Origin of the sequence: Xanthomonas sp. LMG 12459 (assembly GCF_009192905.1) — a bacterium.
In the GTDB taxonomy this organism is placed as follows: domain Bacteria; phylum Pseudomonadota; class Gammaproteobacteria; order Xanthomonadales; family Xanthomonadaceae; genus Xanthomonas_A; species Xanthomonas_A sontii.
Map to the genome: position 1 here is coordinate 1 of NZ_NSGT01000052.1, position 49,472 is coordinate 49,472.

Here is a 49,472-nt window from a genome sequence, read left to right on the forward strand (position 1 = left end):
GCTGGCGCTGGCCTGCCTGCGCGCGGTGCCGGAGACCCGCGCGGCACGGCGGATGCCGCCCGACCTGGCCGGCGCCGGGCTGCTGGGGCTGTTCCTGGCCTGCCTGCTGCTGCCATTGGCGCTGGGCCCTGCCCTGCACTGGCCGCCGGCGTGCCTGGCGGTGCTGGCGGCCTGCCTGCCGCTGCTGGCGGCGCTGGCCCGGGTCGAACTGTGGCAGGAACGCCGCGGGCGCACGCCGCTACTGCCGCCGGCTCTGCTGCGGCTGCCCAGCGTGCGCTTCGCGCTGCTGGTGGGCGGGGTGTTCTTCACCTGCTGGAGCGGTTTCATGTTCGTGCTGGCGCTGACCCTGCAGACCGGCGCCGGCCTCTCGCCGCTGCACTCCGGCAATGCCTTCCTGGTGATGGGCGTGGCCTACTTCGCCTCTGCGCTGGTCAGCGCCCGCGTGGCGGCGCGCTGCGGCCCGGTGCCGACGCTGCTGCTGGGCTGCATGGTGCAGATGCTGGGCCTGCTGGGGCTGGCCTGGACGCTGCACGCCGTGTGGCCGCATCCGGGCGTGCGCAACCTGGCCCCGGCGACGGCGCTGATCGGCGCCGGCCAAGCCTGGATCGTGGCCAGCTTCTACCGCATCGGCCTGTCGCAGGTCCCCACCACGCATGCCGGCGCGGGCAGCGCCATGCTCTCCACCATCCTGCAGGCGGCGATGGGCCTGGGGCCGGCGGCGCTGGGCGCGATCTACGCCCACGCCCGCGGCGGCGGCAGCCTGGCCGCGATGCAGGCGGCGCTGACCAGCGAGTGGCTGGCGATGCTGGTGCTGGTGCTCTGCGCACTGTTGTATCTGCGCCGGCAGCGCCGCGCGGGGGAAACGGCGACGGCACCGAGCGCAGCGCTGCCGCCGATCGCCGAGTAGGCCGCGCGGCACCGCCCGCGCGTCTGCCGCCGCCACCGTGCGGCAACGAATGCCGGCGGCCGTCCGGCTATAATCCGCCATCCCTTTCGACGCCCTCCGGCCGCCGGCCGGCGGGCGCCCTGCGCCTTTGGAGCCGCCATGTCGCAATACATCTACACCATGAACCGGGTCAGCAAGACCGTGCCGCCCAAGCGCCAGATCATCAAGGACATCTCGCTGTCGTTCTTCCCCGGCGCCAAGATCGGCCTGCTCGGCCTCAACGGCGCCGGCAAGTCCACCGTGCTGAAGATCATGGCCGGCGTGGACACCGATTTCGAAGGCGAGGCGCGTCCGCAGCCCGGCACCAAGGTCGGCTACCTGGCGCAGGAGCCGGAGCTGGACCCGAACAAGACCGTGCGCGAGTCGGTCGAGGAAGGCGTGGGCGAAGTGCTGCAGGCGCAGGCCGCGCTGGAAGCGGTGTACGCCGCCTATGCCGAGGAAGGCGCCGATTTCGACGCGCTGGCCAAGGAGCAGGAGCGCCTGGAGGCGATCCTCGCCGCCGGCGACGCGCACACCCTGGAGAACCAGCTCGACGTGGCCGCCGATGCGCTGCGGCTGCCGCCGTGGGACGCCAAGATCGCCAACCTGTCCGGCGGCGAGAAGCGCCGCGTGGCGCTGTGCCGGCTGCTGCTGCAGAAGCCGGACATGCTGCTGCTCGACGAACCGACCAACCACCTCGACGCCGAGTCGGTGGAGTGGCTGGAACAGTTCCTGGCGCGCTACACCGGCACCGTGGTCGCGGTCACCCACGATCGCTACTTCCTCGACAACGCCGCCGAGTGGATCCTGGAACTGGACCGCGGCCGCGGCATTCCGTGGAAGGGCAACTACACCGAATGGCTGATGCAGAAGGACGAGCGCCTGAAGCAGGAAGAGAACCAGGAAAAGGCGCGGCAGAAGGCCATCCAGAAGGAACTGGAGTGGGCCCGGCAGAACGCCAAGGGCGGCCGCTCCAAGGGCAAGGCACGTCTGGCGCGCCTGGACGAACTGCAGTCGGTCGATTACCAGAAGCGCAACGAGACCAACGAAATCTTCATCCCGCCGGGCGAGCGCCTGGGCAACTCGGTGATGGAGTTCAAGAACGTCTCCAAGAAGTTCGGCGACCGCCTGCTGATCGATAACCTGTCGATGATCATCCCGCCGGGCGCCATTGTCGGCATCATCGGCCCCAACGGTGCCGGTAAGTCGACCCTGTTCAAGATGATCACCGGGCAGGAGAAGCCGGATTCGGGCGAGATCGTGGTCGGCCCGACCGTGCAGCTGTCGTACGTGGACCAGAGCCGCGACAAGCTGGAAGGCAACCACAACGTGTTCCAGGAGATTTCCGGCGGCCTGGACATCCTCAACATCAACGGCGTGGAGATCCAGTCGCGCGCCTACATCGGCCGCTTCAACTTCAAGGGCCAGGACCAGCAGAAGATGGTCGGTTCGCTGTCCGGCGGCGAGCGCGGCCGCCTGCACATGGCCAAGACCCTGCTGCAGGGCGGCAACGTGCTGCTGCTCGACGAACCGTCCAACGACCTGGACATCGAAACCCTGCGCGCGCTGGAAGACGCGCTGCTGGAGTTCCCGGGCAACACCTTCGTGATCTCGCACGATCGCTGGTTCCTGGACCGCATCGCCACCCACATCCTCGCCTTCGAGGGCGACTCGCACGTGGAGTTCTTCCAGGGCAACTACCGCGAGTACGAGGAAGACAAGAAGCGCCGCCTCGGCGACGACGCCGGCCCCAAGCGCCTGCGTTTCAAGGCGCTGAAGTAAGCCGCAGCGCGTTTCTGGCAGCACCCGCCACGGCCCGCTTCGCGCGGGCCGTGCGCGTTTTGGCTGACTGTCGGGTGGGTCCGCTCTCTGGCTCCGGGAGTCTGCGGGAGTCGACTGTCATACAACGGCGACACGCGAAGCGGTGCGCTTTCCGATGGCGCAATGCGTCGGGACTGAAGTCCCTCCCACAGTGCACCCGCCGAGTTCGTTGCACGTCCCTGTGTCGCGATGGGCCTTACCGGTAAAACCGTCGCGACTGGAGCGCTCCTACAAGCGCGTGGCACTGCACGCATGCGGAAGTGAGCGCTACGCATCGCCAACGCGGGGGCATCCCGGCACTACAAGTCGTAGGACAGCACGTCCTCGAAACCAAACCTGTCGAAATCGCGGATGCGCGAGGGATACAGGCGGCCGATCAGGTGGTCGTGCTCGTGCTGCACCACGCGGGCGTGGAAGCCCTCGGCCTCGCGCTGCAGCGGGGTGCCGTCCGGCAGCACGCCGCGGTAGCGGATGTGCCGGTAGCGCGGAATCACCGCGCGCAGTCCGGGAATGGACAGGCAGCCTTCCCAGCCATCCTCCAGGTCGTCGGACAGCGGCTCGATCTCCACGTTGGCCAGGGCGGTGCGCGGCACCGGCGGCGCGTCCGGATAGCGGGCGCTGCGCTCGAAGCCGAACACCATCAGTTGCAGATCCACCGCGATCTGCGGCGCGGCCAGGCCGACGCCGCGCGCAGCGTCCATGGTCTCGAACATGTCGGCGACCAGCGCATGCAGTTGCGCGCTGTCGAAATCGGTGACCGGCGGCGCCTGGCGCAGCAGACGCGGGTCGCCCATGCGGATGATGTCGCGGATCATGTGCGGACTCCTGGCAGCGGGGAATGGCCGCGATTATCCGCCGTGGCGGCGACGCGTGCAGCGTGGGCTGCGGCCTCCCCTGCCCCGACTGCGACACGCCGCGGTGCAATCCCCGTGTTGCGGCAAAGCGCTTGGCGAATTCTGCAGATGCGAACTGTCATGCAGCCGCGACGCGCGACGTGGCGCGCTTGCCGATGGCGCAATGCGTCGGGACTGAAGTCCCTTCCACCGTGCACCCAGCCAGCGTAGCGCGCGTTCCGTCACGCGTGGTTCCGCAGCGCCGTGGGCCATCCGCCGAGATGGATGTGCACACGTGACGCCCGCCTGACGTCGCTCCCACAGGGATGCGCTGGGCATCCTTGTGGGAAGGACTTCAGTCCCGACGACGCAGGGTGTCAGTCGGGTTTCGGTGCCGCTTGTCGCGGCTGTAAGACAGTTGACGCCTGCGCCGGTCTCCGCGCGGCACGCGCCCTACTCCGGCACGTACGGCGAGGCCAGCACCTGCGGGCGGCGGCCGAGGCCGGCGCCGAGCCGGTCGAGCACGAAACGCACGTAGAGGTTGGTGCTGAACTGGGTGTAGTCGCGGGCGTTGTTGAACAGCAGGCGTCCACCCAGGAACAGCTGCGGGGCGATCTGCCATTCGGCCGCGCCGGCGATGTTGTAGGACATGCCGGTCTTGCTCTGCCCGGCATACACCGGTGCGACGTAGCGGTCGGTCAGCCCCAGCAGCGCGGCCAGCGAGGCGGCGTCGTAGGCGGCCTGCTGCATCTGCGCGCTGGTCGGGAAGTACGGGCTGTCGTCGCTGCGGAAATGCTGCACGCCGACGCTGGCGTCCACGCTCCAGTTGACCGTGCGCCCGGCAGTGCGGCCGCTCCAGTGCACCGGGAAGCCCAGGTCCACGTAGTCCTGCGGGCTGAAATAGCCGCCCTGGCCGTAGGTGTAGCCGCCCAAGTTCTTGTCGTACTGCATCGCGGTCAGGTTGAGGCCGGCGGTCAGCGACTGGTTCTCGGTGTCCAGCGCGTGCACGTACACGCCCAGGTCGACCTGGCGGTGGTCGTTGCTGGCGACGTTGCGGCCGACCAGACGGTCGGCACTGACGCTGGCGTAGCCGCCGAGCAGGCCGTTGTCGAGGGTGGCCGACAGGCGCAGGCCGTTGCTGGTCACGCCGCCCCAGCCGAGTCCGGCGCGGCCGTCGTCGACGCCGCCGAAGGACAGCAGGCTGTCGCTGACGGCGCGGCGGAACACCTGGCCGGAATAGGTGAGGTTGTCGCCGGCCTGGCCGCGGTAACCGACGCCACCGACGATGCGGCGCTCGGGGAAGCCGACCGGGGTGCTGCCCAGGTCGGCGCTGAAGCCACCGTTCTTGTAGGTCACCGCCATGCCGACGCCGCGCGCGTCCTGGTCCATGCGCCGCGCCCCGTTGCCGTTGGCGGCCATGGTGTACAGCGCCTGGCTGAAGCCGGCCGGCGTCAGCGCCGCGGCGGTGGGGTTGGCGGCGAGGTTGCGGAAGCGGGCGATGTCGGCGGCGCTGAGGTCGGCGCTGCGCGAGGCGTCGCCGAGGATGGCGCTGGCCAGCGTGCCGATCGCGGTGTCGGCGGCGGTGTTGCCGAGCAGGAACGCCGACAGCGGCTCGGCGTACAGCGCCTGCAGCGCTGCCGCCTCGCGCTGCGCGTTGGTCAGCGCCGGGTCGGTGTCGTTGAACAGCTTGTTGTACAGCCCGGTGTTGACCGCGTAGGTGCGCAGCGCGTTGCGGGTGGCGTTGCTGTTGCCTTCGGTGAGCAGCAGTTGGTACAGGTCGCTGCCGACCAGGCTGTCGATCGGCGTGCGGTCGGCGGCCAGGGCATCGCCCATCGCCGCGGCCGGGCCGGCGCCGAAACGGCTGGCGGTGGCGTAGCCGGTGCCGAGCGTGCCGGCGTCGAGCAGGGTCGGGGTGAGGTCGACCTGCAGCTTGCCCTCGCCCACCGCGAACTCGCCGTGCAGCGGCACTTCCAGATCGCGCAGCCGGCCCAGGCCGGCTTCGCCGTCGCGGGCGCGGTAGCTGGCGCCGGTGGCGAGGCTGTCGCTGTTCTCGGCCTGCACCTCGCGCAGTTCGTCGAGCACGGTTGAACCGCCGCCGGCGCTGACCGGCGCGGCCGGCTGGCGCAGGGACGCACGCGGCGCCGCGGCCAGCAGCCCGTCGTCGGGCAGGTCGCGCGGCACGCTGCGGGCGGTGCTGCGCTGGCCCGGCACCGGCAACGCGGCCAGGGCCACGCCGACGGCGCTGGCGCTGGCCGGCGGCGGCAGGTCGTCGCCGGCGGCCACGGCCGGCGCGGACGCCGCGTAGGCCGGGGCCGGCACGCCGCCGCCGAGGCGGTCGGACACCACCGCGGCGCTGCGCGGCATGCGTCCGTTCATGCCGGCGAACGGATTGAGCGGGCGCCCGGCAGCGGCGTAGGACGCCGGGCCGTTGGCGGCCGGCAGGCCGTTGTCGTACTGGCCCGCCTCGCGCGCCTGCGCCGCCAGTGCGGCGCGGAAGTAGCTCTCGGCCTTGCGGTTCTTGCCGGCGCTGCGGTACACGCGGCCGGCGGCGCCAAGCACCTGCGGCGAATCCGGCGCCTGCGCCAGCGCGCGCTGCAGGTAGTCCTCGGCGCTGTGCAGGTCGCGCAGCGCGGCGGCGGTGTTGGCCGCGGCGATCAGCGTGTCCAGGTCGTTGGGCGACTGCTGCAGCTGCTGCTGGTACAACACCAGCGCCTGGCGCTGGTCGCCGGCGGCGGCGTACAGCCGTGCCAGCGCGGCCACCGCCTGCGGATCCTGGTTCTGCTGCGCCAGCAGCGGCGCCAGCGCGTCGTAGGCGGCTTCGAGGTTGCCGAGTTCGCGCAGGGCATCGACCTGGCGCAGCACGTAGCCGCTGCGCAGCGCCTGGTAGCGGCGCTGCTGCTCGGCGCTCATCTCGCTGTCGCGCAGCTGGCGCAGGGTCGCCGCCAGTTCGGCGTCCTGGTGCGCGCGCAGCAGCACGCCGGCGTATTGCAGGCGCGCCTCGGTGGAGGGGTTCTGCGCGACCAGGCGCTGCGCCAGGGTCAGCGCGCGCTGGTTGCTGCCGATGTCGGCATAGGCGCCGGCCATCGCCGCCAGCAGCGCCGGCTGTTCCAGCGCGTCGCCCAGCGCGGCCTCGGTGCGGCCCAGCAGCAACTGCGCTTCGCCACCGCGGCCCTGCTGCTGCAGCAGGCGCGCCGTGGCCGCCTGCTGTTCGACCCAGGCGGTGTTGCGCAGCGCGCTCATCTCGGCGGTGCGGGCATTGGCCGGAATGCGTTCCAGGCTGGCGTAGGCGCTGGCCCAGTCGCCGCGTTCCTGCGCCAGCAGCGCATTGGCGTACAGCGCCTCGGGCATGTCGCCGTGCACTGCGAGCAGGCCGTCCATGACGCTGCGCGCCTGGTCCGGACGCCCGGCCTGCTGGTACAGGCGCGCCAGGTCCAGCCGCACCCACGGATCGCCCGGGTTGTCGACCATCGCCTTTTCCAGCTCGCTCTGCGCGGTGACGGTGTCGCCGGCCTCCAGCGCCTGCTGCGCGCGGGCGCGCTGCAGGTTGGCTTTCAGCGCGGACTCGCCGCCGGCCTGCTGGCGCTGCGCCGGGCTGAGCCTGGCGAACAGCGCATTGGCCTCGTTGGCGCGGCCCTGGCGGCTGTACAGGGCGATCAGGCCCTGCAGCGCGCCGGCATCGTCGGCATGCAGGCGCAGCGCCTCGCGGTAGCTCTTTTCGGCGGCGGCGGCATCGCTGGCCGACTGCAGGTCGCCCAGCAACGCGTAGCCGGCGGCCTCCTCGGGCTTGAGCTTGACCGCCTGCTGGACCAGGCGCAGCGCGGCGTCGGTGTCGCCGCGGGTGCGCGCGGCCTGCGCCTGCTGCAGCTGCAGCCAGTAGCGCGCGCTGTCCAGCGCGCTGCGCCACTTGCCGTTGGCGGCCGCGGCCGGGCGCAGCAGTTCCTGCGCTTCGCCGAAGCGCTGCTGGCGCAGCCGCACCGAGCCCAGGCCACCCAGCGCCTCGGCATCGCGCGGACGCGCGCGCAGCACCTGCGCGAAGCGCTGTTCGGCCAGCGCCAGGTTGCCGGCGTTGAGCGCCTTGAAGCCTTCGCCCAACTGTTCGCCGGCCGGATCGCCGCCTTGCGCGCGGCGCTCCTGCAGTTGCGCGGCCTTCTTGGCGATCTCGGCATCGTTCGGATTGGCGGCCAGGAACGCCTGGTACAGCGGCGCATCGGCGGGGCCGGCATTGAGCCACAGCAGCGCCTGGCGCCAGCCGGCACGCGCGGGACCGGCGACATCGGCGCGCTTGCTCAGCGCGGCGAGCTGGGCGATGCCCTCGCGCCGCGACGGTTCCCGGTAGGTCTGCACCTGCGCCAGCGCCAGCGCCGCGGCGGTGTTGTCCGGCTGCGCGGCAGCCAGGCGGCGCAGGCCGTCGCGTGCGCCGTCCCAGCCCTGCGGGGTGCCGGCCAGCGCCTGGTAGTACTCCAGCGCCAGCGAGTCCGGCGGGCCCTTGCCGTCGAACAGCGCCTGGTAGGCGCGCACCGCGTCCACGTAGCGGCCGGCGGCGGCGGCGCGGCGCGCGTTGCGCAGGTCGATGTTATCGCCGGTGCCGCCGATCGACATGGCCAGGCGCTGGGTCTGCGGCGCCTGCGGATGCGCCTTCTGCAGCTGCGCCAGGCGCTTGCGCGCGTCGGTCTGGCGGCCCTGCGCCAGATCGATCTGGGCCAGGCCGAGCAGGGCGTCGGGCTGGTTCGGGTCGACCCGCAGCAGCTTGCGCCAGGCGTCGGCGGCGAGATCGTCGCGGCCCTGGTCGTGCCAGTAGTTGCCCTGGCTGACCAGTTGCTGGGTGGCGTCGGCGTTCTGCGCGTGCGCGCTGCCGGCGAGCAGGCACAAGTCGATCATGCCGGCCAGGTACAGGGGTTTGAGGTTCATGCGGAGCATTGGGTTCTCCAGGCGGGCTGCAGCGCGCCGTCTGCGGAAAAGCGGTAGCGGTTGTCGAGCCAGGCGCGTCCGAACAGGATCAGCACCCGGTCGTAGTAGGGAAGCCGTGCCGCGGCGGCGTCGCCGGGCGCGGGAATGCGTTGCGCCTGCGCCTGGAGCAGCGCCGGTTCGCGCAGCGCGCTCAGGTACGGCAGCAGGGCCGCGGCGAAGCCGGGCGGCGCCTGGCCGCTGCCGACGCCCTGACGGCTGTCGATCTTCTCGTCGAGACGGCCCTGCGCGCGCAGTTGCTGCAGCGGGCCGGACAGGTCGTCGAGCAGCGCCTTGCGCAGCGGATCGGCGGCATCGAGCATGCCGGCCCACAGGTACACGCGGATGGCGTCGTAGCTGCCGATCGCGCCCTTGTCGGGGTCGACGCCGAACGCGCGGCCGTCCCAGGCGGTCCAGTCCGGCGCGAAGCCGACCGGCGCGCTGTCGCGCAGCATCCGTGCGCTGCGCGTGGCCAGGCCGGCCCACGGCCCCTTCGGATCGACCGCGGCGAAGCGCCGCAGCAACTGCAGCGGCAGATAACTGGGGTTGAGCGTCCAGCGTTGCGGCCTGACGAAGCCCTTGGCCGCCGGCAGCAGCATGCTGCCGAACCCGGGCAGCTCGGCCAGCTCGGTGCGTCGCACCAGCGCCAGCATCTGCAGACCGGCCTGGGTGTAGCCGGGCCGTTGCCACAGGCGCCCGGCCTCGAGCAGCACGTAGGCGATCCACAGGTCGGCGTCGCTGGCGCTGTTGCCATCGAGCACGCGCCAGCTGCCGTCGCTGGCGCGGCCCCACAGCCAGGCCGGCAACACCTGCTGCGGGCGGCCGCCGCACAGGTTGTGCCGGGTCCAGCCGAGCACGCGGTCGAACAGCACCTGGTCGTTGGCCACCAGCGCGAAGAACAGCGCGTAGGACTGGCCTTCGGAGGTGCTGCGCTGGTCGGCGTGCTGGAAATCGATAACCCGCCCGCTGGCATCGAGGTGCTTGCCGACGAACGCGGTCCACTCGCGCCACGGCGCGCAGGCCGGCGCCACCGCCAGCGCGGCGCGCGCCGGCGGCAGCAGCGTCGCCGCACCGGCTGCGAGCAGGCCGCCGAGCAGGCGTCGGCGTTGGCCGGTGTGTCCGTTCACTGCCCTGCCTGCAGCCGCGCCGCCGAATGTCGGCGCAGCACCACGCGCGCGGCCAGCGCCAGCAACACGCTCAGCAGCACCACCGCCAGGCCGAGCAGCAGCGGATGCTGCGAGAAGTACCAGCGCGCCCAGGTCGGCAGCGGCAGGTGACCGACATAGTAGGTCTGGTTGCCGGCCAGGCTGCGCACCTTGCCCTTCTGCAGCAGCACCACGCTGCCCTGGAAGTCCTTCAGCGTGGCCGGCTCCAGCCAGGCGTCGAAGAAGTCCTCGACGCTGGCCGGGTCCTCGGCCAGCAGCGCGACCACGCTGCGCCCGGCCTTCAGCGGCGACTGGAAGCCCATCAGCACCACGTCGCCGGGTGCCGGCTTCACCGCCACCTCGGCGGTGGTCGGCAGGTCGGTGCGGCGCGCATCGAACGACAGGAAGCCGGGCAGCTTGTCCAGCACCCAGTCGCTCATCGCAAAGCGCCGCCCGCTGGCGCCGTCGCCGATCGGCAGCGCCGCGCTCCAGCGCTGGAACAGCGGTTGCGAGCGCAGGCTGCCGAACACCAGCAGGTCGCTGTCGGCGTGCTTGTCGACCTCGGCGGCATGGATCAGTGTCACCCGCAGCGCCGGGTAGCCGGTGGACGCGCCGAGCCGGCCGAGCAGGGTCAGCAGGTTGGCCATGTCCTGGTCGCCGATCTCGTCCGGCACCACCACGGTGGACTCGGACAGGTCGGCCAGGCGCGTGAACGGGAAGCCGGCATTGCCGAACGCGGCCAGGTTCGGCATCGCCATGTAGTGATGGAACGAGCGCAGGTCCACGCTGGAATCGGCGTCGATCGCGCCGGACACGTCGGGGAAGGTGTTCTTGCACGCCTCCGCCTGCGGGCGGTCGAAGAAGAAGTGGAAACGCAACTGGCTGTTGGCCGAGAACGGCCCGGTCGGCAGCAGCAGTTTCTGCTCCACCGGCATCGCCCCCTTGGGCGAGAGTTCGTGCCACCAGCGCAGCGGCAGCGACTCGGCATAGGCGTGGCCGTTGAGCGGCAGCGTGGTGACGAAGGCATCGTTGATGCTGACGTTGAGCGCCGACTTGTTCTGCGTCTCCGGCACCGTGTAGCGATAACGCAGGTTGACCGGGATGCCGTCGCGCTGCCACACGAACAGATCCGGCGGCAGTTGCAGGCCGACCCGGATCAGGTCGGGGTGGTAGCCGCTGACGTTCAACTGCGAGGTCTGCGCGACCAGATCGCCGAAGCGCACCGGCTTGTCGCCGGAGATCCAGTTGGGCGCATCGTAGGGCTTGCGCGGCTGCGCCGGCTTGAGTTCGCCGATGCGCGCCACCGGGCCGTTGAACGGCGTGCCCAGGCTCAGCGCGGTGGCGGCCTGCTGCAGGTCGTTGTCGTTGCGGCCCAGCACCAGCAGCAGCTTGCCGGTGGCATCGCGCGGGTTGGTGATCATCGCCAGGGTCGGGCCGGCGATCTCGGTCAGGCCGGCCTGGGTCGCGGCCAGTTCCGCCGGCAGGGTCGCGGCGGTGGCGAACAGCACCGCGTTGCCGGTGGCCGGCACGTCGCCGATGGCCACGCCGAACGACGCGCCGCGGTAGCCGGCCTGCGCGCCGAACCAGGAAGCGACGATGCCGGCACTGCGCAGCGTGGCCAGGTCCGGGCGCTGCGGGAACACGAACGGCAGTTCCAGGCGGCGCGTATCGCGCTTGTCGTAGAACGGCACCGGCAGCAGCGCCAGGTCGTTGCGCAGCACCAGCGGGGTGGCGGTCAGCGACAGCCGCGTGGACGGATCGATGTTGGCCCACAGGCTGGTGTGGTCCGGATCCTCGCAATCGCGGGTGTAGTGGCCGATCAGTTGCAGGTTGAGCCGGTTGTAGTCGCTGATCAGGCGCGGATCGATCGGCACGTCGCTCTGCTGCAGCTTGCCGGCGTTCTCGCGGCTGACCGGCAGGGTCGCCACGGTGACGCCGTTGACGCTGACCTTCAGGTGCGACAGGTCCGGCAGCAGCGCCGGCGAGTAGCTGTAGACCAGATGCAGGTTCGCCGCCTGCACCACTTCGTCGGTGCGGGTGCTGAAGGCGATACCGGCGCTGCCCTGGATGCCGCGCAGGGTCATCTCGTAGTCCACACCCAGTTGCTTGAGCGTGGCCGAGCGCTCGCGTTCGGCCGGAGACGGCAGCGGCGTGGCGTTCGCGGCGGCGGCCGGCGCCTGCGCGGTGGCGGGAAGGGTCGGCGCCTGGGCCAGGGCGAGGCCGGAGAGAACCGTGAGACAGCACGCAGCCAGGGCGGGTAGACGCATCGACGGCAACCGGAAAGAAGGGAAAGAAAGGAAGGAACGCAGCACAGCGGGACGGCGGATCACGGCGCAGCCTCCTCGCCGGCGGTGCGGCCGCGCCAGCCGCTGCGCGCGCTACTGGCGACGTGCTGGCCGAGGCGCTTGAAGCCGCGCATGCTGGCCGCGAACACGCGGCCCAGCGACACCCAGAAGCGGTCGCGGTCGTGGCGGCCCCACTGCGACACCCAGATGTCGGCACGGGCGAAGGTGCAGGCCACCAGCCAGCGCTCCTGCTCGATCGACATCGGCCGGAACTGGATGCTGATTTCGCCGTCGCGGTCGTGGCGCACCATCGCCGGCAGGCGCTTGGAACTGCCGCGCTGCGGCAGCGCGATCTCCACTGGCATGTCCGGCTCCACCGGCACCGGCGCGAGCAGGCGCAGCGCCATGCCGCCGGTGGAGAAGTTGACCGTGCGGCAATCCAGTTCGCGGCCATCGGCCAGGTGCAGCGTGGCCGGGATGTCCAGCGGCACGCGGTGCGAGCGGCGCACCTGGCGCATTTCGCTGGCGGTGGCGATGGTGGCGCCGAGCAACAGCACGTTGTACGCGGTCCAGGCCAGGTTGAACCAGATCGTCTGCGCCTCGCCGCCGGGCTGCACGCTGAGCAGGCGCATCACGCCCGCAGCCAGGCCGGCCAGGTTCAGCACCAACAGGAACAGGTAGGGCTTGGCGATCTGCCCGTCGAAGTAGCTGCGCGGCACCAGGCCACCCTTGGGGGTGACGTTGAACTTGCCGAGCTTGGGATTGAGCAGCGCCACCAGCGTCGGGCGCAGGATGTACCAGGCCAGGGTGGTCTCGTAGACCTCGTTCCACAGCAGGTGGCGGAACTTGCCCTGGGTGCGCAGGTTGGTCAGATTGGCCTGCAGGATGTGCGGCAGCGCATAGGCCAGGATCATCAGCGCCGAGGCATGGATCACGTGCGCGCCGAAGAACAGGAACGCCAGCGGCGCGGTGAGGTAGACGATGCGCGGCAGCCCGTAGAAGAAGTGCAGCATCGCGTTGGCGTAACACAGGCGCTGCGACAGGCACAGGCCCTTGCCCAGCAGCGGGTTGTCCAGCCGCGCGATCTGCGCCATGCCGCGCGCCCAGCGGATGCGCTGGGCGACGTGGCCGGACAGGCTCTCGGTGGCCAGGCCGGCGGCCTGTGGCACCGCGATGTAGGCGCTGCGGTAGCCGCGGCGGTGCAGCTTGAGCGCGGTGTGCGCGTCCTCGGTGACGGTCTCCACCGCCACCCCGCCCACTTCCTCCAGCGGCTTGCGCTTGATCACCGTGCACGAGCCGCAGAAGAAGGTGGCGTCCCACTGGTCGTTGCCGTCCTGCAGCAGACCGTAGAACAGCTCGCCCTCGTTGGGCACCTTGCCGTGGTTGCCGAGATTGCGTTCGAACGGATCGGCGGAGAAGAAGTAGTGCGGCATCTGCACCACCGCCAGCTTGGCGTCGCGCAGGAACCAGCCCATCGCCACCTGCAGGAACGAGCGCGTGGGGATGTGGTCGCAGTCGAAGATCGCCACGTACTCGCCGCTGGACTTCTTCAATGCCGCATTGATGTTGCCGGCCTTGGCGTGGAGGTTGTTGGTGCGGGTGACGTAGTGGATGCCGACCTGCGCGCAGAACGCGCGGAACTCCTCGCGGCGGCCGTCGTCGAGCAGGTAGATGTTGAGCTTGTCGGCCGGCCAGTCCATCACGCTGGCGGCGAGGATGGTCGAGCGCACCACCGACAGCGGTTCGTTGTAGGTGGGAATGAACAGATCGACGCTGGGCCATTCGCGCTGGTCGGCCGGCAGCGGCAGCGGCCGCCGGTTCAGCGGCCACAGCACCTGGAAATAGCCCAGCGCCAGGATCACGAACGCGTACAGTTCGGCCAGCAGCAGGCCCAGGCCCAGGCTGAGGTCGACCGGGCTGCTCATGCCCACGGTCTGGGTCAGGCGCCACCAGATGTAGCGCGAGGACACCGCCAGCGACAGCGCCATCATCACCAGGATCGCCAGGCGGCTGCCGCTGCGCCGCAGCAGCATGGCCGCGGCGAACACCACCAGCGAGAACAGCAGTTGCTGCGGCACATCCATCGGGATGGCGACGACGAAGACCAGCAACACGGCACCCAGCAGCCACAGCGACCAGTTGGCCAGGACATGCAGCGGGCGCGCGGCACGCGACGCGGAGGCAGCGCTCATCGGCGATTCCTAACAAGGGGAGGAGGTCGGCGCGCGGTCTTCCCCACCGCGCGGCGACGGCAAACAGGTGCGGCGCCCGCAGGCGCCGCATGGCATCAACGATTCAAGAAGCGCTTGAGCGGACCGCCCGGCGCCGGCACCGCGGCCTCGCGGCCGACCTCGAGCAGGCGCTGGAACAGCTGCTGCAACGGCGTGCCGGTCGCGGTGCCGATGACGGCGGCCGACACAGGCGCCGCCGGTGCGGCGGGCGCCACCGGCAATGGTGCAGCCGGCCTGGGCTCGACCGCGGCGCGTACCACCGACAGCACCGGCGCCGGTGCGGGCGCCGCCGGCGGCGGCGCGGCGGCGGCCGGCTCCGCGGCGCTGAGCCGGTCGGCGGAAAAATCCTGGTAGGCGGTCGCGCCACTGCTGCCGAGCTTGGCGAACAGGCTGGAGACGTCGTCGCCGGTTTCGGCACCCGTTTGCTTGGACTTCTTGGACATGACGCCCCTCATGACGATCTGAAAATAGTCGGTCGCTACCGCCGCGCTCAGCCGGCCCTGGCCAGCACGAAGCGGCGCAGGTCTTCGTGTCCGGACGACAACGCACGCACGCCCAGGCCGGCCGACATCCCCACCTGCATGAACCATGCCTGATACACCCCTTCCAGGAAGCCGTCGGCACCGCCGGCCTGCCCGGCCAGGCCGATGTGCAGCGGCGAGCCGGCGTGCAGCAGCTCGACGCGGTCGGCGTGCTCCTCGAAGCGCGCATAGCCCCACTCAAGCTGGTCCCAAACGCGGTTCACCGCGTCCTCCAGCTCCTGCAGGGTGGTGCAGGCGCCGACCGGGTGTTCGGCGGCGAAGCGGCGGCCGATGCGCGCCATCAGCAGGGCCAGGTCCTCGGCGCCCAGCTCCGCGGCGAACTCCTCGGCGAGCGCGCGCAGAAAGCCGCGCCACTGCCGCGAACAGGCATGGGTGCGGTAATGGGTCTGCAACGCGTGAGCGCTCATCGAGGAAGTCTCTGGGCAGGGACGGAACGACAACGGCGTAGCGGGTGTGGCGCCCCGGGCCGACCGTTGCCGGCCGTCACTAATGCGACACAGTTCTCACTTTGTGACGCAGTGTATCTCACTCTTTCTTCACCGCAAAGCCCTGATGCGCCGAACTGCGACCCCTGCCCGCCCGCTCCGGGACCGGCGCTGGGTCGGCACCGGCAGGGCCGCCCAGGCTCAGTGCCGTTCCTCGGCCGGCACCTGGAACACCTGCCGCAGGTAGGCCAGATAGGCCGGATCGTCGCACAGGGTCTTGCCGGGCGAGTCGCTGAGCTTGGCCACCGGCTGGCCGTTGCAGCGGACCATCTTGATCACGATCTGCAGCGGCACCAGGCCCAGATCGTTGGTCAGGTGCGTGCCGACGCCGAACGCCAGCATGCAGCGGTCGCGGAAATGCGCGTACAGCCGCATCACCTTGTCGATGTCCAGGCCATCGCTGAACACCAGGATCTTGCTGCGCGGATCCACCCGATGCCGCTGCAGATGCGCCAGCACCCGCTCGCCCCATTCGAACGGATCGCCGGAATCGTGGCGCATGCCGTCGAACAGCTTGCAGAAGTACAGGTCGAAATCGCGCAGGAACGCATCCAGGCCGACCACGTCCGACAGCGCGATGCCGAGATCGCCGCGGTACTCGCGTGCCCACGATTCCAGCGCCGCCGCCTGCGAATCGCGCAGCCGCGGCCCCAGCGCCTGGAACGCCTGCAGGTATTCGTGCGCCATCGTGCCCAGCGGGGTCAGGCCGTAGCGGCGGGCGAAGTACACGTTGCTGGTGCCGACGAACTGCTTGCCCAGGGTCTGCTGCAGCACCGGCAGCAGTTCGCCGTGCCAGGCGCGCGAATAGCGGCGGCGGGTGCCGTAGTCGGCGATGGCGCAGTTGTCGTAGCCCGGGGTGTCGCGCAGCAGCGCGATCTTGGCCTGCAGGCGGCGCAGGCCTTCGGCATGGTCGGCGCCGCCGGCGTTGCGGAACCACACCTCGTTGACGATCGCCAGCAGCGGCACCTCGAACAGGATGGTGTGCAGCCACGGCCCACGGATATGCAGCTCGATCTCCCCCGGCACGCTGGCCGAGGCCTGCAGTTGCAGGTACTTGCGGTCCAGGTGGAACAGCGCCAGGAAATCGACGAAGTCCGGCTTGATGAAGCGCATCGCGCGCAGGTAGTCCAGCTCGTCCTCGCGGAAGCGCAGCGCGCACAGCGCGTCGATCTCTTCGGAGATCTGCGGCAGGTACTGCGCCAGGTCGATGCCCGGGGTGCGGCACTTGAAGCGGTATTCCACCTGCGCGCCGGGATGCTGATGCAGCACCGCCTGCATCATGGTGAACTTGTAGAGGTCGGTGTCCAGCAGCGAGTCGATGATCATCCGCCGATTATGCGCTCAGTGCGCTGCATGCCCCGTCTTCGTGTTTTTCTGTGGGAGCGTCAGCCATGGTGACAACAAGTGCAGAGCAAAGCTTTCGCCTTGCGGCGAGTTACTTTGATCAGCCTTCGGCTGCTGAGAAGCGCTTCTTTGCTTGTGCAAAGAAAAGTAACCAAAAGAAGCGCTTCACCACAGCCGAAGGCTGGTCAAGCACACCCTGCCTCGCGCCCTCCGCGCTAACGCGCTCCGGGTCCGCGTCCATCCCGGGGATCCGCGGAAGGGGCTTGGCTGCTTCGCAGCCAAGTCCGGGGCAGTCGCCTCACGGCGCCAGCCCGCCCGCCGGGGCGAAGCAGTGCTTCGCCTTTTCCGGCGAGCCCTGCCCTGCCGCGGACGGCGCACATCCATGTGCGCCGCCCTTCGGGTGTTTCCCCGCGATGGCCGCCGCTTCGGAAGGGAACCCGGTAAGTCAAAAGCAAGGGCAAGAGCAACAGCCAAAGCCAAGCGACTGCGACTGCGACTCCCAAATGGACTCGCGATGATCGGTGTCCGGACGTGCTGTGGGAGGGACTCTCGCCGCCCTTTTGTGGGATCAGTCACGACGGCTTCCGAGGTCAGATCGTCCGCCTACTCCGTTCGTCGTGGTTGCATGACAGTTGACTCCTGCCAAGGGCGAAGCGCGCCCCCTGATCCCTGACCCTCACCGCTTGAGCACCGCCTGCGCCGGCTTGTGCTGCACGGTGAAATCGCTGTCGCGCGCGCCGCCGGCGTCCGGATCGGTGTACCAGCACCACAGCGCGATGCCGGCGATGCGCGGCTGCGCGTCGAGCACCTCTCGCCACTCGCGCAGCACCTGCGCCTGCAACGCGGTGTCGACCTCGGCCGTGCGTTGCTCCGGGCTTTCCCAGGGCGCTGCCAGGCTGCCGTGCGCCGAGCGCAGGCCCAGCTCGGCCACCCACACCGGGCGGCCGCTGCGTTCGCCCAATGCCTGCACCCGCGCGGCCGCCGCGCGCATCTGCGCGCGCCGTTGCTCCGGCGCGGCGGCCAGCGCCGGATACAGGCTGGTGCCGACGAAATCGAAACGGTCCCAGTAGCCGAAGCGCTCGGCCTGCTCCAGGCCGTCGGCGACATAGCCGATCGGGCCGCGATAGACCTGGCGCACCGCCGCCAGCAGCGCCGGCCACTGCGGCGCATCCTGCAGCTGACGCAGTTCGGTGCCGACGATCAGCGCGCTGGCGCGCTCCTCTGCGGCGACCTGGGCCAGTTGCAGCAGCGCGCGCCGATAGGCCGCGAACCAGGCATCGCGATCGGCCGGTGCGGCCTCGCCGGCCCAGTGCCCGGGAATCCACAGGTGCACCTTCAGCACCGGCTGCAGGCCGGCGGCGCGCATCTGCCGCAAGCCGGCGCGGACCAGCGCCGGGCTGCTGTCGCTGCCCAGCACCGGGGTCGAAGACTGCGGCGCCGCCTGCCAGACGAAGGCGACCAACAGCGCACGCGAAGCGCCGGCCTCGGCCAGTTGCCGCAGCGACTGCTGCGCGGCGGCGCTACCCCACGGCGCCTGCGGCGACACCTTGACGTTGGCGCCCATCCAAGGCGGCGGCGCCGCACTGCAGCCGCCGGCGCTCAGCACCAGCAGCAGTGCGGTCAGCAGTCTCACGGCGATCGGCGCCATACCCGGTAGATGCCCTGGTGGTAGACCAGACTGTAGCCCGGCAGGCCCTGCTGCCATAGCTGCGGGAAGCGCCGGTTGAGGCTGTCCAGGGCGCCGGTCTGGCTGGCCGGGTCGCTGACCACCACTTGCGCCGGCATCTGCCGCGGATCGACCAGCGCCTGCTTGAAGCGCGGGTCGAACGGCAGGATCAGTTGTTTGGCGTCGCCGCGCGCGACGATCACCGGATAGCTGGCGCGGTCGTCGAGCAGGGTCGGCAGCCGCGCCTCGGCCAGCCACGCGCCCAGGTGCGCAGCGTCGGCATGGCGCGGCGACGCCGGTGCCTGCAGCGCGGCGATCCAGTCGCGGGTGGTGGAGGTGGCGGTGCGGGCGATCACCCAGCCGCTGGACACCGCGCCGGCCAGCAGCAGCGCCAGGCCCAGCCAGCGCAGGTTGCGGCGCAGGTCGCCCAGCACCAGGGCCGCCGGCACCAGCAGCAGGGCGAGGAAGTCCAGCGGCTGCGCCGTGAAACGCGCCCAGGTGGCGAGCGTGCCGGCGCCGATCACGGTGGCGGCGGCGGCCAGCACGCTGCGCCAGGTGTCGCTGTCGCGGGTGTGACGCAACAACAGCAACAGCGGCGCGCTGACCACCCCGGCCAGCAGCAGCCACAGCGGCGGCCACCACGGCTGCGCCGCGGCCTGCTGCAGCCACGGCTGCAGCGCCGCCTGCGCCGAAATGCCGCGGAAGGCGGACGTGGCGTCGCGCACGAACAGCAGCGGGTCGCCGAAGAACATGTAGTTGAGGTACATCCACGCCCCCACCGCGAACAGGAACGGCAGGTAGCACACCAGGTAGAACGCCAGCGGCGCCTGCCGCATCAGCCGCGGCGGCGCGATCAGGAACAACCACGGCGCCAGCGCCACCGCCAGGAAGCAGGCGCGCTCGTCGACGAAGAACAGCAGGCACAGGCTCGCGGCCAGGCGCAGGTAGGCGAAGGCTTCCGGATCGTCGCGGAAATGGCGCAGCGCGCGCGCGGCCACGTAGAACACCAGCAGGCCCAGGCCCTGGTTGTTGCCGGACAGGGTTGGCCACAGGAAGAACGGCTGGATCACCACACCCGCACTCAGCGCCCAGGCCCAGCCGCGGCCCAGGCCGGCGGCGATGTCGCGCCACAGCAGGGTCACCAGCGTCGCCCCGGCCAGCACGTCGACCAGGTACGGCAGCAGCGGCGTGGACAGGCCCGGCAGGCCGCCGAGCAACACGCCCAGGTACAGCGAGGCCTGCGCGTACAGGAAGCCCAGGTACTCGATGCGGAAGCCGGCCGCGTCGCGCAACAGCAGCAGCTTGGCGTACTGCGCCATCGCGTCGTCGCTCATGTAGCCGTGCGCGAGCAGCCGGTGGCACAGCAGCGCCAGCAGCGCCGCGGTGAATACGAACACCGCGGTGCCGCGCGCGCGCGGCGGCGCGTCAGTCGTCGAGCGCGGCGCGGCGCTCTTCGGCCATGTGCTTGCTGATGCCATGGGTGGTCTTTTCCCAGTAGAACGGGTTGCGGATGAGCTGCCACAGGCCCTTGTAGGCGGCGATGGACTGCAGCAGCCAGTACAGCGGCACGGTCAGCGCGTAGGGCGCCAGGCGGAAGTAGTCGCGCTTGAACGCCGCCACCAGGGTCATGTAGATCAGGAAGCCGTTGCCGAGCAGCAGGTTGAGCAGGCTCAGGTACAGCAGCGCGGGTGGGAAGAACGGGTCGAAGAATTTCGAGCCCACCGCCAGCCACAGCCCGTAGCTCAGCCACATCAGCGGCGCGGCCAACGCGGTGAAGAAGGTGCCGCCGACGAACAGCTGGAAGCCCCAGAACCCGCGCACGCCGGTGGAGCGGTACAGCTGCACCGGGTCGCGCATGTGCACCAGCCAGGTCTGCATGTAGCCCTTGAGCCAGCGCGAGCGCTGCCGGATCCAGTTGGGGATGCTGACGTTGGCTTCCTCGAACGTGGTCGAGTTGACCACGCTGACCCGGTAGCCCTGCTGGGTCAGGCGCACGCCCAGGTCGGCGTCCTCGGTGACGTTGTACGGATCCCAGGCGTGGACCTTGCGCAGGATGTCCAGGCGGAAGTGGTTGGAGGTGCCGCCGAGCGGAATCGGGATGCGCAGGGTCTCCAGCGCCGGCAGGTAGAAGTCGAACCACAACGTATATTCCAGCGTGAACATGCGCGTGAGCCAGTTCTCGTCGGCGTTGTAGTAGTTCAGCCGCGCCTGGATGCAGGCCACGTCGGCCGGCGACTTGCGGAACGCGGCGACCACGCGCTTGAGCTGGTCCGGCTCCGGCTTGTCCTCGGCGTCGTAGATGGTGAGCATCTGCCCGCGGGCGAAGCGCAGCGCGTAGTTGCAGGCCTTGGGCTTGGTCTTCGGTTGCGACGGCGGCACCCGGATGATCTCGAAGAACGCCTCCAGGCCCAGCGCCTTGGCCGCCTCGATGGTCTCGGTGTCGTCGGCCTCCAGCACCAGCTTCACGTCCAGCTTGGACGTCGGGTAGTCGAGCCGGCGCAGCGCGTTGGCCAGGATCGGCAGCACGTCCGGCTCCTTGTACATCGGCACCAGCACCGTGTAGACCGGCAGGTCCTCGTCGCCGAGCGCGGCCACTTCCTCGTCGCTGACCTTGATGTCGATGCGGCGCCGCGCGCCGCGCCAGGCCAGCACCAGCTTCAGCCCGAAGGTGGCCAGGAACGCCACCGCGATCAGCGTGTTGAGCGCGATCAGGGTGACCAGCGGCCACAGCGCCAGGGCCGCGGCCAGCACCACCGTGAGCGCCACCAGGAACACCGACTGCGCGCGGGTGATCACCTGCCGCGCCGAATGCTCGGGCGCATGTTCGGCCAGCAGGTTCAACGCATCGTGGGTGAGCTGCGCGTCGGCGTGCTGCTGCAGGCTCCAGACGATGTCGAACTTGGAGGTGCCGACGAAGCGCACCTGCTCGCCGTAGGTGGCGCGCGCCCAGGCGAAGATCTCCGGGCCGGGATCGGCCACCGCCAGCACCAGGTGGCCGTCCTCCTCGCGCCACGGCAGCACCAGGCGCTGCGCGTAGTCGGCCAGATGCTCCGGCTGGAACAGCGCCGGGTCGATCGGCTGCTTGAGCAGGTTGGCGAAGTGCAGCCCGAAGTGCTGCGCCAGCACCGTGTAGAAGCGCAGCGGCGCGACCCCGCGCTGGGCCAGCACCACGTCGCCCAGCCGCGAGCGCCAGCGCGCCTGCAGGGCCAGCGCGTTCTGCAGCTGCGGCGGGTCGATCACCCCTGCGGCGACCAGCGCCTCGCCGATCGGCGCCTGCAGGCCGCCCTCGGTGGGCAACCGCCCGAGCCGGCCGGGCGCGCTCGCCTCGGCGGCGACGCTCTCGTGTTCGCCGGACACGGCTAGAACCGCCACCAGGCGGCCAGGAACGGACCGCCCGCGCCGCCGGTGTTGCGCCCGGCCACCGGCTGCTGGTAGCCGAGCTGCAGCTGCGTGCCGCCGGGCAGCGTGTACAGCACCGAGGCCTGCAGCTTGCTGAAATCGAAGTTGTTGCCGCGGATCGGCGTGTTGTCGCCGGGCGCGTAGATCCGGTTCGGCCCCTTGCCGTTGCCCAGGCTCTGGATCACGTTGAACTCGCCGATCAGCATCCAGCGCGGCGCCAGCGCCACGCCGCTGGACACGTCCAGGCGTGCCTCGTCGGAGGCGTCGCCGCCGCGCAGCCGCACCGCCGTGCCGAGGTCGACATAGCCGTCGTGTTCGCCCAGGCGATAGCCGCGGCCGACGCTGTAGCGCAGCTCGGCGCCGTAGTCGCCCTGGCCCAGTGCCGGCCGCTCGCCATCGCGCTGGCGCGCATACGCGGGCACCAGCGCCAGGACCTGCAGCGCGCCCTGCCAGGGGCCGTCGCGGCCGTCCGGGTCGAGCCGGTAGCGCAGGCCGATTTCCTGGTCGGACCAGCCGCTGCTGTGGCGGTCGCCGTAGCCGCTGTCGTTGCGGTAGCCGACCTTGCTGAAATAGAAGTTGCCGACCAGGGTCAGGTCCGCGCTCAGCCCGTATTCGCCGTAGAGATTGAGCTGGTCCTGGCGGCTGCGCCCGGCATCGGGGAAGTTGCCCGACTGGCCATGGCTGTTGAACACCGCGCCGCCATCGGTATGGCTGGCCTTGAGGATCACCAGCCCGTGGCCGGCCTCGTCGACCCAGGCGCTGGCCCAGCAGGGGCCGGCCGCCAGGGCGAGCAGCGCCAGCGCCAGCCGCGCGCGGCGCGCAGGCGTGGCGCGGTGGGCAGCGGGCATGGGCACAGCGGACGCGCAGGCGCGCGCGTGGGTGCGCGGACGCACGCCGTCGAAATCATGCATGGTTGAGTTCCTGGTGGGGTTCCCCCGAACCGGAAAGCAGGCGCGGTCCAAGAGAGATCGGCGGAACACGTCGTTTGTTAAGTGACGTACTTCCCAATATAGCGAATTTATGTTGCCATGCCGCACGCGCGCGCAACGCGGCCGATTTCGTTCAGCCTGGGCGGCGCCAGCACAGCCGGGCGAAGGTGACCCAGGCATGCAGCCAGATCACCGCCCACACCGCCGCCCGCACCGGCCAGGCCCGGGTCGGCGCCTCGAACTTGCGGAAGTAGCGCCACAGCCCGCGGTGCTTGTGCCACTCGACGAACCACGGCCGCTTGCGGCTGGACACGCCGCGCACGTGCAGCACGCGCAGGCGGTTCAGCACCGCCACGGTGGCACCGGCCTGGCGCACCCGGCGGCACAGGTCCAGATCCTCGGCATGCAAGCGGTAGCCGGCATCCCAGCCGCCGATGCGGGTGAACAGCGCGCGCGGCAGCAGCATCAGCGCGCCGGACAGCGCCGGCACCGGCTGCAGCGGCTGCGCCGGATCGGCCGCCAGCGCCAGCCGCGAGCCGGCCAGCGGATGCCGCAGCATCGCCGCGAAGTCCGGATCGCGGCGGCGTACCGCGGCATCCGTGCGGCCGTGCTCGTCGACCTGCTCCACGCCCAGCAGCGCCTCGCCGAGCGCGGCGGCCTGCGCGCGCAACTGGGCCAGAGTGTCGGGCTCGACCATCAGGTCGGGATTGACGAAGGCCAGCCACGGCGCGTCGCTGGCCGCGGCGCCCTGGTTGCAGGCGGTGGCGAAGCCGGGGTTGTCGGGATTGGCGATGAAGCGCACCCGCGCATCGTCCAGCGCGTGCCGCTGCACCACGGCGAGGGTGTCGTCGCGCGAGGCGTTGTCGACCACGCGGATCTGCGCCACCTCGGCCGCCGCGCGCAACCGCTGCAGACAGGCATCGATGGTGCTGCCGCTCTCGTAGGTCACCACCACCACGGCTATCTGCTGTTCGCTCATCCGCCAATTATCCCGCATGTGCCGCCCGCCACGCGCACGGCGGGCATGGCGGCGGCGGCGATTGCCGCGCATACTCTGCGCCCCGTGCGCTGCGCGGCCGCTTGCGGCCCCGCGCGCACGGGAGACGGAGCGATCCGTGTCCTCTCCTTCGCCCAGTGCAGATGCCGGTCAGCGTTGTTTCCTGTCCCAGGCTGCCGCCCCACCCCGCAGACCGCGCGCGCCGCCTGAGCCCGCGCCCATGCCGAGATGCCGGCGGCGCCCGCTTCTCCGCTCCCGATCACGCGACCGGGCCCTGTCCCAGGCCTCCTCGCTTCTGGTCTAGACCAACCACCCGCAAGGGCCGCGCTGTGGCGCATGGCATGCCCAGGCTGCGGCCGCTGGCACGGCGCGCCGGGTCGTGCCGGCACCGCGAGGCACGCGCATGAGCGCCCGCCACCAGATGCACGGCATGGGCACGCAGACCGTGGCCGCCGACTGGCCGCCGCTGTCCGACGGCGAGGTGGAAGCCCTGCTGCAGCAGTACGCCCTGCCCGGCCTCCTGCACGCCTTGCGTTGGCACAGCCCCCGCCCGTTTTCGGCGGCGGCGGAGGTCGAGACCGCCGCCGGCACGCTGTTCGTCAAGCGTCACCATTGCCGCGTGCGCGACCTGCACGCGCTGGGCGAGGAGCATGCCTTCATCGCGCAGCTGCGCGCGCAGGGCGTGCCGGTGCCGGAGGTGCTGCGCGACCGCGATGGCGCCAGCGCGGTGCGGCGTGGCCACTGGACCTATGAGGTGATGCGCGCTGGCGAGGGCGAGGACCGCTATCGCGAGGCGATGTCGTGGACGCCGTTCGCCGACACCGCCCATGCCGCTGCCGCCGGCCGCGCGCTGGCCGCGCTGCACCGCGCCGCCGCCGGCTACGCCGCGCCGCCACGCAGCACCACCGTGCTGGTCGCCAACCTGCGCCTGTTCGCCCAGCCGCGGCCGTTGCAGGCGCTGGAACACGATCTGGCACGGCGCCCTGCGCTGGCCGCATGGCTGCAGCAGCGCGACTGGCAGGGCGACCTGCGCGCGCAGCTGCTGCCCTGGCACGCGCAGGCCTGGCCGCTGCTGCAGACGCCGCCGCCGGCGCTGTGGACGCACGGCGACTGGCACGCCTCCAACCTGCTGTGGCGCGGCCACGGCGCCGCCAGCACGGTCAGCGCGGTGTTCGATTTCGGCCTGGCCGACCGGACCTTCGCCCTGTTCGACCTGGCCACCGCGATCGAGCGCAACCTGATCCCGTGGCTGCAACTGGACGACGGCGGCAGCGCCGTCGCCGATCTCGACCAGCTCGATGCGCTGCTGCACGGCTACGCCACATTGCTGCCGCTGGACGCGGCGCACCTGCGCCTGCTGGCCGCGCTGCTGCCGCTGGTGCATGCGGATTTCGCACTCAGCGAGATCGAGTACTTCGCCGGCATCACCGGCTCGGACGCGCACGCCGACATCGCCTACCGCCGCTACCTGCTCGGCCACGCCGCCTGGTTCGGCGAGAGCGAGGGCCAGCGCCTGCTGCGGCACCTGCAGCGGCGCGCGGCGGCCGCGTCATGAACCGTCGCATCCACCCCGACACGTCCGCCGTCACGCCCGCCGTGCGCGCACCGCTTGGCGCTGCCGCTTCTCTCCTTCGTTTCGTTTCCCCGAGGTCGTTCCGCATGCTTCCCACCCGCCGCTTCCCCGCTCCGCACGCCCTCGCGCTGGCCCTGGCCATCGCCCTGCCGCTGCCGGCCCTGGCCGCCGACGCTGCGCCAGCGCCCGCCAGCACGCAGACCCCGGTCGAACTGGACGCGGTCAACGTGCAGGGCCGCCAGCCGCACGACCGCAGCAGCCTGAGCGGCTACGGCGACGCGCCGCTGCTGGATACGCCGATGGCGATCGACACGATCGACCGCACGCAGCTGGCCGACCGCCAGGTGCGCGTGCTCAGCGAGGTGCTGCGCGCCGACGCCGCGGTCGGCGACAGCTACGCGCCGATCGGCTACTACGAGAACTTCCTGGTCCGTGGCTATTCGCTGGATGCGGCCAACAGCTACCGCATCAACGGCCTGACCATCGCCGGCGAACAGAACGTGGCGCTGGAGAACAAGGAGCAGGTGCAGGTGCTCAAGGGCCTGTCCGGGGTGCTGTCCGGCATCACCACGCCGGCCGGCGTGATCGACTATCAGACCAAGCGCCCGCAGCACGTGCGCAGCCTGGTGCTGAGCGGCGACGACGACGGCAGCCGCGGTGCGGCGGTGGACCTGGGCGACTGGTTCGGCAGCGAGCGCCAGTTTGGCCTGCGCGTCAACGCCGCGCACGAGACCCTGCGCAGCTATGTCGATCACGCCGACGGCCACCGCAATTTCCTGTCGCTGGCGGCGGACTGGAACATCGACCCGCAGTCGACCCTGCAACTGGACGTGGAATACCAGGACCGCCAGCAGCGCTCGGTGCCGGGCTATCAGTTGCTCGGCGGCACGCAGGTGCCGAGCGGAGTGTCCGTGCATCGCCTGCTCGCCTACCAGCCGTGGTCCAGGCCGGTCGGCATCGAGGCGCTGAATGCGCAGGCGCGCTACGAATACCGCTTCAGCGACGCCTGGGCTGTACATGTGGCCGCATCGCACAGCCGCGCGCTGATCGACGACTACTCCAGCTTCGCCTGGGGCTGCTACGGCGCGGCCAGTTGCGCCGGCGACGCGGTGCCCAACCATTTCAGCCGCGAAGGCGACTACGACATCTACGACTACCGCAGCCCTGCCGACAGCCGCCGCAACGACGAACTGCAGGCGATCGCCAGCGGCAGCGCCAGCACCGGCGCGCTGCAGCACCAGTTCCAGGTCGGCGTCGACTACCTGCATCGCACCATCGACCGCCACGGCTCGATCAACGAGATGATCGGCAGCGGCAACATCGATGCCGACCCGCCGCTGCTGGCGCCGGCCGACGCCGTGCTCGGCCCCAAGCGTCGGCGCCTGGACAGCGCGCAGACCGCGCTGCTGGCCAGCGACCGCATCGGCATCGGCGATGCCTGGCAGTTGCTGCTGGGCGCACGCCAGGTGCGCTACGACGAACGCGCCTGGGACCGCGACGGCAGCCTGACCCGACGCACGCGCCGTTCGGTGTTTCTGCCGCAGGCGGCGCTGCTGTTCAAGCTGCAGCCGTCGCTGTCGCTGTACGCCAGTTTCGCCAAGGGCCTGGCCCCGGGCGGCACCGCGCCGTGGTTCGCCAGCAACGCCGACAGCATCCTCGCCCCCACCAGCGCCTACCAGCGCGAGGCCGGCATGAAGTTCGAGCGCGATGGCGTGACTTTGGGCGCAGCGCTGTTCGACATGCGCCAGGCCAACCAGTACGCGCAACCGCAGGCCGACGGCAGTTTCCTGTTCGTGCAGCAGGGCCGCCTGCACAACCGCGGCATCGAACTGTCCGCCGCCGGCACGCTGGGCGCCGGCCTGCACCTGCAGGCCAGCGTCGCCGGCATCCGCGCGCGCGCCGAGGACACCGGCACGCCGGGCGACGAAGGCCACCAGGCACTGAACGTGCCGCGGCTGCGCGCCAGCGCCCAGGCCACCTGGGACGTGCCCGGCGTCAGCGGCCTGGCGCTGCTGGGCGGCGCGCACTACAGCGGCGCCAAGTACGCCGACCGCAGCGGCCAGGTCGCCGTCGGCGGCTACAGCGTCTACACCCTCGGCGCCCGCTACGCCACCCGGCTGGGCACGGTGCCGACCACGCTGCGACTGAGCGTGGACAACCTCACCGACAAGCGCTACTGGCGCGACGTCGGTGCCTACGAAGGCGACGACTATCTGTTCCTCGGCGCGCCGCGGACGGCGCGGCTGGCGCTGCAGTTTGATTTTTGAAGGGCCGGGAATGGGGAATGGGGATTCGGGATTGGTAAAAGCCAAAAGCGGGACATGGCGCGTCACCTGTGTCGGAGCGGCTTCAGCCGCGACGCGCTATTGCTGACCGGTCGCGACTGATTCCCACAGACAAGCGCTGCTCCTTCGACGAACACTGTCTTCTTCGCTCACAAAAGCGCCTACCCCTGTTCTCCGGATCCACCATGAGGTCATCCACTGCTGCCACTTTCGAACACCAGCCGCGCCGATGACCAAGGTGGCAATCCACTGTCATGCAGTCGAGACGCGCGAAGTGATGTGCTTTCCGATGGCGCAATGCGTCGGGACTGAAGTCCCTCCCACAGTGCACTCGGCCGGTTTGCCGCCAGCCCCTGCGGGAGCGGCTTCAGCCGTGACGCGCTATTACTGACGGGTCGCGGCTGAAGCCACTCCTACAACACGCGCGTAATGCACTGCGCTCGCGAACAATCCCCAATCCCCAATCCCCACTCCCGGCCTCCCCACCATGTCCCCGCTCGAATTGCTCGCCGTACTGATCAACGTCCTGGGTGTATGGCTGACCGCGCGGCGGGTGCGTTGGTGCTGGCCGGTCAACGTGGTGGCGGTGCTGCTGTACGCGTGGCTGTTCTATCAGTGGAAGCTGTATTCGGACATGCTGCTGCAGGGCCTGTACGTGGTGCTGCAGGGTTACGGCTGGTGGCGCTGGAGCAACGGGCTGGGCGACGACGGCAAGGTCCAGGTCGGGCCGCTGCCATGGGGCGAAGGCCTGCGTTCGCTGCTGGCCGGCGCCGTCGGCGCGGCGCTGTTGGGCTGGTGGATGCACCGTCACACCGATGCGGCGCTGCCGTGGCTGGACGCGGCGTTGTCGGCGTTCAGCGTGGTCGCCAGCGTGTGGGCCGCGCGCAAGCGCATCGCCAACTGGGGCCTGTGGATCGTGCTGGACTGCGTCTACGTCGGCGTGTTCGTGTACAAGGGGCTGTACCCGACCGCCGCGCTGTACGCCGGATTCGTGGTGTTGGCGGTGTACGGACTGCGCCTGTGGCAGGCCGATCTGCGCCGCGCGCAAGCCGTCACCTGACACGCCACGCGCTCTTTGCTTCCTGGCGGCGCAGCGCGTGCCGTCGTCAACTCGATGCGAATGGCGCGCCGCAGCCGCACGAGCATCACGCGAACATCAGACGCCCGCATCGTCCGCGTGCCTACCGGCAGCGTAGTCTTGTCAGCCACGCTTCTCCACGCTCTGGATTTCGCATGCACTTCGCCACCACCGCCGGCTTCGCTCAACGCATCGCCGATGCGCTGCTGGCGCGCATCGCCGCCGGCGAATGGCGCGCCGACCAGCGCCTGCCGGTGGAGCGCGAGCTGGCCGCGTTGTTCGGCTGCACCCGCATCACCTTGCGCGAGGCGCTGCAGCAACTGGAATCGGACGGGCACATCTACCGCGAGAATCGCCGCGGCTGGTTCGTCAGCGCGCCGCGGGTACGCCACGACCCCAACAGCATCGCCGGCTTCATGCAGTACGTGGCCGCGCAGGGCGGCGTCCCGCGCACCGAACTGCTCGCCGCGCAGCGCCAGCCGGCCGGCCCGGCGCTCGCCCGGCACCTCCACCTGGACGATCCCGATGCCGAGGTGTTCGTGCTGCGCCGCCGCCGCTGGATCGGACGGCGCGCCGTGCTGCTGGAGACCAATGCGATCCTCGCCGCGTGGGCGCCGCGCCTGCTCGACCACGACCTGGCCGGCTCGCTGAGCGCGGTGCTGACCCAGCGCCTGGGCTTGCGGCAGGCGCGCAGCCGGCTGTCGATGTATCCGGCCACGCTCGATGCCGAGCAGGCCGTGCTGCTGCAATCCACCGCCGGCACGCCGTGCTTCCGCCTGCAGCGCGTCAGCTACGATCCCGACGGACGTGCCGTGGAATTCGACATCGAGTCCTGGCGCCACGACGTGCTGGAAGTGTCGGTGGATGTCTACGCGCCGGGGGAATAAGCGGATCTGCGGCGATGACAACCAGGCACGGGAGGTTGTGGGAGTCAAATGTCATGCAGCTGCGACGCGCGAAGTGGTGCGTGCTTTCCGATGGCGCAATGCGTCGGGACTGAAGTCCCTCCCACAGTGCATCCGGCGGGCTCGCCGCAAGCCGCTGAGGGAGTCAACTGTCATGCAACCACGACGAACGGAGTAGGCGGACGATAGGACCTCGGAAGCCGTCGGGACTGGACCCCACAAAAAGGGGGCGAGACTCCCTCCCTCATTGCGCCCGGACACCGATCACCGCCAGTCCCTGCAGGAGTCGCGGTCGCTTGGCTTTGATTGTTGCTGTTGCCCTTGCTTTTGACTTACCGGGTTCCCTTCCGAAGCGGCGGCCATCCCGGGGAAACACCCGAAGGGCGGCGCACATGGATGTGCGCCGTCCGCGGCAGGGGCAGGATGCCCCTTCCGCGGATCCCCGGGATGGACGCGGACCCGGAGCGCGTTAGCGCGGAGGGCGCGAGGCAGGGTGTGCTTTCTTTTGGTTACTTTTCTTTGCACAAGCAAAGAAAAGTAACTCGCCGCAAGGCGAAAGCTTTGCTCTTGAGCTTGTTGCCACCATCGCTGAATTGTTGGAGCGACCTCGACACGAACGCACTAGACATCGAACAGCACACGCTGCGGATCCGGCGGCGGCAACGTGTCGTACAGGCGCTGTAACTCTTCGCGGCAGGCGCGCAGCGGATCGTGCATCAGGAAGCCGGCCAGGCGCGCGTGCCAGGCCGGCCAGCGCGTAGCCAGCGCGTCCATGTCGCCGTCGGCGGCGCGGCCTTCGCCACTGCACGCGACATGCGCGGTCTCGCACAGCACGTTGCGCCAGCCGAGCCCGGCCATGCGCAGCGACAGATCGGTCAGCGCCGCATACCAGGAGCCATAGCTGCTGGCGTCCAGGCCGCCGGCACGCTGCCGCGCCACCCCGCGCAGCACCACCGCGTGGCACACCGCCGACGGCAGTTCCGGATGCAGCGGCGGCAGGGCCGCGCAGGCCCGTGCCAGGCGCTCGGGATCCTCGGGCAGCGGATTGATCTCGCCCAGCCGCGGCCACGCACAGGCTTCGCCGGCATTGCTCCACGGCGTGGCGCTGGCGATGGCCGCGTCGCGCGCCAGGCAGGCGCTCAACTGCAGCAGCCAGCCCGGCCCGGGCTGCGCATCGGCCGCCAGCACCGCCACGTCGGCATCGCCGCAGGCACGCAGCATCTCGTCTACATGCGCCACCTCGCCGAGCATGCGCGGCCGCCGCGTGTAGTCGGCCTGCAGGCGCGTGCGCGCCAGCCAGGCCTCGATCACCCGGATGCCGCGCGGGCCGGCCTGCGCATCGTCGGCCAGCCACACGCGGGTGCCGGCCGGCGTGTTCGCTTCCAACGCGCCCAGGCAGGCGTCCAGCGCGACGTCGTCGACGCCGACCGCCAGCAGCACGATGGGCAGGCTCACCCGCTTACTTCTTGCCGCGTGCCGGCAGCGGCTTCATGGCCTCGAACTTCGCTCCGTACTCATCGGTGAGATTGCGCGCTTCCTGCGGGTTGCGCACGATCGAGGGGGTCAGCAACACGATCACTTCCTGCCGATTACTGTCCTGGGTCTTCTGCCCGAACAGCGCACCAACCACCGGCAGCTTGCTCAGGTACGGCACGCCGTTGCTGCCGTCGGTGGTGCTGTCGCTGATCAGGCCGGCCAGCATGATGGTGTCACCGCTCTGTACCGCCGCCTCGGTCTTGACGCGACGCGTGTTGATCGGGACGTTGCAGGCGACGCTGGTGCCAGCGCTGGTGCCGCAATTGGTCGGCGCCGCGCCGGGCGAGCTGACTTCCTGCACGATGTCCAGGAACACCATTCCGTCCTTGGTCACACGCGGACGCACCTTGAGGATCACGCCGGTATCCAGGTAGTTCACCGAGGAATATGTAGCGCCGGTGCCCAGGCCCGTGTCGACGCTGACTGAATTGATCGGGATGCGCGTGCCCACGTTGAGTGTTGCTTCGGCATTGTTGCGAACGAACACCGAAGGCGTCTGCAGCAGTTTGACATTGGTGACCTGATCCAGTGCAGAAATCACCGCGGCTGCGTTCCTGCCCAGGAAGGTCCAGCCCAAACCGCTGCTGCCGGTGATGCTGCCGGCGATGTCGCCCCAGATCTTGCGGCCGGCCGCGCTGGGCAGATTCGCGCCACCGCCAATGCCGATGTTGTCGGCATTGGCCGGCGCATTCACCGCCTGCTCGAAGTACCAGTTGACGCCATACTTCAGTTTACCGGTCAGATTGACCTCCGCCACCTGCGCCTCGATGTGCACCTGCATCGGCATCACGTCGAGCTTCTCGACCACGTCGCGGATCGAGCGCCAGGCCTGCGGGGTCGAGCGCACCAGCAGGGTGTTGGTTTCCTCCACCGCCGACACGCCGACCTTGTCGCCCTGCACTTCCAGGGTCACGCTGCCGTTGCCGGACGTGCGCGGCGACAGCTGCAGGCTGCCATTGCCCAGGCCGCCGCCGCTGCTGCTGCCGGAGGAACTGCTGCTGCCCAGGCTGTCGCTGCTGCCGCTACTGCCCAGGCTGCTGCCGCCCAGGCTGCTGCTGTCGCTGCCGTTGAAGCCGCCCAGGCCGCCACCGTTCAACTGGCTCATCTGCGAGCCCGGCATCAGCGAGGCGTTGGAGTCGCCTCGGTTGCCGCCGCCGGCGCCGAACACTTCGGCCAGGCGGTCGGCCAGGTCCTTGGCCTTGATGTACTTGAGTTCGTAGGAGAACAGCCGCGCGCCGCCGCCGGCGCTGTCGATGCGGTCCAGCCACTCCTGGATCTGGTCCAGGTAGCGCGCCTGCGGGGTGATCACCAGCACCGCGTTGGCGTTCTCCAGCGGCATGAAGCGGAACATGCCGGCGCTGGGGGTCTTGCTGTTCTCGCCGAACACCTTCTCCAGATCGGCCGCGACCTGCTCGGCCTTGCCCGACTGGATCGGGAATACGCCCACCGACATGCCCGACAGCCAGTCGACGTCGAAGATCTGCACGGTACGCAGGTAGTTCTCCAGCTCGGCGCGGGTACCACCCAGGGTGATGACGTTGCGCGAGCCGTCGATGCCGACGATGGCGTTCGGCCGCGCGTACGGCTCCAGCACCTTCTTCATCTCGCTGGCGGAGATGTACTTCAGCGGCACCACGCGCACCTCGAAACCGCGCGCGTTGGCCGGCGAGGCGGTGCTCGGCGCCACCGTGCCGGCCAGGGCCTGGTCGGCGGGGACGATGTTGTAGCGGCCGCCGCTGTAGACCATGCGTGCGTTGTTCCAGCCCAGCACCATCTCCAGCAGGTTCAGCGCCTGCGCCGGCGACACCGGCTTGGGCGTGGCCAGGGTCACCGTGCCCTGCACGCCCGGCGCGATCACGTAGTTCTGCCCGAGCATGTCGCCGAGGATGGCCTTGACCACCGCCTGCAGCGATTCGCCCTCGAAGTTGAAGGTGGCGCTGCCGCTGCTGGCGTTGCCCAGCGACGGCGCCGGCGCCGCGGCAGCCGCGGAATTGATCATGGTGCCGCTGCCGCGGCGGATCACCGGGGTGGCGCGCTCGGGCAAGGCGTTGGGATCGGCCGGGCCGCCCTGGCCGTCGCTCTGGGTGCTGCCGGCCGCGCCGACCTGGGGGTTGATCGCGGCGCCGCGACGGATGTCCGGCGAGGGCGTGGTGGCGCAGCCGGCCACCAGGCCGATGGCGAGGAACAGGGAAAACAGACGCGGCGTCATGCGATCACTCTTCAAGGGTTCTGACCTGAGGGGTTGTTCTGGCGCTGTTGCTGCAATTGCCGACGGCGCGCTTCGATCCGCTCGCGGATGGCCTGCAACTGCTCCGACGACGGAGCCGGCGACGACGGCTGAGGGGCGCTCGGGGTCGGTGCCTGGTTCGGCACCGGGTTGGGGGTGGACTGGTTCGGCGGGCGCGGCGCGTTGGCGTTGGACTGGCCATTGGGCGCGGACGCCGGCGGCGGCATCTGCCCCTGCGCGGCACGCCCGGCCTGGCCGAGCACGGTCGGCGGCTGCCCGCCTTTGCCGTCGAACACCTTCAATTCCAGGGTCTGGGTGCCACCGGAACCGCTGACCGTGGCCTGGCGCGGCGACAGCGACAGCAGCCGCCAGCCCTGCACGGCGTCGCCGCCTTCCTTCAGGCGCAGCGATTCGCCCTGCTCGGTGGTCAGCGTCGCCATCTTGAAGCGGTCGGTGAGCAGCACGCCGGTCAGGCGCACGTTGGGCGCGGCGGCCTGGCCGTTGTCGGCGCTGAGGAAGAACGGATGCGGACGGCGATCCTCAGCGAACACCGGGCGCGCGGCGATCTCGCCGTACTGCGAGAAATCGCCCAGGCGCTGTGTGGTGGCCGCGGGCAAGCCCGGCAGCCGCTGCAGCATCGACGGATCGTCGGGCAGCGGCGCCACGCGTTCGCCGAGCCCGCCCAGGCCCAACGCCCAGATCAGCAGCCCCCACAGCGCCAGCGTGCCCAGCCACACGGTACGCAGGCCCATCGCTTCAATTCGCATGGCGGCCCTCCACCTGTTGCGGCAGGTCCGCCGGCGCGGCATTCGCGGCGCCGGGCGCACCTGGCGGGTTGGTCGCGCTGGGCGTGGCCGGCGGCGGCGACGGCACGGTGGCCGGCTCGGTCGGGCCAGCGCCGGCGGAACCGCCGGCGTTCATCACCGGCGTGGCCGCGGCGGGGGCCGCTGCTGCCGACGGGTCCGGTGTGGTGGACGCCGCCGGCGGCGCCGGCATCGCGTTCGGACGCAGGTAGCCGGCCAGTTCGAAGGCCACGTCCAGGCCGTTGCCGCTCTCGCCCGGCGAGAGCTGGTAGCGCTGCGCCATCACGTTGAGGTTGTCGATGAACAGCGCCGGCGTGCCGCTTTCCAGCGCATGCAATACCGCCGCCAGCTCCGGCGTGCCGCAGCGCAGGCGCACCTGCACCGCCACGCGGGTGAAGCGGTCGCTGCGGTTGTCGGCGGCCAGCGGCGAGCGGTTGCTGATCGCGCAACTGCGGTTGCCGGGGCTGGCCGTGGCCACCGCACTTTCCAGGCGCTGCACCAGACCGGCCGAGGCCAGTTCGGCCGAGGTCTCGCGCAGGAAGCCCGGGCGCGTGGCCAGTTCGCGCTGCGCCTGCTGCAGCCGTTGCGCCACCTGCGGCGCCTGCTGCAACTGCATGCGCACGCGCAGTTCGCGCTGCTGCAGTTCCTGGATCTGCGCATCGACCTCGCGCATCGGCACGGTCCACCACGGATGCACCAGCACCAGGTAGCCCAGCGCCAGCGCCGCCAGCAGCAGGCCCAGCGCCAGCCAGCGGTCGCGCTTATCGACCTGCACCGGCATCGGCGGCCTCCTTGCGCTTGGTGCCGGCCAGCTCGGCGGTGAGGGTGAAGCGGTCGCGGTGGCTGCCCGGATCGGCCTGCAGCACGCCGGTCAGCGACGGCGTGCGCCACAGCGGCGAGCCTTCCAGGCGCCCGACCAGCGACGAGGCTTCGCTGCTGAGGCCGATCAACTGCAACTGGTTGCCCTCGATCGAGAACTTCTCCAGATAGGTGCCCTCCGGCAGGCGCTTGCTCAATTCGTTCCAGACCTCGACCGAGGCCGGGCGCTCGGCACGCAACTGGTCGAAGAACGCGGCGCCTTCGACCAGATCGAGCAGTTGTTGGCGCTGCGCGGCGACCGCGCGCGCGCGCTGCGCGCCGCTGTCCACCTGGGTGCGCAGGTGCTCCAGCGCATCGCGGCGGTTGTCCAGCAGTTGCCAGCCGGCCGCGCACAGCGCCAGCAGCGCGGTGGCGGCAAGAATCGCGTTCCAGCGCCGCATCGGGTCGGCGCGGCGGTGGCGCTGTTCCTGCGGCAGCAGATTCACTCCCAGCGGCGCGCCATCGCTGCCGGCGACGTCGATGCCGGCCAGGGTCGGGCGCAGCGCGCCGGCGCTGGCCTGCAGGTCGTCCAGCACGCGGCGCGGGGCCACCACCAGTTCGGCGTCGAGCTGGGCGTCGTCGCGGCGACCGTCGGCGCGCACGTCGTAGATCACCTGGTCGGCCTGGAACGGGGTCTGCCGGTCGATCTCGAACTTCACCACCTCGCGCAGGTGCTCGGCGGCCGCCGCCGGCAGGCGCAGATGGCGTTGCAACGCCGCCTCGGCCGGCAACAGCCACACCCGCGGCAGCGCCGCCAGGCGCGGCCCCAGCAGCGCCTCCAGTTCGTCGGGCAGCAGCGGCCACGGCAGCGCCAGCGGCGCGCCCAGTTCGGACTCGACCTGCCGCGCCAGCATCAGCTGCTCGCCCTCGCGCCACAGCAGCAGCCGCGCCTGCGACCAGCCCAGCTGCAGTTGCCAGCGCGGCGGCAGCCACGCCATCAGCGAGCGCTGCCACCAGGCCAGCAGCCCGCCCGCACCGGGGGCGATGCGTACGCCAAGTTTGTCCATCGTGTCGCGCCACGCCGTCATCGCACCGTCGTTCCTTCTTCCCAACGCAACACAGTGTAGGCGGAGCCCGGCAGCGCCGACGAGCCTGGGCGCACCACGGCGCGCAACACGCCCTCGCGGCCACTGCCCAGCCGCGCCCGGCTTTCGATGCTGTAGGTGCCGCCACCGCCCATGCCGACCATGCCGAGCTGGGTCTGGTCGGTGCGTTCGCGCTGCGCCAGCACCTGCTGCGCGTCCAGGCCGAGCGCGGTCAGCACCGGCCCCGGCGCGAAGTCCGGCGTCGGCCGCGACACCCCACCGTACAGGGTCAGGTTGGGCAGCAGCTTGGCGTACAGCTCCGGGTCCATGCCCAGCACCAGCTGCAGTTCGGCCAGGCTTTCGAACGGCGCATCCTTGGCGCCGTAGGGCAAACCGGCGGCGGCATAGTCCGGATCCTCGGCGCCGTTGGGCTGGGTCAGATTGTCCGGGTCGCGCCAGTCCACGATCGCCGCGGCGATGCGCTCGGCGCGCTGCGGATCCTCGCCGACCGCGCGCACCAGCGCCGCCAGCAGCTGTGCATCGGCCATGTTCAGATCGACCTTGCCGCTCTCGTCGGTGACCCGCAGGTCGACGGTGGCGCCCTCGTACTGCCAGCGGTAGCGCCGGCCGTCGGCACGCCAGCCCGGCTGCGTGGGGGTGCCGGCGAGCCGGGTCAGCGCGTATTCCAGGCCGGCGCGGGCGCGCTCCTGCGCCTCGGCGCCGTCGCCGAGCACCTTGCCCTGCAGGTTCTCGGTGCGCGCGGTCAGCGCGAACGCGCCGATCAGCGCGGTCAGCAGCGCGATCAGCCACAGCACCAGCACCAGCGCGGCGCCGCGGTGGCGATGCGTCGCGCTCATTGCCGCATCTCCGCGCCGCCGGCCTGGCGCAGCGCCACCACCAGCGGCGGCCACGCCGTGCCGTCGCCGCTGCGCAACTCGATCGAGACCAGCAGCGGCAGCGTGTCGGTGCGCTCCCAGCGCTCCTGCCAGGGGCCGATGGTGCCGCGCTCCGGGTCCAGGCCGCGGTAGCGGAAGCGCACCTCGCGCAGGTCGCGCGCCAGCGGCTCGGGCGGGCGTGGCGGGGTCTCAGGCAGTTGCTTGCCGGCCTGCACCTGCACCAGCGCGATCGCCAGTTGCCGATGGTCGCCCTCGCCGCTGACACGCAGGTCGTGCAGGTAGGGGCCGCCGCGGCCGAGGTACTCGGGCAGATCGGCCACGAACTGCATGCGCTGCGGTTCGCCGACGAAACGCACCGGCTGCAGGGTGTGTGTGTCGATATCCAGCGGCAGCGATTGCGCGCCGCTCAGGCGCCGGCGCAGGAAGCCCTCGACCGCGCGCATGCGTTCGCTGCGTCCGGCGATCGCCTCGCCGCGGCCGCTGATCGCCATCGCCGAGCGCAGCGTGGCGAAGGCCAGGGTCAGGCCGCCGACCAGCAGCACCGTAGCCAGCAGCACTTCGATCAGGGTGAAGCCGCGCGCGGTGGCGCGCGGCGGCGCGCGCGTGATCATTGCGGCACCCCGTTGCCTTGCGGGGCGACCAGGCGCAGGGTCTTCCACTGCAGCGCCTGCGCCGGCGCATCGCCCCAGCGCACCTGCAGGGTCAATTGCAGCAAGGTCGGCGCGCCCGGCGTCACCGCGGCATCGGGCGGCCGCCGCGGGTCGGCGTAGGGCGCCACGTCCAGGGTCCAGCGGTAGCGACCCTGATCCAGCGTGCCCTGGCTGCGTCCCGGCTGCAGCGGCTGCTCCACGCCCTGCGCCGCCAGCAGCGACTGCGCGTACAGGGTGGCGCGGCTCAACTGGTCGGCACGCTGCACCTGGCGTGCGGCGCCGGACAGCGAGCCCAGCAGCAGGGTCAGCGCCAGCGCCAGCAGCGCGAACGCCACGATCACCTCGATCAGGGTGTAGCCGCGCTGGCGGTTCATGGGCCCGCCTGGTCCGGTGCGCGCCCGACCGTGACCTCGCCGGTCAGCCAGGTCACGTCGACGCGCCAGCGCGCCTGGCGCGCCTGCAGGTCGATGCGCCCGCCGGTGGAGGCGCCGTCCTCGAAGAACTGGATCGCGCCCTCGCCGTCGCGGCGCTGCGCCTGACGCGCACCGGTGAAGCCGATCGTCAGCGACGGCGGGATCTCGCCGTGGCGGCCGTTGGGCGCCTGCCAGCGATGCGCCTGCGGATCGATCAGGAAGCGCTGCGGCTGGCCGCTGGCGATCGCCTGGGCGCGGGTGTAGCGCAGCTGCGAGGCGATCTCCTTGGCCGCCGAGCGCAGGCGCATGCCGTCGATGCCGCCGGTCAGCACCGAGGCCGCCAGCAGCGCGGCGATCGCGATCAGGCCCACCACCAGCAGCATCTCCAGCAGCGACACGCCGCGCATGCGCGCACGCGCAGCCGGCGCGCACGCCGGCACGCCGAAGCGCAGCGCGCCGGCAGGGGCCCGGATCACGGCGCCGGATCACTCGTACTTGATGTCGGCGTCGTAACTGCTGCCGCCGGGCTGGCCGTCCTTGCCCAGGCTGATCAGGTCGAACGGCCGGCCTTCGCCGGGCACCTTGTATTCGATCGGGTGGCCCCAGGGGTCGTTCAGTTCGGCCGGCTTGGCGTACGGGCCGAGCCAGCCGCTGACGCCGCCCGGCGCGGTGACCAGGTCGTCGAGCTTGGACGGCAGCTTGCCGGTGTCGAGCTGGTAGTTGTCGACCTTACCGGCCAGGGTCTGGATCTGCGACTTGGCCAGGTTGGCCTTGCCGCGGTCGGCGCCGCCGAGCACGCGGCTGCCGACCAGGGTCAGCACCGCGCCGATCAGCACGATGACGATGATGATTTCCAGCAGGCTCATGCCCGCCTGGCGTGCGGCGGACGGGGAACGGGTCAGGGAGCGGCGAAGAGTGCGCATTGCATCGGATCCTTGCGGTGGAAGACCTATGTAGCCGAACACGGTGACGATGGCAGCCGATGCCGGCCGGCGGTACAGCGGCGCGTCACGCACGCCGTCACGCCGGGCGGTGGAGGATCCGCGCCGCGCGCACGCACGGCCACGGCCGGCGCGCGCGGCGCCGCTGGCAATGGGACAGGGGCGGCGGCGGAAGGTTCCCGGTCGGGACCGCGCGGCGTCACATTCCGCGGCAGTCGCCTGAGGCCCGGACGGGGCCGGGCGTTCGGCGCCACATGCGCCATGGCGCGCCGCGCAGACGCAGCGGGCAAGGCCGCTGCCGTCCATGGCGTCACATCGCCGGCTCCGGAGAGACCGGCCCGGCCATCCATGGCCGGGCGTTCGGCCATGCGCGAACCTGCGGTTCGCAAGCGCATGGCCTCCTTCGATTCGCTCGTACGCTGCGCCAGATGACTGCGCAGCCGTCCATGGCGCGGCATCGCGAGCGCCGGAACCACCGGCCCGGCCATCCCTGGCCGGGCGTTCGGCGCCACATGCGCCATGGCGCGCCGCGCAGACGCAGCAGGCAAGGCCGCTGCCGTCCATGGCGTCACATCGCCGGCTCCGGATAGACCGGCCCGGCCATCCATGGCCGGGCGTTCGGCCATGCGCGAACCTGCGGTTCGCAAGCGCATGGCCTCACCCAATCGCATTGGTGAGGTCGTAGAGGGGGACGAGGACGGAAATGATCACCAGGCCGACCACCGAGGCCAGGACCAGGGTGATCGCCGGCACCATCGCCGCCAGCAGGCGGTCGATGGCCTGGGCGGTCTCCTGCTCGAAGGTGTCGGCGGTCTTCAGCAGCATGATGTCGAGTGCGCCCGATTCCTCGCCGACCTGGATCATCTGCAGCGCCAGGCGCGGGAAGCGCTTGCCCTTGGACAGCGACGCCGACAGCCCATGGCCGTTCTTGACGTCGTCGGCGGCGGCGCCGACGTCGGCGGTCAGCGCCAGGTTCGACAGCACGTTGCGGGAGATGCCCAGCGCCGCCAGCAACGGCACGCCGTTGCGCAGCAACGTGCCGAGGGTGCGGGTCAGGCGCGCGGTCTCCAGCCGCGAAATCAGCACGCCGACGAAGCGCTGGCGCAGCAGCCAGGCGTCGAAGCTGGCACGGAATGCGGGGTCGCGGCGCTTGCGGTCCACCGCCAGGATGGTCACGCCCGGCACCACCAGCAGCACGATCCACCAGTCGCGCACGAACAGGCCCACGCTCAGCACCGCCTGGGTGAACCACGGCAGGGCCACGTCCAGGCTCTCGTACATCTGTGCAAACTGCGGCACCACGTAGCCGAGGAGGAACAGCAGCGCGCAGCCGACCACGCTGACCAGGATCGCCGGATAGATCAGCGCGTTGATCACCCGCCCGCGCAGTTCGCGGCTGCGCTCCAGGTACTCGGCCAGGCGCTGCAGGGTGTCGTGCAGGCTGCCGCCGGCCTCGCCGGCGCGCACCATGTTGATGTACAGGCGCGAGAACAGCCCGTGCTGGCGCTCCAGCGCGGTGGACAGCGGCGCGCCGCCGCGCACCGCGTCGCGGATGTCGCCGACGGTGCGCTTGGAACGTTCGTCCTCGGGCAGCTCGAGCAGGATCGACAGCGCGCGATCCAGCGGCTGGCCGGCGCCGAGCAGCGTCGCCAGCTGCTGGGTGAACTGCACCAGCGCCGCGCCGTCGAACGGCTTGGGCCGGAACAACCCGCGCAGCGAGGTGCCGCCGCCCTCGGCGGCGAGCCGGGCCTGCATCGGCATATGCCCCTGCTCCTGCAGGCGCAGCGCCACCTCCGCCTCGCTGGCGGCTTCCATCTGCCCTTCCAGGACCTCGCCGTGCGAGTCCAGGGCCTTGTAGCGGTACAGGGGCATCAGGGCTGGGAGTGGGGAATGGGGAATCGGGAATGGGAACGCGCGTCGTGCGCGGTCCATACGTTCCCGAGCGCGGACCGCCGGCGCACGGCGCAGCGACACGTCGTCACCACCGGAGCGCAGATCGCGCGCATCAGGTTTCCTCCGTCACGCGCAGCACTTCCTCGATCGTGGTCTGGCCGCTGAGTGCCTTGGCCAAGCCGTCCTCGTACATGGTGCGCATGCCGGCCTCACGCGCCAGTTGCTCGATCTCGCCCATGCCGGCGTGGCGCATCACCGCGCGCCGCAGCACGTCGTTCATCACCAGGAATTCCATGATGGTGGTGCGGCCGACGTAGCCGGTCGGCGCGATCGCCGAGGGCCGCGGGCGGTACAGGAAGATCTCGCCTTCCGGCTGCAGCCGGCGCAGTTCGAACTTCTCGATCTCCTCCGGCGAGGCCGCATAGCGCTCGGCATGCGTCGGCTCCAGCCGCCGCACCAGGCGCTGGGCGAGGATGCCGTTGATGGTGGAGGTCAGCAGGTAGTCCTCCACGCCCATGTCGAGCAGGCGGGTGATGCCGCCGGCGGCGTTGTTGGTGTGCAGGGTCGACAGCACCAGGTGGCCGGTCAGCGCGGACTGGATGGCGATGCGCGCCGTCTCCAAGTCGCGCATTTCGCCGATCATGATGATGTCCGGGTCCTGGCGCACGATGCTGCGCAGCGCGTGCGAAAAGTCCAGGCCGATCTGCGGCTTGGCCTGGATCTGGTTGATGCCCTCGATCTGGTACTCAACCGGGTCCTCGACGGTGATGATCTTGACGTCGGCGGTGTTGAGCTGGCTCAGCGCGGTGTACAGCGTGGTGGTCTTGCCCGAGCCGGTGGGGCCGGTGACCAGCAGGATGCCGTGCGGCTGCTCCAGCACCTTGCGGAACTGCGGCAGGAACGCGTCGGTGAAGCCGAGCCGGTGGAAGTCGAACACCACGGTCTCGCGGTCGAGCAGGCGCATCACCACGCTCTCGCCGTGCGCGGTGGGCACGGTGCTCACGCGCAGGTCCAGTTCCTTGCCCTGCACCCGCAGCATGATGCGGCCGTCCTGCGGCAGACGGCGCTCGGCGATGTTGAGCTTGGCCATGATCTTGACGCGGCTGATCACCGCCGCGGTCAGGTTGGCCGGCGGGCTCTCGCCGTCGATCAGCACGCCGTCGACGCGGTAGCGCACCTTCAGCCGGCTCTCGAACGGTTCGATGTGGATGTCCGAGGCGCGCAGTTCCACCGCGCGCTGGATCACCAGGTTGACCAGGCGGATCACCGGCGCCTCGGACGCCAGGTCGCGCAGGTGCTCGATGTCGTCGGCGGCGACGCTGTCGCCGTCGGCGGTTTCCACGATCGCGCCCATCGCGCTGCGGCCCTGGCCGAACCAGCGCTCGATCAGGTCGTCGATCTCCGAGCGCAGGCCGACCCGCGGCAGCACCTGCAGGCCGGTGGCCAGGCGCACCGCGTCGGCGGCGTAGGCGTCGTGCGGATCGGCCATCCACAGTTCCAGCACGCCGTCGCGCTCGCCGAGCGGACACACATGGAACTGTTTGAGGAAGCGCAGCGACAGTGGCTGCGCCTCGGGCAGGCTCTCCGGCGCGGTGGCCGGCAGCTGCTTGGCGTCGAGCAGGGGCAGGCCCAGGACTTCGGCGCTGAGCTCGGCATGGTCGCGCTCGGAGACCAGGCCCAGGCGCGCCAGCAGCGCCAGCAGGCTGCCGCCGGACTCGCGCTGCAATTGCCGCGCGCGCGCCAGGTCGCCGTCCTTGAGCCGGCCCTTGGCCAGCAACGCCGCGATGATGCGGGTTTCGGGCGTCTCCACGGCGACGGCAGTGTCCTTCACGAGCGCATTCACGCGATCCCTCCCAGATGACCGTGCGACTTTAGCAGTTCGGCATGACCCGACGCCGAATCCGGCGCACTCCCCCGCCGCTGTCTACCGGGCGGCCAACGGACCGGCACCGGCAGGCCCGCCACGGTCATCGGCCTGACATCCTGGCAGGACATGATGGGCAGTTGCGTTGCGCGTTGCTGCAGTCGCGGAGTGGGCCGACACGGCGCTGCCCCAGATGCAGGAAACCCGGCCGGAGCCGGGTTTCCTGGAACCGCATGGCGCTTCCCTGCGCCGCGTACGCTTACTGGCGCGCGACCAGGCTGACGCCGTTGTAGGTGCTCTCGCCGACCAGCTTGATGTAGTAGGTGCCGGCCTGCGGCGCGGTGAAGCGCACCGTCTCGTTGTTGCCCGGACGGGTCGACTTGGCGTCGGCGTTGCCGGTGCCCGGCTCCTTGCCGAAGCTCACATACAGCGACACATTGCCGCTGCCGCCGTAGGTGAGGAAGCTCAGCACCGCACCGGCCTTGGCCTCGAAGCTGTACAGCGCCTCGTTGCCCGCGGCACCGGCCAGGCCCGCCACCGCCACCTTGTTGGTCAGCGCGGTCGCCGGCGGCGCGCATTGCTCGGTGGCCGGATCGCACGGCTCTTCCAGCGCCTTGGCCAGGGCGGCCTTGGCGTCGACGATGCCGGTGCCGATCGGGGTGCTGGACGGGATCGACACCGGGAACGGACGCGCGGTCTGCTTGAGCAGGGTTTCCAGCGCGGCCGGGGTCAGCGGCGCCTTGCCCGCGGCGATCAGCGCGCTCTGCACCAGCGCGGCCACCGCGGCCACGTGCGGCGAGGCCATCGAGGTGCCGCCCAGGCCCATGTAGGTGTAGTTGCCGGAGGTCGGCGTGGTCGCGCCGCTGTAGCCGTTCTGCCAGATGTAGCCGCCCGGGTTGCCGTCGACGCTGCCGCCGCCGCCCGGACCGGACAGGTCCACCTTGGCGCCGAAGTTGGAGTAGTAGGTGATGCCACCGGTGATGCGGGTGGCGCCGACCGCGATCACGTTGTCGCAGCTGGCCGGGCTGAAGTTGGCGGCATTGGCGGTGTTGTTGCCGGCGGCCACCACCACCGTGGTGCCGCGCGACACCGCGCCGTTGATCGCGTCCTGGGTGGCGCTGTCGCAGGCACCGCCGCCGCCCAGGCTCATGTTGATGATCTCGGCCGGGTTCTGGTTGGCCGGCACGCCGGACACGGTACCGCCCGAGGCCCAGACGATGGCGTCGGCGATGTCGGAGGTGTAGCCGCCGCACTTGCCGAGCACGCGCACCGGCAGCACGGTGGCGTTGGGCGCCACGCCGGCCATGCCGATGCCGTTGTTGGTCGCTTCGGCGACGGTGCCGGCGACATGGCTGCCGTGCCAGGAGCTGTCCTCGGCCACCGAGCCGGCGTAGCACTCGTTGTCGTTCTCGACCCAGTCGCCGTAGTCCAGCGCGCCCGGCACGCGGGCGTCGGTCGGACGCCGCGAGACCTCCTTGTCGGAGATGAAGTCGTAGCCCTGCAGCAGGTTCACCGCCACGTCCGGGTGATTCGGCAGGATGCCGGTATCGAGCACCGCGACGACGACACCGTCGCCCTTGGACACGTCCCACGCGGCCGGCAGGTTGATGCCGCCGGTGGCGTTGCTGTAGTGCCACTGGTACTGCGCGTACAGCGGATCGTTGGGCACCAACTGCGGCTGCACCTGCGTCTTGGCCCGCAGCACGTCGACCGGCCGCAGCTTGGCGTCGACCTGCGCGTACTTCACCGTCGGGTCGGCGGCGATCTCCGCCACCACCTTGTCCAGGTCGGCCTTGCTCAGCTTGCCGGTCAGGCGGATCAGGTCCGCGCCGATGCCCAGGGTCCGCACATACTCGGCGCGCACGCTGGCCGCGGCCGCGCGCGAAATGCCGTTGCTGCCGCCGAGGCTGGCACGGCCCACCGCCGACTGCACCGTCGACAGCTTGGCGCTGCGGTCGCTGGCCGCGGCGGTGCCGGCGTTGTAGCGCACCAGGATGCGGTTGGAGGTCACCGCATCGGCCGGCGCGGACCTGCCCGGTTCCTTGACCGGCAGCGGCGCCGAGGCGCTGGCCGCGATCGCGCTCGAGGCTCCCAGCGACATCGCCAGCATGGCGGCGGCGATGGCATTGATACGAAGGTTTTGCTTGTCGATCACGTTGACGTCCTCTTCAAAGTTTCGTGGATCAGGCGACAGTTGCGGCCGTAAAACTCCCTTTTTCCGAATCCGTTGGCCGGCCCAGCCAAGGTCCTGTGGTCTGCCCCCTCAGGCCATTGCGTGGCGGACGGCGGTACGCGCCGCCGTCCGCGATGGATCACCAGCCGAAACCGGCACCGATGCCGATGGAGCTGTCGTCGCTGCTGAAGGCACCGCCGATGGTCACCGTGGCGCGGTCGCTGAAGGCGCGCTGGTAGCCCACCGACAGCGCCGACTCGCCGTTCTGGAAGCCGATGCCGGCACCGACCCGGTTCTGGGTGCGGATGCCGGCGGCGCTGGTGGCCATGTTGAGCATGGCCGCGCTCATCGCGCCCTGGCGGTCGATGCGGCGGTCCTGGTCGCGCAACCGCGCATCGACGTCGCCGCGCAGCACCTCGAAGCTGTCGGCCATGGTGCCGAAGCGCGCATCGGTGTACGACTTGGCCGTAGCCACGCCGTTGTCGAGCTGGCTCTTGTTGACCGCATCGGTGGCCTGGGTGCCGGCGGCGACGTTGGCGAGCTGACGCTCGTTGCCGGCGCTGCCGATGGAGACCGTCTGCGCACGATCGGCCACCGACCCCTGCCCCAGTGCGACCGCGCCCTGCGCGGTGGCGCTGGCGCCCTGGCCGAGGGCGGTGCCCGAGGCCGCGCTGACGCTGGCGCCCTCGCCCATCGCCACCGCGTTGGTCGCCACCGCCGCGATGTGGCTGTTGGCGCCCACCGCGGTGCTGCCGTCGGCATTGACCTTGGCGTTGCTGCCGATCGCGGTGTCGTTGGGGCCGTGCGCGTAGGCGCTGCCACCGATGGCGGTGCCGGTGACGTCGTTGGCGCGCGCGGCGGTCCCCACCGCCGTGGCGCTGGAGGCGACCGCCGTGCTTTCGCCGACCTGCGCGGTGCCGATGCTGCCGGACACCGGCGTCGCCGCCGCGGTTGCAGCGGTCGCGGCCGACGCCGCAGGCGCCGCCTCGGTGGCCTGCGCGGCCACCGCACTGGTACCGACCATGCGCGCGCTGCGTGCCGCGGTGCCGCTGCCGCCGGTGCGCGCATCCAGTTCGCTGACCTTGCCGTCCAGCGCCGCCAGTGCCGCGCCGACGTTGTTGTAGCTGGCACCCTGGATCACGTACGTGGGCGCCACGAACAGGCCCTGCGCGCCGAGTCCGGCACCGCCACCCAGGAACGTGGCCATGTTGCTCAGCGACTGGTACAGCTGGCCGCCGTTGATCGCGTCGGTGCTGCCGGCGGCGACGCTGCCGGCGGTCAGGTTGACGATGCGCCGGGTGGCCGGGCCGCCGCGGCCGTTGCCGCTGCCCAGCGACACGGTGTCGGCCTCGTACACCCGCGAACCGGCACCGAGCGCCACCGCGTTGTCCGCCGAGACGCCGGCATTGGCGCCGAGCGCGACGCCGTTGCTGCCGCTGTTGCGGACGAAGCTGTTGTAGCCCATCGCCACGCCGTTCTCGCCGATCGCGTTGGTCTGCAGGCCGATCGCGGTGCTGCGCGCACCGGTCGCCGAGCTGCCGGCACCATTGGCGGTGGCACCGGCGCCGGCGGCGACGCTGCCCACGCCCAGCGCGGAACTGCGCAGGCCGCTGGCGGTGGCGCCGGCACCGGCCGCGGTGCTGTCCACGCCGCTGGCGCTGGCCACCGCGGTACCGGAACTCTGGAAGCGCGCGCTGGTGTCGCCGGCCGCGGTGGCCACCGCGTCCAGCTGCGCCTTGTTCACCGCATCGGTGGCGTTGACCGCCGCGCCGACGTTGGTGATGCGGCGCGTGGCCGGCGCGGTGACGCCGTTGCCGCCGCCCACCGACACCACGTTGGCTTCGCTGGTGCGCGCGCCCGAACCCAGGGCGACGCTGCCGGCGCCGCTGGCCGAGGCGTTGATGCCCAGCGCCGTGGCATTGGTGCCACCGTAGGCGAAGGCGTTCTGGCCGATCGCGGTGCCGCCTTGCGCCGTAGCCCAGGCGAACTGGCCGACCGAGGTGGTCTGCGCCGCCGTGGCCCAGGCCGAGGCGCCGAGCGCGGTCGCATCCTCGCCGGTGGCACGGGCGCTGTAGCCCAGCGCCGCGGCATAGGCGCCGGAGGCGGTGCTGCCCCAGCCCAGCGCCGAGGCGTAGTTGCCCGCCGCCGCCGCGCCGTAACCGAACGCGCTGGTGCGAGTGCCGCTGGCGGCGCTGAAGGCACCGACCGCGGTGCTGTAGTCGCTGCCGGCGTTGGCCTTGTAGCCGTCGGCCGTGGCCTGCAGGCCGCTGGCGACGGCACCGGCGCCACTGGCGCTGCTGAACGTGCCGCTGGCCTGCGCACCTGCGCCCAGCGCGGTGGCGCCGGCGGCGCTGGCGGTGGTGGTGCCGTCGAGCAGCACGTTGCCGGACGCGTCGGTGTAGTACAGCGAGCCGCCGATCGCGGTGCTGGATTCGCCGGTGGCGGTGGCGTTGTAGCCGGACGCGGTGGCGTAGCGGGCACCCGCGAGCGCGCCGCTGCCGAAGGCCGAGGCACCGGTGCCGTAGGCGTTGCTGGCTTCGCCGGCGGCGGTGGCGTAATTGCCCTCCACGTAGCTGCCGACATCGTCGGCCGGGTCGCTGCCGCCGTTGGCCTTGAACTGCTTGCCGGTGGCGTCGGCGGACTGCTTCACCTCGTTCAGTTGCGCGACATTGACTGCGTCGGTGGCTTCGGTACCGGCGGCGACGCTGGTGATCTGCCGCTCCTTGCCGGCGCTGCCCACCGAGACGGTGTTGTCGCGCGCCGCTTCGGAGTTCGCGCCCAGGGCCACGCTGTTGACGCCGGACGCGTAGGCGCCGTAGCCGAACGCACTGGCGCTGTCGGCGCTGGCGTAGCTGAGACTGCCGAGCGCGCTGCTGAAGTCGGCGGTGGCGCCGGCACCAGCGCCGAACGCCGCGCTGTTGGCGCCCGAGGCCTCGGCCGGGATCAGGCCGAAGAACGAAGTACCGCCGACCGCCACGCTCTCCTCGCCGGAGGCCACGCTGTACTCGCCCACCGCCACGCTGCTGCTGCCGGACGCGGTGGAGGACACGCCGACCGCAGTGCCGTAGCTGCCGGAGGCCAGCGCGCCATAGCCCAGTGCCGAGGACAGGTAGCCGGTGGCCTCGCTGTAGCCGCCCAGTGCGGTGGCGCCGATGCCCGAGGCAGCGCTGCGGAAGCCGGTGGCCGTGGCCTGGTTGTCCGAGGCCACCGCTTCGTTGCCGGTGGCGGTGGCATAGGTGCCGCTGGCCTGCGCGCCGGCGCCGCTGGCGGTGGCGCCGATCTCGCTGGCCTGGGCGTTGCTGCCGATGGCGATGCTGTTCTCGCCCGACGCCTGGCTGGCGTTGCCCAGCGCGACCGCATCGACCCCGCTGGAGACGGCGTTGAAGCCGATCGCGGTCGCCCCGGCGGCCACGGCATTGGCGCCGCCACCGAGCGCAGTGGCGCCGTCGGCGGTGGCGTTGGCGGCCTCGCCGGCCGCCAGCGCATTGTCGCCGTCGACCAGGGCGCCGGCATCGCTGTCGGCGCTGCCGCTGGCCTGGAAGTACTTGCTGGTCGCTGCCGCGGCCTGCTTCACCGCATCCAGCTGGGCGACGTTGACCGCATCGGTGGCCTCGGTGCCGGCGGCCACGTTGGTGATCTGCCGCTCCTGCCCGGCACTGCCCACCGACACGCTGTAGGCGCGGTCGGCGACCGCCCCGGCACCCAGCGCCACCGCATTGGCGGCGGTGGCCTCGCTGCCGGCACCGATGCTGATCGCGCTTTCCGCGTCGGCCACGGTGTTGGTGCCGATGGCGATGGTGTTGACCTGGTTGCCCAGCGCCTGGAAGCCCAGCGCCACGCTGTAGTTGCCGTAGCCGAACGCGCCGCGACCGACCGCGGTGGCGCTCAGCCCCGGCGCCCAGCTGTTGAAGCCGATCGAAGTAGCGCCGCTGCCGCTGGCCCACGCCCCGGTACCGAACGCCGAGGCGTTGGTGCCGGTGGCCCAGGCCGAGGTGCCGAACGCCGACGCGCCATCGGCCGTGGCCCAGGCGTAAGCGCCGACCGCACTGGCGTCCTCGCCGCTAGCCCAGGCGTTGTCGCCCTGCGCCAGGCTGTAGTTGCCGGTCGCACGCGCCTTGTAGCCGCCGGCGGTGCTGTGGTCGCCGGTGGCCTGCGCACCGTAGCCGGTGGCGGTGGCGACGCTGCCCGTCGCCTGCGCGCCCGCGCCGAGCGCGGTGGCGTTCTCGCCGGCATTGGCACCGACCAGCACCGGCTTGCCGTCGGCATCGACGATCGGCTGGTTGTACTGGTCGTAGGCCTGGCCGCGGCCACCGATGGCGGTGCCGCCGGTGCCGGCGGCCGTGCTGCCGTTGCCCAGCGCCACCGCGTCATCGCCCATCGCCGCCGCGCCGCTGCCGAACGCCGCCGCGCCGCTGCCGTAGGCATTGGCCGCATCGCCGGCGGCCAGCGCGCCGGCGCCGTCGGCATAGGCGCCGACCGTGCCGCCGCCGCTGTGGGCGAAGAACTTGGAAGTGCTTTCGGCAGTGGCGCGCACCGCATCCAGCTGCGCGAGGTTGACCGCATCGGTGGACTGCGTGCCCGCGGCGACGTTGACCACCTGCCGCTCGCTGCCGGCATCGCCGACCGAGACCGTGTTGGCCCGGCGCGCCACCGCGTTGGCGCCCAGCGCCACGCTGTCGGCCGCAAACGCGGTGCTGTAGTAGCCGAGCGCGGTGCTGTTGGCGCCGCTGGCCCAGGACTGCGCGCCCAGCGCGCTGGCATGGTCGCCCGGTGCATAGGCGAAGTAGCCCAGCGCGGTGCTCTGCA

The 49,472-nt window shown here is 71.1% G+C and carries 32 protein-coding genes and 1 pseudogene; 6 read left to right on the forward strand and 27 right to left on the reverse strand.

From position 1 onward, the window contains the following. Positions 1-907 (forward strand): MFS transporter (locus tag CEK65_RS12635; RefSeq protein ID WP_343192913.1); only part of this gene is annotated, 907 nt, incomplete at its 5' end. 138 nt (positions 908-1,045) lie between these two features. Further along, positions 1,046-2,707 (forward strand): energy-dependent translational throttle protein EttA, encoded by a 1,662-nt coding sequence (ettA, locus tag CEK65_RS12640; RefSeq protein ID WP_017908418.1) that lies wholly within the window; start codon positions 1,046-1,048, stop codon positions 2,705-2,707. A 338-nt stretch (positions 2,708-3,045) separates the two neighbouring features. Here ettA and CEK65_RS12645 read toward each other — a convergent pair whose 3' ends face one another. The 13 genes from CEK65_RS12645 to CEK65_RS12710 form a co-directional block, all read right to left on the reverse strand. After that, complete coding sequence (locus CEK65_RS12645; protein ID WP_150411280.1) at positions 3,046-3,561, reverse strand: peptide deformylase; 516 nt, start codon at positions 3,559-3,561, stop codon at positions 3,046-3,048. A gap of 471 nt (positions 3,562-4,032) precedes the next feature. Continuing rightward, positions 4,033-8,496: a cellulose synthase subunit BcsC-related outer membrane protein gene (locus tag CEK65_RS12650; RefSeq protein WP_152181958.1), complete on the reverse strand. Its 4,464-nt coding sequence runs from the start codon at positions 8,494-8,496 to the stop codon at positions 4,033-4,035. Further along, positions 8,484-9,650, reverse strand: coding sequence for a cellulose synthase complex periplasmic endoglucanase BcsZ (gene bcsZ, locus CEK65_RS12655; protein WP_152181959.1), 1,167 nt, complete (start codon positions 9,648-9,650; stop codon positions 8,484-8,486). The genes CEK65_RS12650 and bcsZ overlap by 13 nt, the downstream gene beginning before the upstream one ends. After that, entirely contained in the window at positions 9,647-11,935 is a 2,289-nt protein-coding gene (gene bcsB, locus CEK65_RS12660) for a cellulose biosynthesis cyclic di-GMP-binding regulatory protein BcsB (RefSeq protein ID WP_152181960.1), read from the reverse strand. Before bcsB ends, bcsZ begins: the two co-directional genes overlap by 4 nt. A 59-nt stretch (positions 11,936-11,994) precedes the next feature. Continuing rightward, entirely contained in the window at positions 11,995-14,145 is a 2,151-nt protein-coding gene (gene bcsA, locus CEK65_RS12665) for a UDP-forming cellulose synthase catalytic subunit (protein WP_152181961.1), read from the reverse strand. Positions 14,146-14,240: 95 nt separating this feature from the next. Continuing rightward, on the reverse strand, positions 14,241-14,627 hold the full coding sequence (locus CEK65_RS12670; protein ID WP_152181962.1) for a hypothetical protein: 387 nt from the start codon (positions 14,625-14,627) through the stop codon (positions 14,241-14,243). A gap of 47 nt (positions 14,628-14,674) precedes the next feature. After that, a complete protein-coding gene (locus tag CEK65_RS12675) occupies positions 14,675-15,133 on the reverse strand; it encodes a cellulose biosynthesis protein BcsD (RefSeq protein WP_193312645.1) in 459 nt (152 codons plus the stop codon). A 219-nt stretch (positions 15,134-15,352) separates the two neighbouring features. Further along, entirely contained in the window at positions 15,353-16,537 is a 1,185-nt protein-coding gene (gene pncB, locus CEK65_RS12680) for a nicotinate phosphoribosyltransferase (protein WP_017916257.1), read from the reverse strand. 694 nt (positions 16,538-17,231) lie between these two features. After that, positions 17,232-18,194, reverse strand: coding sequence for a glycosidase-like protein (locus tag CEK65_RS12690; RefSeq protein WP_193314784.1), 963 nt, complete (start codon positions 18,192-18,194; stop codon positions 17,232-17,234). Beyond that, the gene (locus CEK65_RS12695) at positions 18,185-19,699 is read right to left on the reverse strand and encodes a hypothetical protein (protein WP_152181965.1); all 1,515 of its coding nucleotides are present in this window, start codon (positions 19,697-19,699) and stop codon (positions 18,185-18,187) included. Before CEK65_RS12695 ends, CEK65_RS12690 begins: the two co-directional genes overlap by 10 nt. After that, positions 19,647-21,518 carry a glycosyltransferase family 2 protein gene (locus tag CEK65_RS12700; RefSeq protein WP_226980567.1) on the reverse strand — a complete coding sequence of 624 codons (1,872 nt, stop codon included), beginning with the start codon at positions 21,516-21,518 and terminating at the stop codon, positions 19,647-19,649. Before CEK65_RS12700 ends, CEK65_RS12695 begins: the two co-directional genes overlap by 53 nt. Positions 21,519-21,580: 62 nt before the next feature. Then, entirely contained in the window at positions 21,581-22,531 is a 951-nt protein-coding gene (locus CEK65_RS12705) for a hypothetical protein (protein ID WP_152181967.1), read from the reverse strand. Between the two features lie 151 nt (positions 22,532-22,682). Then, entirely contained in the window at positions 22,683-23,528 is an 846-nt protein-coding gene (locus tag CEK65_RS12710) for a glycosyltransferase family 2 protein (protein ID WP_152181968.1), read from the reverse strand. A 421-nt stretch (positions 23,529-23,949) separates the two neighbouring features. Here CEK65_RS12710 and CEK65_RS12715 point away from each other — a divergent pair, with 421 nt between their 5' ends. From CEK65_RS12715 to CEK65_RS12730, 4 genes are all read left to right on the forward strand, one after another. Beyond that, on the forward strand, positions 23,950-25,101 hold the full coding sequence (locus tag CEK65_RS12715; protein WP_152181969.1) for an aminoglycoside phosphotransferase family protein: 1,152 nt from the start codon (positions 23,950-23,952) through the stop codon (positions 25,099-25,101). A 104-nt stretch (positions 25,102-25,205) separates the two neighbouring features. Next, positions 25,206-27,386 (forward strand): TonB-dependent siderophore receptor, encoded by a 2,181-nt coding sequence (locus CEK65_RS12720; RefSeq protein ID WP_152181970.1) that lies wholly within the window; start codon positions 25,206-25,208, stop codon positions 27,384-27,386. Between the two features lie 505 nt (positions 27,387-27,891). After that, positions 27,892-28,464 (forward strand): nicotinamide riboside transporter PnuC, encoded by a 573-nt coding sequence (gene pnuC / locus CEK65_RS12725; protein WP_152181971.1) that lies wholly within the window; start codon positions 27,892-27,894, stop codon positions 28,462-28,464. Positions 28,465-28,637: 173 nt separating this feature from the next. Beyond that, the gene (locus CEK65_RS12730; RefSeq protein WP_152181972.1) at positions 28,638-29,369 is read left to right on the forward strand and encodes a UTRA domain-containing protein; all 732 of its coding nucleotides are present in this window, start codon (positions 28,638-28,640) and stop codon (positions 29,367-29,369) included. A gap of 639 nt (positions 29,370-30,008) precedes the next feature. Here the strand turns inward: CEK65_RS12730 and CEK65_RS12740 are convergent. The 14 genes and pseudogenes from CEK65_RS12740 to CEK65_RS12805 all read right to left on the reverse strand — a co-directional run. Then, the gene (locus CEK65_RS12740) at positions 30,009-30,842 is read right to left on the reverse strand and encodes a glycosyltransferase (RefSeq protein WP_152181973.1); all 834 of its coding nucleotides are present in this window, start codon (positions 30,840-30,842) and stop codon (positions 30,009-30,011) included. Positions 30,843-30,846: 4 nt separating this feature from the next. Next, the gene (gene gspD / locus CEK65_RS12745; protein ID WP_152181974.1) at positions 30,847-33,132 is read right to left on the reverse strand and encodes a type II secretion system secretin GspD; all 2,286 of its coding nucleotides are present in this window, start codon (positions 33,130-33,132) and stop codon (positions 30,847-30,849) included. An 11-nt stretch (positions 33,133-33,143) separates the two neighbouring features. Beyond that, entirely contained in the window at positions 33,144-33,917 is a 774-nt protein-coding gene (gene xpsN, locus CEK65_RS12750; RefSeq protein WP_026144257.1) for a type II secretion system protein XpsN, read from the reverse strand. 235 nt (positions 33,918-34,152) lie between these two features. After that, positions 34,153-34,734: pseudogene (gene gspM, locus CEK65_RS12755) on the reverse strand (type II secretion system protein GspM); the annotation flags it as partial. After that, entirely contained in the window at positions 34,715-35,839 is a 1,125-nt protein-coding gene (locus tag CEK65_RS12760) for a PilN domain-containing protein (RefSeq protein WP_017914613.1), read from the reverse strand. The gene CEK65_RS12760 and the pseudogene gspM, both read right to left, overlap by 20 nt. Beyond that, complete coding sequence (locus CEK65_RS12765; protein ID WP_152181976.1) at positions 35,836-36,693, reverse strand: type II secretion system protein GspK; 858 nt, start codon at positions 36,691-36,693, stop codon at positions 35,836-35,838. The genes CEK65_RS12760 and CEK65_RS12765 overlap by 4 nt, the downstream gene beginning before the upstream one ends. Then, entirely contained in the window at positions 36,690-37,343 is a 654-nt protein-coding gene (locus CEK65_RS12770; protein ID WP_152181977.1) for a type II secretion system protein J, read from the reverse strand. The genes CEK65_RS12765 and CEK65_RS12770 overlap by 4 nt, the downstream gene beginning before the upstream one ends. Then, on the reverse strand, positions 37,340-37,756 hold the full coding sequence (locus CEK65_RS12775; RefSeq protein ID WP_017908496.1) for a prepilin-type N-terminal cleavage/methylation domain-containing protein: 417 nt from the start codon (positions 37,754-37,756) through the stop codon (positions 37,340-37,342). Before CEK65_RS12775 ends, CEK65_RS12770 begins: the two co-directional genes overlap by 4 nt. Then, the gene (locus CEK65_RS12780; RefSeq protein WP_226980568.1) at positions 37,753-38,202 is read right to left on the reverse strand and encodes a GspH/FimT family pseudopilin; all 450 of its coding nucleotides are present in this window, start codon (positions 38,200-38,202) and stop codon (positions 37,753-37,755) included. Before CEK65_RS12780 ends, CEK65_RS12775 begins: the two co-directional genes overlap by 4 nt. 78 nt (positions 38,203-38,280) lie before the next feature. Continuing rightward, on the reverse strand, positions 38,281-38,718 hold the full coding sequence (gene gspG, locus CEK65_RS12785) for a type II secretion system major pseudopilin GspG (protein WP_026143220.1): 438 nt from the start codon (positions 38,716-38,718) through the stop codon (positions 38,281-38,283). Positions 38,719-39,393: 675 nt separating this feature from the next. Further along, entirely contained in the window at positions 39,394-40,608 is a 1,215-nt protein-coding gene (locus CEK65_RS12790; protein WP_017908693.1) for a type II secretion system F family protein, read from the reverse strand. A 133-nt stretch (positions 40,609-40,741) separates the two neighbouring features. Further along, on the reverse strand, positions 40,742-42,472 hold the full coding sequence (gene gspE / locus CEK65_RS12795; RefSeq protein WP_017908692.1) for a type II secretion system ATPase GspE: 1,731 nt from the start codon (positions 42,470-42,472) through the stop codon (positions 40,742-40,744). A 280-nt stretch (positions 42,473-42,752) separates the two neighbouring features. After that, a complete protein-coding gene (locus tag CEK65_RS12800) occupies positions 42,753-44,648 on the reverse strand; it encodes a S8 family peptidase (RefSeq protein WP_017908691.1) in 1,896 nt (631 codons plus the stop codon). A gap of 157 nt (positions 44,649-44,805) precedes the next feature. Next, positions 44,806-49,472: hypothetical protein (locus CEK65_RS12805; RefSeq protein ID WP_152181979.1), on the reverse strand; the 4,667-nt coding region annotated here is incomplete at its 5' end.

Bases quoted from the DNA above. Each gene is read 5' to 3' on its own strand.
- ettA (WP_017908418.1), top strand. From the start codon at position 1,046: ATGTCGCAATACATCTACACCATGAACCGGGTCAGCAAGACCGTGCCG.
- CEK65_RS12645 (WP_150411280.1), bottom strand. From the start codon at position 3,561: ATGATCCGCGACATCATCCGCATGGGCGACCCGCGTCTGCTGCGCCAG.
- CEK65_RS12650 (WP_152181958.1), bottom strand. From the start codon at position 8,496: ATGCTCCGCATGAACCTCAAACCCCTGTACCTGGCCGGCATGATCGAC.
- bcsB (WP_152181960.1), bottom strand. From the start codon at position 11,935: ATGCGTCTACCCGCCCTGGCTGCGTGCTGTCTCACGGTTCTCTCCGGC.
- bcsA (WP_152181961.1), bottom strand. From the start codon at position 14,145: ATGAGCGCTGCCTCCGCGTCGCGTGCCGCGCGCCCGCTGCATGTCCTG.
- CEK65_RS12670 (WP_152181962.1), bottom strand. From the start codon at position 14,627: ATGTCCAAGAAGTCCAAGCAAACGGGTGCCGAAACCGGCGACGACGTC.
- CEK65_RS12675 (WP_193312645.1), bottom strand. From the start codon at position 15,133: ATGAGCGCTCACGCGTTGCAGACCCATTACCGCACCCATGCCTGTTCG.
- pncB (WP_017916257.1), bottom strand. From the start codon at position 16,537: ATGATCATCGACTCGCTGCTGGACACCGACCTCTACAAGTTCACCATG.
- CEK65_RS12695 (WP_152181965.1), bottom strand. From the start codon at position 19,699: ATGGCATCAGCAAGCACATGGCCGAAGAGCGCCGCGCCGCGCTCGACG.
- CEK65_RS12705 (WP_152181967.1), bottom strand. From the start codon at position 22,531: ATGCATGATTTCGACGGCGTGCGTCCGCGCACCCACGCGCGCGCCTGC.
- CEK65_RS12710 (WP_152181968.1), bottom strand. From the start codon at position 23,528: ATGAGCGAACAGCAGATAGCCGTGGTGGTGGTGACCTACGAGAGCGGC.
- CEK65_RS12715 (WP_152181969.1), top strand. From the start codon at position 23,950: ATGAGCGCCCGCCACCAGATGCACGGCATGGGCACGCAGACCGTGGCC.
- CEK65_RS12720 (WP_152181970.1), top strand. From the start codon at position 25,206: ATGCTTCCCACCCGCCGCTTCCCCGCTCCGCACGCCCTCGCGCTGGCC.
- pnuC (WP_152181971.1), top strand. From the start codon at position 27,892: ATGTCCCCGCTCGAATTGCTCGCCGTACTGATCAACGTCCTGGGTGTA.
- CEK65_RS12730 (WP_152181972.1), top strand. From the start codon at position 28,638: ATGCACTTCGCCACCACCGCCGGCTTCGCTCAACGCATCGCCGATGCG.
- gspD (WP_152181974.1), bottom strand. From the start codon at position 33,132: ATGACGCCGCGTCTGTTTTCCCTGTTCCTCGCCATCGGCCTGGTGGCC.
- xpsN (WP_026144257.1), bottom strand. From the start codon at position 33,917: ATGCGAATTGAAGCGATGGGCCTGCGTACCGTGTGGCTGGGCACGCTG.
- CEK65_RS12760 (WP_017914613.1), bottom strand. From the start codon at position 35,839: ATGACGGCGTGGCGCGACACGATGGACAAACTTGGCGTACGCATCGCC.
- CEK65_RS12765 (WP_152181976.1), bottom strand. From the start codon at position 36,693: ATGAGCGCGACGCATCGCCACCGCGGCGCCGCGCTGGTGCTGGTGCTG.
- CEK65_RS12770 (WP_152181977.1), bottom strand. From the start codon at position 37,343: ATGATCACGCGCGCGCCGCCGCGCGCCACCGCGCGCGGCTTCACCCTG.
- CEK65_RS12775 (WP_017908496.1), bottom strand. From the start codon at position 37,756: ATGAACCGCCAGCGCGGCTACACCCTGATCGAGGTGATCGTGGCGTTC.
- CEK65_RS12780 (WP_226980568.1), bottom strand. From the start codon at position 38,202: ATGCGCGGCGTGTCGCTGCTGGAGATGCTGCTGGTGGTGGGCCTGATC.
- gspG (WP_026143220.1), bottom strand. From the start codon at position 38,718: ATGCGCACTCTTCGCCGCTCCCTGACCCGTTCCCCGTCCGCCGCACGC.
- CEK65_RS12790 (WP_017908693.1), bottom strand. From the start codon at position 40,608: ATGCCCCTGTACCGCTACAAGGCCCTGGACTCGCACGGCGAGGTCCTG.